Raw genomic sequence first — 57,671 nt, 5'->3', positions numbered from 1 at the left:
TGTAGTAAACAACCGCTACCTGATTGACGCTCAAGGTATTAACTCTCTCGATGAATACTTCGAGCTGGTTAACTTCTTGTTAAAGAAGTAAGGTAATGATTAAAGGAAGCTTCGGCTTCCTTTTTTTTCCTAGTTCAAAAATCATCATTGATAAATAATCAGCCATAAAACTCAGAGCTTTACTGATATTAATAACCCGTCCTAAGAACCGGTGGGCAAGGAGCCCTTAAATGAAAATAAAAATCACACTTCTCGCATTAAGCGTTGTTGCTTCGCCAGCCTTTGCCAAACTTGCAGACGAACAAGGTTTCAGTGGTGAAATCTCTATCAATACCGGGGTAACCTCTTCCACCTCAAATTTTAATACCGATGCTGATAGCACCCTCTCGTCAAATAAACAGAAAGCCTCATCTGAAAGCTCATTTCTTGTCGCACCTTTAGGCAGTGTCGCTTACACCTTTGGTGAAAAGCTAAATCACCAGGTGTACACAGGTACCGCTCGTGATGATGTGGCAACCGGTACTGTAGTGCTAGAGGTTGGTTATAAATACCAACTAGAGTCAGGCATGACTATCGACGCGTCACTTCTGCCAACCATTATGTCAGGTGAAACTTGGGCGAATCCATACGCAGAAGGCGTTGATCGAAGCAAAACCGATGAAACCGGCAATGCCTTTCGTTTGAAATTAAGTAGCATCGCAGGTTCTGCATTCTCGCTAGACATGGCCTACGCAACTAAAGATGTCGACAATGATGAGATTCAAGAACAAGAACTCAAACGAGATGCGAATACTCTCTACCTGAAAGGCCAATACCGCGTTCCATTGAGCCGCACCATGATGCTTATCCCATCGATCATTTATCAAACAAGAGATGCCGACGGTAACGCTGAGTCTTATGACCAATTTGGTGGTGAAGTGAGTTTATTTGGTGGCATGGGTCGCCATCAATACGCATTAACCGCAGGCTACAACCAGCGCTCTTACGATGCTAACAATTCGATTTACGACAAAACTCGCAGCGATGACAACATTAACCTTTTCGCCGCGTATGAATATGACCGATTTATGGATTGGGAAAACTGGTCGTTTGTCTCTCTTGCGGGCTACGGCACCAGTGATTCAAACATTACCTTCTACGATGAATCGCAATACATCGTTTCAGTCGGTTTGAACTACAAGTTCTAGTTAGGCTTCACTGCTTGCTCATAGCCATTAGTTCATAACAACGAAAGCCTGCGTAAAAAGCAGGCTTTCTTGTTTGTATACCAATCACAGTAAATAAATGACCCGTTATTTACTACGATTGGCATGACTACACAGCTTGAGCCGAGAGTTGTTTCAAGAGTCGATCCATCGCTCTATAACCAAGTGCCTCTGATAAATGCTTCTTTTCAATCTGCTCATTACCCTCTAGGTCCGCAATAGTTCGCGCAACCTTAATAATTCGATGATAAGCACGAATCGATAAACCCAATCGATGCAGCGCCGTCTCTAGAAACTCCGCATCCTCTCGTCTTAATGGACAATACTTTTCGATTTCTCGGCTTCCTAGCAGTGCATTCGACTTATGGTTCCTAGATAACATCAACTGGCGCGCTTGTTTGACCCTCTCTTTGACCACTTCAGTCGTCTCTCCACGATCACCGCCTTCGGCTAACATCCCTTTAGGCAATAAAGGGATCTCCAGAGACATATCAAAGCGATCAAGCAATGGCCCCGATAAGCGATTGAGATAACGCAAGATGATCTGCGGGTTGGCTCGGGCTTGATTGCCTTCGTAATATCCTGTTGGGCTTGGGTTAAGCGCACCCACCAATTGAAAGCGCGCCGGAAAACGCGTCTTACCTGCCACGCGTGAAATAATGATCTCGCCCGACTCTAGCGGCTCTCGCAATGAATCGAGCACCTTACGTTCAAATTCTGGCATCTCATCAAGAAACAATAATCCGTTATGCGCCAAAGAGATCTCACCAGGGCGAGGTATCGAGCCACCACCGACCAATGCTGCCATCGAACTCGAATGGTGTGGGGAACGGAAAGGTCGTTGCTTCCAGTTGTATTGATTGATCTCTTGTTGCGTTAAAGAAGCTACCGAAGCCGTTTCCATCGCTTCTTCATTGCTCATCTCAGGTAATAGATCGCGCAATCTCGAGGCCAGCATCGTCTTGCCAGTCCCAGGGGGGCCAAGGAAAAGCAAGTTATGGTTACCGGCCGCTGCTATCTCTAATGCTCGCTTGCCTTGCTGTTGGCCAATAATATCTTGTAAGTCACGATTATCAGACACATCGACATGATGATGCTCTGTTCGATACAACCCTAGTTGAGCCTGACCACACAGGTCCGCGCAAACCTCCAATAACGTTTGTGCTGATTTATGCGCGCCCTTACCCACTAGCGCAGCTTGATCACCGTTGTGATGAGGAACCACTAAACACCGTTCGACACTGTCGGCGGCTAACGTCGCAGGCAGAACGCCCTTTACTGAGCGCAACTCTCCAGACAATGCCAACTCACCGATAAATTCATGCTGAGCTATTTTTGATGTTGGTAACTGATCCGACGCCACCAAAATCCCAAGCGCGATTGGTAAATCAAACCGCCCACCTTCTTTTGGCAAATCAGCCGGGGCTAAGTTGACCGTAATTCTTTTCGATGGAAACTCAAAGCGAGAATTGATAATGGCACTTCTCACTCGATCTTTAGACTCCTTGACCGTCGTTTCAGGTAAACCCACCAGCGTAAAACCGGGCATTCCATTGCTGATATGCACCTCTACAGTCACTTCAGGTGCTTCTACACCCACACTAGCTCGGCTATGAATTATCGCGAGTCCCATAACATTCCTTTGTCTTTGATTTAAAAGTATTCACTCTGGATATTCGTTGCTCACCAAAGCAATAAGGTTGTTATATAGCGTGGTGGAATGGTGTTTTAATGTGAAAAAAGAATGACATTTCCCTTGTCATGCAGCAGATTTGTGTGATAACACTAGAGATGTAGACATTTACTTAAGACAATAAACGAGAAAACTCGAATTTTATGATATTTAACGCTCGCATTTACGCACTGATTAACCTGATTATCGTAGTCATTATTGAGACTACGCGGGGGCGAGTGGGAAAAAAGTAACCACGAATTAGAAAAAACCCCCGCACTGAAAAGTCCGGGGGTTTTTTCTAATTTAGCGATTCGATTTTTATATTTTTATTATTTTCGGCCTTGCCGATTTACAGGAAGAATGGGAGCACAAGATGTGCAAAGACAACGGAAACAATGACCAAAATAAAGGTAATACGGAGGGATTACGATGAAAGGCGCAGAACTAGTCGTATCCGCACTCAAGCAACAAGGTATTGAGACCGTATTTGGTTACCCAGGTGGTGCCATCATGCCAATCTACGATGCTCTTTATGACGGCGGTGTTGAACACATCCTTTGTCGCCATGAACAAGGTGCTGCAATGGCTGCCATTGGTATGGCGCGTGCAACACAAGACGTGGCTGTTTGTATGGCAACCTCAGGCCCAGGCGCAACGAACCTAGTAACAGGTCTTGCTGATGCCTTTATGGACTCCATCCCACTCGTCGCTATCACTGGTCAAGTTGCTAGCTCCCACATCGGTACTGATGCATTCCAAGAAATGGATGTGATTGGTATGTCTCTGTCATGTACTAAACACAGCTACCTCGTTACCGACATTGAAGATCTTGCGCCAACATTGGCGGAAGCATTTATCGTTGCGAAAGCAGGACGTCCCGGTCCGGTTATTGTCGATATCGCTAAAGATGTTCAACTAGCAGAATCCCCTGTAAAAATTCTTCCTGAATTTACACCACCAGCACTTCCTGTTGTTACAACGGATGCCATTGAACAAGCTCAGTACTTCTTATCTCAAGCGACTCGCCCTGTTTTATACGTAGGTGGTGGCGTTCAACTGGCGAAAGCAACCGATGCAGTTCGTGAGTTTTTACGCCTTAACCCAATGCCTGCCGTAAGCACACTCAAAGGCTTAGGCACTATTGAACGTGACGACCCACACTACCTTGGCATGCTTGGTATGCACGGCACTAAAGCCGCTAACCTAGTGGTTCAAGAAAGTGACTTATTGATTGTTGTTGGTGCTCGTTTTGATGACCGAGTAACCGGCAAACTCGATACCTTTGCACCGCACGCTAAAGTTATCCATATCGATATCGATGCGGCAGAGTTCAGCAAATTGCGTCTTGCTGATGCGCCAATTCGCGGTGACATCAACAAGATCATGCCTCAGCTAGAATTGAGCCAAGACATCTCTTCTTGGGTTCACCACTCTGAAGGGCTACGCACCTCATTTAAATGGCGCTATGACCACCCAGGCGACCTTATCTTTGCTCCATTATTGTTGAAGCAACTATCAGATATGATGCCTGCAAGCTCTATGGTTTCAACTGACGTTGGCCAGCACCAGATGTGGGCCGCTCAACATATTCAGCCTCGTGATCCGCAAAACTTCATCACCTCTGCCGGCTTAGGCACCATGGGGTTTGGTTTACCTGCTGCGATGGGAGCATCGGTTGGTCGTCCTGATGACCAATCTATTCTTATCTCTGGTGATGGTTCTTTCATGATGAACGTGCAAGAACTTGGCACATTAAAACGTCGCCAAATCCCAGTGAAGATGGTTCTTCTTAATAACTCTCGCTTAGGTATGGTTCGCCAATGGCAATCACTGTTCTTTAATGGTCGCCACAGTGAGACGATTTTGGATGACAACCCTGACTTTGTGATGCTAGCAAAAGCGTTTGATATCCCGGGAAAAACCATCACTCGCAAAGAAGAAGTAGAACCCGCTCTTAAAGAGATGCTTGAGAGTAAAACTGCTTATCTACTTCATGTGCTTATCGATGAAGAAGAAAACGTATGGCCACTAGTACCACCAGGTGCTTCAAACAGTGAAATGTTGGAGAACACATAATATGAAAAGATACCTATTAGACATCAAAGCTGATGATAAGCCTGTACTACTAGAGCGTGTTCTTCGTGTCATCCGTCACCGTGGTTTCATCGTTAAACAAGTAGCCGGAACTCAAAACCAAGAAAGCAAAGTCGCGAGCGTTGAGATCATTGTAGACAGTGATCGTCCGATTTCATTCTTAGTGAATCAAATCGAAAAGCTATGGGATGTGCGTACCGTTGACGTTATCTCTATCAGCCGCAATGAGCTGCCAAACAATAACTTACAACAAAAGATAAATGCATAAGGAACCGTAAGCATGACAGCTAAAACAGCAGACTATATTTGGTTTAACGGTGAGATGGTTCCTTGGGCAGAGGCGAACGTTCACGTTCTCACTCACGCTATGCACTACGGCACTTCCGTGTTTGAAGGCGTTCGTTGTTATAATACGCCAAAAGGGCCGGTTATCTTCCGCCACCCTGAACACGCAAAACGACTTAAAAATTCAGCGAAAATATACCGCTTCCCTATTCCTTACACTGAGGAAGAAATTATGGAAGCGACTCGCGAAACGCTACGTCAAAATAAGCTAGAGTCAGCCTACATTCGCCCGTTGGGCTTTGTTGGTAACGTTGGCCTTGGTGTTTGCCCTCCAGAAGACACCGAGATGGAACTAATCATCGCCGCGTTCCCTTGGGGATCTTACCTTGGTGAAGAAGCACTAGAAAATGGTGTGGACGCGATGATTTCAAGCTGGAACCGTGCCGCTCCAAACACGATTCCTACCGCCGCAAAAGCTGGTGGTAACTACCTATCTTCATTACTAGTTGGTGGTGAAGCACGCCGTAATGGTTACGATGAAGGTATCGCACTGAGCGTCGATGGCTACCTTTCCGAAGGTGCAGGCGAAAACATCTTTGTAGTGCGCGATGGTATTTTATCAACGCCACCAGCGACCAGTGCAATTCTGCCGGGTATCACTCGTGATTCGATCATGACGCTAGCAAAAGACATGGGTTATGAAATCCGTGAAGAAAACATTGCTCGTGAAGCGCTATATCTTGCAGACGAAGTATTCATGACGGGCACAGCGGCAGAAATCGTTCCGGTTCGCAGTGTAGACAAAATTACAGTAGGTGAAGGCAAACGCGGCCCTATCACTGAAAAAGTTCAAGCGGCTTACTTTGGTTTATTCAATGGAACCACTGAAGATAAGTGGGGCTGGTTAGACTACGTTTACCCAGAAAACCACACATCAACAAACCAAACACCGACAAACAAGTAAGCAACAGCCAAATATTTTATAAGGATTTAAGCAATGCCAATCTATCGTTCAGCAACTACTACTCACGGACGCAACATGGCTGGTGCGCGCGCTTTATGGCGTGCAACTGGCGTTAAAGATGATGACTTCGGTAAGCCAATCATCGCAGTTGTAAACTCTTTCACTCAATTCGTACCAGGCCACGTTCACCTTAAAGATATGGGTCAACTGGTCGCGGGTGAAATCGAGAAAGCAGGCGGTATCGCTAAAGAATTCAACACCATCGCTGTAGATGATGGTATCGCAATGGGTCACGGCGGCATGCTGTACTCACTGCCATCACGTGAGCTTATCGCAGACTCAGTGGAATACATGGTTAATGCACACTGTGCTGATGCAATGGTTTGTATCTCTAACTGTGACAAAATCACTCCAGGGATGATGATGGCAGCAATGCGCCTGAATATCCCAGTGATCTTCGTATCTGGCGGCCCAATGGAAGCAGGTAAAACCAAGCTTTCTGACCAAATAATCAAGCTCGACCTTGTTGATGCAATGATTCAGGGTGCCGATCCAACGATTTCAGACGAGCAAAGTGAGCAAGTTGAACGTTCTGCATGTCCAACATGTGGTTCATGCTCTGGTATGTTCACTGCCAACTCAATGAACTGCCTAACAGAAGCACTTGGTCTATCTCAGCCAGGTAACGGTTCTATGCTGGCAACCCACGCAGACCGTGAAGAGCTATTCATCAATGCAGGTAAACGTATCGTCGATCTGACTAAACGTTATTACGAGCAAGATGATGACTCAGCACTGCCTCGCAACATCGCAAATCGTGCAGCCTTTGATAATGCGATGGCGCTTGATATCGCAATGGGTGGCTCAAGCAACACCGTTCTTCACCTTCTAGCTGCCGCTCAAGAAGGCGACATTGCTTTCGATATGGATGACATCGATGCCATGTCTCGCCGCGTTCCACACCTGTGTAAAGTTGCACCTTCAACACCTAAATACCACATGGAAGATGTTCACCGCGCTGGTGGCGTAATGGCTATCCTAGGTGAGCTTGACCGTGCTGGCCTTTTGAACAACCAAACTCGCACCGTGCTTGGTCTGAGCATGAAAGAGCAGCTCGCACAGTACGACATCATGCAGACAGAAGACGAAGCTGTGCTTAAGTTCTTCCGCGCTGGTCCTGCTGGTATCCGTACCACCAAAGCTTTCTCACAAGACTGTCGTTGGGACCGCCTTGATGATGACCGCAAAGAAGGTTGTATTCGTACTAAAGAGAACGCATTCAGCCAAGAAGGTGGCCTAGCGGTACTTTCAGGTAACATCGCGGTTGATGGTTGCATCGTTAAGACTGCTGGTGTTGATGAAGATAACCTTAAATTCCAAGGCCCTGCGATCGTATTTGAAAGCCAAGATACGGCAGTAGAAGGCATCTTAACGGGCAAAGTAAAAGCCGGCGAAGTGGTCGTTATTCGTTACGAAGGTCCTAAAGGTGGTCCGGGTATGCAAGAAATGCTTTACCCAACCACTTACCTAAAATCAATGGGCTTAGGTAAATCTTGTGCGCTGCTAACTGACGGACGTTTCTCTGGTGGTACATCTGGTCTATCCATCGGCCATGCTTCTCCTGAAGCAGCAAGTGGCGGCGTCATTGGTCTAGTGAACACAGGTGATATCATCACTATCGATATCCCTAACCGTTCAATCACGCTTGATGTACCTGAAGCCGAGCTAGAAGAGCGCCGCGCTAAACAAGATACATTGGGTTGGAAGCCAGAAAACCGTCAGCGTGAAGTGTCATTCGCACTTAAAGCTTACGCAAGCATGGCAACAAGTGCCGACAAAGGCGCGGTACGTGATAAGTCTAAACTTGAGGGCTAATCTATGAGTGATGACACGTCCAGTCCCCAGAAACAAACTGGCGCAGATTACCTGCGTCAGATATTGAGAGCACCGGTTTACGAAGCGGCGATTGTGACTCCCCTGCAAGATATGCCACGTCTAAGTGCTCGTATCGGAAATCAGGTGCAGCTAAAGCGAGAAGACCGTCAGCCAGTACACTCATTCAAGTTGCGTGGTGCCTACAACATGGTATCAAGCCTCTCTGAACAACAGAAAGCTGCTGGTGTGATTGCAGCATCGGCAGGTAACCACGCCCAAGGCATGGCGCTGTCGGGTTCTAAATTGGGTATTCAGACCACGATTGTGATGCCAAAAACCACGCCTGATATCAAGGTTGATGCGGTACGTGGGTTTGGCGGCAATGTAGTGCTGCATGGCAACAATTTTGATGAAGCTAAAACAGAGGCAGAACGCCTTGCTGATGAACATGGTTTCACCTTTGTTCCTCCTTTCGATCACCCACTGGTGATTGCAGGGCAAGGTACAATGGGCATGGAGATGCTGCAGCAAAACGGCCACATGGATTATATCTTTGTACCAGTAGGTGGCGGAGGTTTAGCAGCTGGCGTTGCTGTGTTGGTCAAACAACTAATGCCTGAAATTAAAGTCATTGCGGTTGAACCTGAAGATTCGTCTTGCTTGAAAGCGGCACTGGATGCCGGTGAGCCAGTCGTGCTTGATCAGGTCAGTATGTTTGCAGATGGTGTAGCGGTTAAACGTATTGGTGAAGAGACTTTCCGTCTTTGCCAACAGTACATTGATGGCCACATAGCTGTTTCTAGCGATGAGATTTGCTCTGCGGTTAAAGACATCTTTGAAGATACTCGTGCCATTGCTGAACCTTCAGGCGCATTAGCTCTGGCTGGACTTAAGAAGTTTGCCGAGCAAAACCAACTGCAAGGTAAGCAACTGGCGACGGTACTTTCTGGTGCGAACACCAACTTCCACGGTCTACGTTATGTGTCTGAGCGTTGTGAATTAGGTGAAAAGCGAGAAGGTCTACTTGCGGTTACGATTCCAGAGCGACAAGGTGCGTTCCTAGAGTTCTGTAACATTATTGGTGGTCGCGCAGTGACTGAGTTTAACTACCGCCACAACGACGAAAGCCTGGCGAATATCTTCGTTGGTGTACGTCTACAAGGCGGACAAGAAGAGCTCGAACACATCATCAATGACCTACGTGAAGGCGGCTACCCTGTTGTCGATCTCTCTGATGATGAGATGGCAAAGCTGCACATTCGTTACATGATTGGCGGAAAACCATCGAAGCCATTGAAAGAGCGCCTATACAGCTTTGAGTTCCCTGAATATCCAGGAGCATTGATTAAATTCCTTGATACCTTAGGGACTCACTGGAATATCAGCTTGTTCAACTATCGTAATCATGGTGCTGATTACGGTCGTGTGCTGTGTGGTTTTGAGCTTGGTGATGACGATTTAGCTCAGTTCTCTACTCACTTAGAAGAACTCGGCTACCAATGCAAAGATGAAACCGATAACCCTTCCTACAAGTTCTTCTTGTCTTAAGAGTTAAGCTATCGAACCAAAAAGAGCGAGTATTTACTCGCTCTTTTTATTAGTGAAGAAATAAATTCAACCCCAAAGGATCCTCACACAAAGATCACTAAAGTGCTTTGCGATGATCCAACCAATCTTGGTGCAGCTGTTCACTTGATCCTAGATATTTGACCATCCATTCGATCAATTTATGGTTATCGTCTTTTCGCCACACCAAACAGCAATGACTCTGCGGGCTAGGCTCAGGTAATATTTTCTCCACCAGCAAACCTTGCTCAATAATAGGCGCGGCAATGTGTCTTGGCATGTAACCAACCCCTACACCATTTTTAAGGCATTCAATCGCACTATACCAGTTAGGTAACAACAGGCGTCTTTGATTCGCAAAGTGCCCTGTGTGTCGCTTAGGTAGCACGCTCGAGGTATCATCCAAACATATTGCAGGGTACTGGCTAACAAAAGCTTCATCGAGGTTTTGCTCTCGTACACACGCGTGGCTTGGTGACATCACAAATGCCCAGTCTAGTTGCCCCATGTCTCTAACCTCAAAGTCTCCGCCTACCGGAATTGCTGAAGTTGCGCCAATCACGATATCCGCTCTGCCTTGCGCTATTGCTTCCCAAGAGCCATTAAACACCTCCATGTTGATCTGAAGTTCTGCAAAATCAAACGTTTGATAGAACTCTTCAATCATCGGCTTCATCTTATCGAGCTTAACCACATTATCGAGCGTTAGGCGCAGAGTTTTTTTCCAGCCACGCGCTGCTCGTCGAGTCTGGGCACTGAGCTCTTCCATTTGTCGGAGCAGTAAACGAGCCTCTTCGATAAATAACTCACCCGCAGGCGTCAGCTCAACTTTTCTCGGTAAGCGTCTGAAAAGTAATACATCAAGCTCTTGCTCTACTTGCCTAACACCATAACTGATCGCAGATGGCACTTTATGCAATTGTTCTGCAGCTGCAGTGAAGCTGCCCAAGCGAGCAACAGTATCGAGCATTTCTAAAGAGGATTTAGAGAACATAAGCCTTCAAATTTTTTGATTGATAACCACATATTTTAGCGTTTTATTTTATCAGCTCTAAAAAATAGAATGTCAGCATAAATAAACAGGGACTTTCACCTCTGATTATCAAACAATTTTTTTGATGATAAAAACATCACTACCTTTAGTTTAATGGCATCTTATGAATATTTCTAAATTTCAATTGGTTTACCTTGCAGTACTCTCAATGCTTGGTTTTATTGCGACTGATATGTACCTCCCTGCATTTAAGGCAATGGAAATCGATTTCGCAACCGGTCCAGAGCAGATTGCACTGTCTCTAACCGTATTCCTTGGCGGCATGGCGATGGGTCAGCTTCTTTGGGGGCTAGCGAGTGACAAATATGGTCACCGCAATACGCTAGCACTTGGCCTAGTTATATTTACTGCAGCTTCATTCGGTTTGGCATTCAGCACCGAAGTATGGCACCTACTGACATTGCGCTTTATTCAAGCGATCGGCGTATGTGCTCCTGCGGTAATTTGGCAAGCAATGGTTATTAAGCGTTACTCTCAAAGCAGCAGCCAGCAAATTTTTGCAACCATTATGCCTTTGGTCGCGTTATCACCAGCACTAGCACCTCAACTGGGTGTGTTACTGGCAGATAGCTTTGGTTGGCACAGTATCTTCATCACGTTGACGTTGATGGGGGCACTGTTGATCGCAACAACAATGGCTCAACCAAAAGAAGCACCAGAAGTAAAACAGACGTCGATCAAAACAGACATCAAAGCGCTTCTTAAATCAAAACCTTACATGGGTAATGTTTTGATGTTTGCATCGGCATCAGCTGCGTTCTTCGCTTACTTAACAGGTATGCCAGAGATCATGGCTCAGCTAGGTTATGAAGCAAAAGACATCGGCCTTAGCTTTATCCCACAAACAATCGCATTCATGGCGGGTGGTTACTTCGGTAAGCAAGCGGTGAAGAAATACGGTGATGGCCCAGTATTACGTAACCTTATTGGCTTGTTCAGCGTTGCCGCGATGCTTATTTTCATTGCATCACAATGGGAATTGACGTCTATCTGGCCTTTACTAGCGCCTTTCTGTTTGATTGCTGTAGCGAATGGTGCACTTTACCCAATCGTCGTTAACCGTGCCTTATCAAGCGCAAGACAAAGCCCAGCAACAGCTGCTGGCTTGCAAAACAGCCTGCAAATCAGTATCAGTGGCCTAGCAAGTGCATTGGTGGCAGCAATGGCGAGCCAAGCGCTAAGCGCTACTGGTATTGCGGTGGTTATTTGTTTGGGCGCATTGTGGGTTGGCTACATCATTTCAAACAAAGAACTGTCAGAACAGTTCGCTACACCGGATAACTCTCGTGTAGTGGCAGATGAGAAACAAGACTAACTTTTAGTTTCTAGTTTCACTAAAACAAAAAAAGAGCGAGATTACTCGCTCTTTTTTGCATCTAGGATAACTTAGAAAAAGTCAGTAGCAGTGCTATTGGCTCTATCGCAATCATCTGATTTATAGTGAAGCTATTTTTTCTTAACCGGACGCTGCCAATTCGCAATCTTGCGTTCTTTAGCGCGGCTAATAACAAGTTCGTTTTCAGAAACATCACGAGTTACTGTAGAACCTGCACCAACAGTGGCACCGTTTCCAATCGTTACTGGAGCGATTAACTGGCTATCTGAACCGACAAATACGTCATCGCCAATAATGGTCTTAAACTTGTTAGCACCATCATAGTTACAAGTGATAGCACCAGCGCCAACGTTTACACGCTGACCAATTTCTGCATCGCCAAGGTAAGTCAGGTGGTTGGCTTTTGAACCTTCACCTAGACGCGTATTCTTCACTTCTACGAAGTTACCCACGTGCGAATTATTACGCATGTCGGCACCTGGACGTAAGCGAGTGAATGGACCAACCGTACAGTCTTCACCAATTGTCGCACCTTCGATTACGCTGTATGGGCGCACGATAGTGTTGTCATCAATCTCACAGTCTTTCAATACACAACCAGTGCCGATAACCACGTTATCACCAATACTTACGCTACCTTCGATGATAACGTTAGTATCAATCTCAACATCCATACCACATTGAAGCTCACCACGTAGGTCAAAGCGACTAGGATCGCGAAGCATTACGCCTTGCTTCAATAGTTTGTCTGCTTGCTCCGCTTGGTAAGCGCGCTCTAAACGAGCCAGTTGAGAACGATCGTTAACGCCTTCAACTTCAATTGGGTTTACAGGGTGAACCGCTTCAACCGCACGGCCTTCATCGTGAGCCGCTGCAATAACGTCTGTCAGGTAGTACTCACCTTGCGCGTTATCATTGCTTAAGCCTGATAACCAACGCTTAAGGTCACCACCCGTTGCAACCATAACGCCAGTATTAATCTCTTTGATAAGCTTCTGCTCATCGGATGCATCTTTCTGCTCAACAATAGCCACCACAGGACCGTTGCGACGAATGATACGACCGTAACCCATAGGGTTATCTAGAACGACAGTAAGTAATGCGATACCACCGTTTGGTTGAGCGTCTAATAGGTTTTCAATGGTTTCAGGTGAGATTAGAGGAACGTCACCATATAGCACGAGTACTTTTTCATCATCAGCGAAATGTGCTGATGCCTGATCGACCGCGTGGCCAGTACCTAACTGTTCAGCTTGCAGTGCCCAGTTAACCGTCTCGCTCGCTAGCGTAGACTTCATCTGCTCACCACCATGACCGTAGACCAAGTGGATGTTTTGAGCACCAAGACCATTACATGTATCGATAACATGTTTAACCATCGGCTTACCCGCAAGAGTATGCAGAACCTTTGGTGTGTTTGAATACATGCGAGTGCCTTTGCCCGCTGCGAGAATTACCGCACTAAACTTCATTGTAAACCTATCCAACATTATTTTTATTAAGCCGATATTGTAACCGTTTTTAGCCAAAAAATTAAATATCAATGGCAACTAAACCATTACTGATACGTAAAACTGAACATTTCCGAGATTCCAGAAAAGCAAAAAGGCGACCCTAAGGTCGCCTTTATTACAGAACCAATAATCTTATAAAAGATTAACGGCGCTGTTTTGTCAGTTCGATAACTCGTAACTGAGCAATGGCTTTAGCCAGTTCACCGGCCGCTTGTGCGAAGTCTATATCGCCATGCTGATTTTGGATATTCTCCACAGCCTTGCGTTTAGCTTCTTCCGCCTTTGCTGCGTCTAGTTCTTCACCACGGATAGCCGTATCAGCCAGTACAGTCGCTGTACCAGGTTGAACTTCTACCATACCACCAGAAACATAAATAATTTCTTCGTGGCCGTGCTGCTTAACAATACGCACCATACCAGGCTTGATAGCGGTCAGCAGTGGAGTGTGACCATGGAAAATACCAAGCTCACCCTCACTACCGGTCACCTGAAACGTCTCAACAAGGCCTGAGAAAATTTGTTTCTCTGCACTTACAACGTCTAGGTGAAAGGTTATTGCTGCCATATCGCCTCCTAGTTAGCCTTATAGCTTCTTAGCATTCTCAATAGCTTCGTCAATTGCACCACAGTACATGAACGCTTGCTCTGGAATGTCATCGTATTCACCAGATAGAAGACCTTGGAAGCCACGTAGAGTCTCTTTAAGAGGTACGTAAACGCCTGGGTCACCTGTAAATACTTCCGCTACGTGGTAAGGCTGAGTTAGGAACTTCTCAATCTTACGAGCACGAGATACAACTTGCTTATCTGTTTCAGATAGCTCATCCATACCTAGGATAGCAATGATATCTTTCAGCTCTTTATAGCGCTGAAGAGTAGACTGAACGCCACGAGCGATGTCGTAGTGCTCTTGTCCAACTACCAATGGATCCAGTTGACGTGAAGTAGAATCTAGCGGGTCGATCGCTGGGTATAGACCCATAGATGCGATATTACGGTTAAGTACTACCGTTGCATCTAAGTGAGCGAACGTTGTTGCTGGAGACGGGTCAGTCAAGTCATCCGCAGGTACATATACCGCCTGTACAGACGTGATAGAACCAGCTTTAGTTGACGTGATACGCTCTTGTAGAACACCCATTTCTTCAGCTAGTGTAGGTTGGTAACCTACCGCAGAAGGCATACGACCTAGAAGTGCTGATACTTCAGTACCTGCTAGTGTGTAACGGTAGATGTTATCAACAAACAGTAGAACGTCACGACCTTCGTCACGGAAGCGCTCAGCCATTGTTAGACCAGTCAGTGCAACACGTAGACGGTTACCTGGTGGCTCGTTCATCTGACCGTAAACCATCGCTACTTTTGATTCTTCAGGGTTTTCGATGTTTACAACACCAGCTTCCTGCATCTCAAAGTAGAAATCGTTACCTTCACGAGTACGCTCACCTACACCTGCAAATACAGATAGGCCTGAGTGTTGAAGTGCGATGTTGTTGATAAGTTCCATCATGTTAACGGTCTTACCTACACCAGCACCACCGAATAGACCGATTTTACCACCCTTAGCGAATGGACAAATCAAGTCGATTACTTTAACACCAGTTTCTAGAAGAGAAGTCTCGTTAGACTGCTCTTCGTAGCTTGGAGCTTCGCGGTGAATTGCGTAATGCTCTTCAGCACCGATTTCACCACACTCATCAATTGCGTCACCTAGGACGTTCATGATACGACCAAGTGTCTTAGTACCTACTGGTACCGAGATTGGAGCGCCAGTATTTTCAACTGTCAAACCACGACGTAAACCATCAGAGCTACCCATTACGATTGCGCGTACTACGCCACCGCCAAGTTGTTGCTGAACTTCAAGAACTAGACGTTCTGTCACTTCATTAACATTCAGAGCATCGTATACACGAGGTACTTCGCCCTGTGGGAACTCTACGTCGACTACCGCACCAATGATCTGTACGATCTTACCTGTAGCCATCGTTAATCCTCTAACTATTTAGTTTTACCTAAGCTTAAACCGCAGCTGCGCCTGAAACGATCTCAGAAAGTTCTTGTGTAATCGCCGATTGACGGGCTTTGTTATACACAAGTTCTAAGTCATCAATAATGTCACCAGCGTTATCTGTTGCTGATTTCATTGCAATCATTCGAGCTGCTTGCTCACAAGCAAGATTCTCGACCACACCTTGATACACTTGAGATTCGACGTATCGAACTAATAGTGCATCTAGTAGTGGTTTTGGCTCGGGCTCATAAATGTAGTCCCAAGAATGACTGCGTTTCATTTCTTCGCTGTCTGATTTAGGCAAAGGAAGTAATTGATCGATCGTTGGTTCTTGAACCATAGTGTTTTCAAATCTGTTAAACACTACGAACAGGCGATCCAATTCACCTTCATCATATTTCTTCAGCATAACGCTTACAGAGCCAATCAAGTCTTCAAGGCTTGGACGATCGCCCAGACCAGAAACTTGAGCTGCTACTTTCGCGCCGCTGTTATTGAAAAATGCTGTTGCTTTAGTACCTACAATTGCAAGTTCTACATCAGCACCTTTCTCAGACCAATCTTTCATGTCATTCATAGCTTTCTTGAACAAGTTAATGTTCAAACCACCACAAAGACCACGGTCTGTAGAAACGATGATGTAACCAACACGTTTGGCTTCACGTTCCTCAAGATAAGGATGCTTATACTCGAGGCTACCATTCGCCAAATGACCGATCACTTTACGCATTGTTTCTGCATATGGACGAGTAGCTTCCATTGCGTCTTGAGATCGACGCATTTTCGAAGCTGCTACCATTTCCATTGCTTTCGTAATCTTCTGTGTGCTTTTAACACTACCGATTTTATTACGTATCTCTTTTGCGCCGGCCATCGTTACTCTCCGTTAATGGTATGAGGTGGCCCTAAGACCACCTACCAATTACCAGGTCTGGGTTGCCTTGAAATCGTCAACAAGCTTCTTCAGCTCAGCTTCGATTTCTTTGTTGAAAGCACCCGTTGCGTCGATCTGTGTTGCTAGATCAGCGTATTGACCACGAGCAAACGACAGTAAAGCAGCTTCAAAATCTAGAACTTTAGAAAGTTCTACGTCTTGAAGGTATCCACGCTCTGCAGCGAAGATTACTAGAGCTTGGTCAAATACAGACATAGGAGCATATTGTTTCTGCTTCATCAGTTCTGTAACTTTTTGACCGTGGTCTAGTTGCTTTTTGGTCGCTTCATCAAGATCCGATGAGAACTGTGCAAATGCTGCAAGTTCACGGTATTGAGCTAGAGCGGTACGGATACCACCTGATAGCTTCTTGATGATTTTAGTCTGCGCCGAACCACCTACACGAGAAACTGAGATACCTGGGTCAACAGCTGGACGTACGCCCGCGTTGAATAGCTCAGTTTGTAGGAAGATCTGACCATCAGTAATCGAGATTACGTTCGTTGGTACGAATGCAGATACGTCACCAGCTTGCGTTTCGATGATAGGAAGAGCGGTTAAAGAACCAGTCTTGCCTGTCACTTCACCGTTAGTGAACTTTTCTACGTATGCTTCGCTTACACGAGCAGCACGCTCTAGTAGACGAGAGTGAAGGTAGAAAACATCACCAGGGAACGCTTCACGGCCAGGTGGACGCTTAAGTAGTAGTGAAATTTGACGGTAAGCTACCGCTTGCTTAGATAGATCATCATAAACAATCAGTGCATCTTCGCCGCGGTCACGGAAGTATTCACCCATCGCACAACCAGCATACGGTGCAAGATATTGCAGCGCTGCAGATTCAGAAGCAGATGCAACAACAACAACAGTGTTAGCCAGTGCGCCGTGCTCTTCTAATTTGCGAACTACGTTAGCAATAGTCGACGCTTTTTGGCCGATAGCTACGTAGATAGAGAAAATACCAGAGTCTTTCTGGTTAATAATCGCATCGATCGCCATTGCTGTTTTACCAGTCTGACGGTCACCGATTACTAGTTCACGTTGACCACGACCGATAGGGATCATTGAGTCAACTGACTTGTAACCAGTTTGAACAGGTTGATCTACCGATTTACGCTCGATTACACCTGGTGCGATAATTTCTACAGGCGAAGTTAATTTCGCTTCGATAGGACCTTTGCCATCAATTGGCTCACCTAGCGTGTTTACAACACGGCCAAGCATTTCAGGACCTACTGGTACTTCAAGAATACGACCAGTACCTGTAACTTTCATGCCTTCCTGTAGGTCAGCATACGGGCCCATTACAACAGCACCAACCGAATCACGGTTCAAGTTTAGTGCTAGCGCGTAACGGCCACCCGGTAGTTCGATCATTTCACCTTGCATCACGTCCGCTAGGCCGTGAATGCTAAGGATGCCATCGCTTACAGAAACGATAGTACCTTCATTGCGAGCTTCACTAACAACGTCGAAAGATTCAATACGTTGTTTAATTAGATCGCTAATTTCAGTGGAATTAAGTTGCATGCTCCAATCCCCATTAAGACTGCAATGCATCGCTCAGGCGGTCTAAACGACTGCGCGCTGAGTTATCGATGACTAGGTCTCCGGCTCGAATAATAACTCCACTAAGTAGAGTCTCATCTATACTGCAATTCAGCTGAACTTTGCGCGCTAGGCGCAGTTCCAATTTGCTGATGATGCTTGTACGTTGTTCTTCAGAAAGCTCAACGGCTGAAGTTACTTCAACGTCGATTTCTTTCTCATGCTCTTGTTTAAGCAATAAGAACTGTTTACAAACATCAGGAAAGGCCATTAAACGACCATTCTCTGCCATCACTTTAATTAAGTTCTGGCCGAATTCATCAAATTGTTCGCCACAAATTACAATGAATACTTCAGCTAACTTTTCAGCAGTCATAGAACTGCTTAATAAATTATGAACATCATCATTTTGTGCCACTTCGGCAGCAAAAGTAAGCATTTGACCCCATTGGTCTAGCTCACCTTTATCTACCGCAAAGTCAAACGCTGCTTTAGCATAGGGGCGTGCGATTGTAGTCAAATCAGACATATACAGCCCCTTGCTTTAAAGTTTTGCAGTAATGTTGTTAAGAAGATCATTGTGTACATCTTTATCGATAGTACGCTCAAGGATTTTCTCAGCACCAGCGATAGCCAGAGTTGCGACTTGTTTGCGCAGGTCATCACGGGCACGTGTGCGTTCAGCTTCAATTTCTGCTTCAGCTTGCGTTAAGATCTTCTGGCGTTCTGCCTGAGCCTCTTCGCGAGCTTCATCAATAATTTGAGCTTTACGTTTATTTGCCTGATCAATAACCTCAGTTGCAGTGCGCTTCGCTTCCTTCATTTGCTCGGAAGCGTTGGCTTGTGCTAGGTTCAAGTCTTTCGCAGCGCGTTCAGCGGCTACAAGACCGTCAGCAATTTTCTTCTGACGTTCTTCAATTGCTTGTATGATTGGTGGCCATACATATTTCATGCAGAACCAAACAAACAGTGAAAAAGCAATTGCTTGACCCAACAGAGTTGCGTTCATATTCACAACAGCTACTCCTCGTTAAGAATCAACTACAAAAATTTAATTAACTATTAAAAGCTAATTAGCCTGCTAGCTGACTTACAAATGGGTTAGCAAACGTGAATAGTAGTGCGATTACGATACCGATCATTGGAACAGCATCCAGTAGACCAGCGATAATGAACATCTTAACTTGTAGCATTGGAGCCATTTCAGGTTGACGCGCAGCGCCTTCTAGGAATTTACCACCAAGAATAGCAAAACCAATTGCAGTACCTACGGCACAAAGACCAACAATGATAGCAACAGCGATTGCTGAAAAACTTAGTACAGTTTCCATTTACGTTCTCCGATTAACATTAATAGTTAGAATAAAGCTTAAAAATTTTTTTAGTGATCACTATCTTCATGAGCCATTGATAAGTAAACGATTGTCAACATCATGAAAACAAACGCTTGAATCAAAATAACCAAGATATGGAAGATAGCCCAAGGTAGTGCACCTACCCATTGTAAGTACCACGGTAGCATTGCCGCGATAAGAATAAACACCACCTCACCCGCAAACATATTACCAAATAAACGCATACCTAGAGATAGTGGCTTCGCTAATAACGAAATTACCTCAAGTACCAAGTTAAATGGAATCATGATTGGGTGATTAAATGGATGCAGTGCCAATTCTTTAGCAAATCCGCCCAAGCCTTTCACTTTGATGCTGTAGAAGATCATCAGAGCAAAAACACCTAAAGCCATTGCCATTGTTATATTTACATCAGCTGTAGGAACCACTTTCAAATAAGGGATACCTAGCCAATGCTCTGCAGGATATGGTAAGAAATCGATAGGCACTAGGTCCATCAAGTTCATTATGATAATCCAGCAGAATATAGTCAGTGCTAATGGAGCTACCAGAGGATTGCGGCCATGGAAAGTTTCTTTAACGTTGTCGCCAACGAATTCCACTACCATTTCAACAAAACACTGAAGCTTACCAGGTACACCTACTGTTGCTTTCTTAGCGACTGAGCGAAAAACCCAAAGGAATAACACCCCTGTCAACACAGAAAAAAACAGACTGTCTATATGTACGTTCCAGAAACTTGTTTCCTCTACAAGACCAAACTTAGCTAAAGAAAGGTTTTGTAAATGGTGTTCAATGTATCCGGATGCTGTTGGCGCAGCCATAACTCATCCTATTTTTTATTGTTAATGAAAAGCACTGGCGCAAAGATATTAATACCTAGAACCAGTAAATAGGTCAGTTTGAGGGGAACTAATTCCACCTGCATATACATGTAGACAATAGAGAATAGTAAAACTGTGATTAAGATTTTTAGCACTTCGCCTGCATAGAACGACGCTGCAACTAACTTAGTTGCGCGAGCTCCACAAAATAGGAAAGCACACACACAAAAAACCACATTAGCAATGACAAAAATACCGCCACCGATTAATGCAGCAAAACCCCAATCAGGATTAACAGCTAAACCTAACCCTACCGCCACTAATATAACCGCGCTAAGCTCGATCAATAACATTTGCTTTGCAAGCACTCGTCCTGGTCTTGCTAACGCCGCTACCATGTATTCGTTCCTCTTTAAGCCCACTTTACCACTCGCTTAAAAGCGTGCTGAGAAATTGGCGAAAATTATACGTTCAGCCAAATTGATTGCAATAAAAATGCAGCAATCATTTACATTTCTGTATACAAACCTACAACTTTTGTACGAAATTACTTGTTTATTACATAATTGACCTAAATCAATTATCTCATTTAGTACTCTAGTTTAGCAATAAGTTGCTCTAATTTGTGAGGCTCATCAAGAGTAATCGTCACTTTTGACTTACCGCTAACAGAACGAGTGACTGAAACGTTTGCTTGCAATTTTTCCGAGAGTCTTCTTGAAAGTTCAATAGATTCTGTGTCTTCAGCCTTAGGTTCTGACTCAACCTCAGGTTTTAGACACTTTTTAACAAGCTGCTCTGTTTGACGCACGGTCATTTTTTTAGCTGCCGCAGTATTCGCTGCTTCAACCTGGGTGTCACCTTCAAGCGCAAGCAATGCTCGAGCGTGCCCCATCTCTAGTTGCTTTGACACAACCAAAACCTTCACTGGTTCAGCCAACTGGTTCAGGCGCAGTAAATTACTGACCGTCGCACGTGACTTACCAATCACTTCAGCAACCTTTTGGTGCGTCAGTTCAAATTCATTCTGTAAGCGCTCTAAAGCCTGCGCTTCTTCAATAACATTCAGATCTTCTCGCTGAATGTTCTCGATCAATGCCATCGCAATCGCGGCTTTGTCTTCAACTTTCTTGATCAAGCACGGCACCTGCTTCAGGCCAGCTTGACGAGCCGCTCTCCAACGACGTTCACCAGCAATAATCTCGAACTGCCCTTGTGTTAACGGACGTACAACGATTGGCTGAATAATGCCCTGAGACTGGATAGATGCGGCCAACTCTTCTAGAGCTTCCGGCGCAATATCCTTACGCGGTTGATATACACCTGGCTTTAAGCAACCGACAGCAAGCTCGATGAACTCCCCATCAGCCGACAACGCCTGACTATGAGAAGCGGCTTGTTGTTTTTCACGAGCCAACGAGCTAGTTGCAAGCAATGCATCTAACCCCTTTCCTAAACCACGCTTAGACATTGAGCGAATTCCTTTGGTTAGACCTATACTGGGACTTCTTCACGACGCAACATTTCTCCTGCAAGAGCAAGATATGCCTTAGCACCTGCGGAATATTTGTCGTAGTACATTGCTGGCTTGCCATGACTCGGCGCTTCTGCCAGACGCACATTTCTAGGGATTACAGTTCGATATACTTTACTACCGAAATGTTTTTTGAGTTGATCAGATACTTCGTTCGATAAGCGGTTACGAGGATCGTACATTGTACGCAGAAGACCTTCGATCTTCAGATCTTCGTTTACTACAGCTGCGAGCTTACTGATGGTATCCATCAACGCAGTTAAACCTTCCAAAGCAAAATATTCACATTGCATAGGAACCAATACGGAATCGGCCGCAGCCATCGCGTTGATTGTAAGAAGGTTTAATGACGGTGGGCAATCAATAAAGATGAAATCATAGTTACTGCGAATGGATGCCAGCGCGTTTTTGAGACGAACTTCACGGGCAAACACTTCCATTAATTTGATTTCCGCCGCAGTCACATCACCGTTTGCGGCGATAAGGTCGTAATTGCCAGATGTACTTCGACAAACTACCTCATCAAATGGAGTCTCTTCAACTAACAAATCGTAAGCAGTTGCTTCAACCTGATATTTGTCGACACCGCTTGCCATAGTGGCATTACCTTGAGGATCGAGGTCAACAACCAATATCTTGCGTTTTGTTGCCGCCATTGATGCTGCCAAATTAATGCAAGTTGTTGTTTTTCCTACGCCACCCTTCTGGTTGGCAATTGCTACGATTTTACCCACTATGGCCTCGCTGATTATCCCTGACGCGATAAAGTTACTAGATGACGCTCTCCATCAAGCTCTGGCACTTGCAAAGCTTTAATGTCTGTCACTGAACACCATTCAGGTAACAGGTCAATTTCGTCTCTAGGATGTTGTCCCTTAAGAGCCAAAAATACACCGGATTGCTCTTTAGGTAAATGGTGACACCACTCTACCATGTCTGTCATTGACGCAAATGCACGACTGAGTACTGCATCAAACTTTTCTTCAGGTTGAAATTCTTCAACGCGACTTTGAACCGGTACGACGTTATCGATACCCAATTCATGAACCACCTGCTTAATAAAACGAATACGCTTACCTAAGCTATCTAGCAAGTAAAACTCACAGTCAGGATTCATGATTGAGAGAGGGATCCCAGGTAAACCAGGGCCCGTACCAACGTCAATAAAGCGCTTACCTTGTAAGTGAGTGCTAACAATGATGCTATCTAAGATATGTTTCACCATCATTTCGAGCGGGTCACGAACTGACGTTAGGTTGTAAGCTTTGTTCCACTTGTTGAGTAACTCAACGTAACCAACTAATTGGCCACGTTGCTTTTCAGATACTTCAAGCTCAGTCTGGTCAATTAGGTGATCCAGTTTTTCGCGTAATACGCTCATTATGCTTCCTCACCCTTTTTCAACAGGCCGTGTTTTTTAAGATAAACCAATAAAATAGAGATTGCCGCAGGCGTAATGCCTGAAATACGAGAAGCAATGCCAATTGAATCAGGCTTAGCTGTTGTTAGCTTTAGAACCACTTCGTTGGAAAGCCCTTTCACCTGACTGTAATCGATATCAGCAGGCAGCTTGGTATTTTCATGGCGTAGTGATTTTTCAATTTCATCTTGTTGGCGCTGAATATAACCATCGTACTTAACTTGGATCTCAACTTGCTCAGAAGCTTGTTGATCTTCCAGTGCCGGACCAAAACGATCTAACGAAGTTAGCTGTGAATAAGTCATTTCAGGGCGACGAAGAAGATCCTCACCACTCGCTTCACGAGACATTGGTGTTTTGAGGATCTGGTTCAGTTGATCAACATCTTCAGATTTTGGATTGATCCACGTTTCTTTCAGACGTTGACGTTCTTTCTCCATGTTTTCTACTTTCTCGTTGAATCGAGCCCAACGAGCATCATCCACCAAGCCAAGCTCACGAGATTTTTCAGTCAAACGAATATCCGCGTTGTCTTCACGCAACAACAAACGGTATTCCGCGCGAGAAGTAAACATGCGGTAAGGTTCTTTGGTACCCATGGTCGATAGGTCATCAATAAGAACGCCCATGTAAGCTTGGTCGCGACGCGGGCTCCAGCCTTCTTTGCCTTGCGTAAACAAGCTTGCATTAAGACCCGCCATCAAACCTTGTGCTGCCGCTTCTTCGTAGCCAGTCGTGCCGTTGATTTGACCAGCAAAGAACAGACCCTTGATAAACTTAGTTTCGTAAGTCAGCTTCAGGTCGCGAGGATCAAAGAAATCGTACTCAATTGCATAACCAGGACGAACGATGTGAGCATTTTCAAAGCCCTTCATTGAACGAACGATTTGAACCTGAACATCAAACGGCAGACTTGTCGAGATACCATTCGGGTATAGCTCATGGGTCGTTAGGCCTTCAGGTTCAATAAAAATTTGGTGACTGTTCTTGTCAGCAAAACGCATCACTTTGTCTTCAATCGATGGACAGTAGCGCGGGCCAATACCTTCAATCACGCCCGCGTACATTGGGCTACGATCGAGATTGGCGCGAATAACGTCATGCGTATTTTCGTTAGTGTGCGTTATGTAGCATGGAATTTGGCGAGGCTGTTGAGCTCGGTTACCCATGAACGAAAATACAGGTGTTGGGTTATCACCGTGCTGAACCTCTAACTCTGAAAAATCAACGCTACGTGCATCGATACGAGGAGGTGTACCCGTTTTCAGGCGATCAACTCGGAATGGAAGATCACGAAGACGGTCAGCCAGTGCGATCGATGGTGGATCACCAGCACGACCGCCTGAAGAGCTTTCCATACCAATATGGATTTTTCCACCTAGAAATGTGCCGACCGTCAGTACCACTGCGTTAGCGCGGAACTTAAGGCCCATCTGTGTAACAACACCCACCACTTGATCCTGCTCAACGATCAAGTCATCAACCGATTGTTGAAACAGAGTTAGGTTTGGTGTGTTTTCAAGAACATTTCGAACAAAGGCTTTGTAAAGCGCGCGGTCAGCTTGTGCACGAGTTGCACGTACCGCAGGACCTTTTGATGCGTTTAACGTTCTGAACTGAATACCTGCATGATCAATAGCTTGTGCCATTAATCCACCCATTGCATCGACCTCTTTTACCAAGTGGCCCTTACCGATCCCACCAATAGCAGGGTTGCAAGACATTTGTCCCAACGTATCGATATTATGAGTGAGTAGTAACGTACTTTGACCAGTACGTGCAGATGCGAGTGCGGCTTCCGTTCCTGCATGGCCACCACCAACAACGATGACGTCAAATTTTTCGTGATAAAGCATGAACCGACCTCGGGTATTCAAACGTTTTCTAGATTGATAAAAAGGAGCGATATTCTACCTGTTTTCATAGCTTGAGAAAACGTTTTTGGGATTTTTCGATAAAGCGGTTTTTAATTAATATAGATAAGATCTTTATAGAGATCTTTTATTATATCTATTATTAGGATCGAGGGTATCTGTGGATAAGTCAAAAATGATCAACAAGATCATGGATCTTTTTTGGATCAAAGTATGTGATCTAACTTTGATCATGATGAGGATTAGCTGGGATCAAAATGGCTACTTATTCACAGGGGAGAATTAGCCTGAAAGTTATTATTTGGATAACTATAGGTTAATCACCGTATATGTATGATCTTATCCACAGGAGAAATTGAAAAAAATGACATATTTTTCGATTAATTTTTTAAAAAGTTATTCACAATCACGATATTTAGAGATAAAAAAAGCGGCATAAGCCGCTTTTTTAGAGAAAGGAGGGGTTAAAACTGGTCACTATGATCGTTAAACCATTCTTCAGCGGCGTCTTCTGGCACCGGAGTTTCAAGTATATCGATGGTAAAACAGGCTGAAATAGGGTGAGCTCCGAGTTCTTCCAGTTGGCTGTGGACTGATTTTCCCGCCAAACAGAAGGTATCATAACTAGAATCACCAAGCGCCACGACAGCAAAGCGAACCTGATTTAAGTCTGGAGACTGTTGAGTTAATGCGTTGATAAACGGCTTAATATTATCTGGAAATTCGCCTGCACCATGAGTTGAGGTAACCAGTAACCAAACGTCTTGTTGTGGAATCTCATTGTATTCAGGTTGATTGTGAAGGGTTATCTTATGCCCTTGCTCCTCAAGAAGATCATTAAGGTGATCGCCAACGTATTCGGCGCCGCCCAAAGTACTGCCTGTTATAATGTGGATCATTAAGCTGTCCTTACAAAAGAAAAAGGCCAGCGCGAGCCGGCCTTTAAAGGTTATTTACCGATACAGAATGAAGAGAAGATGCGACCTAAAAGATCATCAGAACTGAATTCACCCGTTATCTCATTAAGGTACTGTTGGGTGATACGAAGTTCTTCCGCTAAGATCTCGCCAGCCATGTAGCCTTCAAGCTGTTGTTGACCGATATCTAGGTGCTCAGACGCTCGTTCAAGTGCATCTAAGTGACGACGTCGTGCCATAAAGCCGCCTTCATGACCACCAGCAAAGCCCATGCATTCTTTAAGATGGCTACGTAATGCGTCGACTCCTTCGCCTGTTTTAGCTGATAATCGAATCAACGTAGGATCGTTAACGTGACAAATACCGAGATCTTCACTGGTTTGATCTGCTTTATTACGGATCACTGTCATACCGATGTTATTTGGTAGTCGATCAACGAAATCTGGCCATATATCTTGTGGGTCAGTCGCGTCTGTTGTGGTGCCATCGACCATAAATAAAACGCGGTCTGCCTGAGCTATTTCTTCCCAAGCACGTTCAATACCGATTTTTTCTACTTCATCAGAAGCATCACGCAGGCCTGCTGTATCGATAATATGCAGTGGCATACCATCAATATGGATATGTTCACGCAGTACATCACGCGTGGTACCGGCAATATCGGTCACAATCGCAGACTCTTTACCTGACAGCGCATTCAATAAGCTTGATTTACCGGCATTTGGGCGACCTGCAATCACGACTTTCATGCCTTCACGCATAATAGCGCCTTGATTGGCTTCTTGTCGTACGGCTTCGAGGTTGTCGATGATAGCTTGTAAGTCAGTACTTACTTTACCGTCAGCAAGAAAATCAATTTCTTCTTCAGGGAAGTCGATAGCCGCTTCAACATAGATTCGTAGGTAAATCAGTGAATCAACTAGCGTGTTAATACGTTTAGAAAACTCACCTTGTAGCGATTGTAGAGCCGATTTTGCTGCTTCCTCTGAGCTTGCATCAATTAAGTCAGCAATCGCCTCTGCTTGCGTTAAGTCCATCTTGTCGTTCAAAAAGGCACGCTCTGAGAACTCACCAGGACGCGCAGCTCGCACGCCTGAGATAGTAAGGATACGTTTGATTAGCATATCCATAACCACTGGGCCGCCGTGGCCTTGCAACTCTAATACGTCTTCGCCGGTAAACGAGTGCGGGTTAGGGAAGTAAAGCGCGATACCTTGGTCGAGTTCGATGCCATCGTCAGATTTAAACGGTAGGTACTCAGCGTAGCGAGGCTTGAGTGTTTTTCCTGTTACTTCTAGAGCAACCTGAGTCGCCAATGGGCCGGAAACGCGGATAATACCGACGCCACCACGGCCGGGCGCGGTCGCTTGAGCAACAATCGTATCTGTAGTCATAGTTGTGCCTGTTAGCATGTGAGAGCCAAAAAGGGGTGTTCACGATTAATCAATTAGCTGAATTGTAATCAGCTAAAAACAAAAAGGCGACCTTTTGGTCGCCTTTCTTTATCTCTTTCTATTATCGAACTTACTTAGAGTGTAAGCCTTTCTTTTCCAGCGCTCGGTAGATAAGCGTTTGCTGAATCAGAGTTACGATGTTCGATACTAGCCAGTAAAGAACCAGACCTGAAGGGAAGAACAGGAAGAAGAATGTGAACATAACCGGCATAAAGGTCATGATCTTCTGCTGCATTGGATCCGTTACAGTTGTCGGGCTCATCTTCTGGATTAGGAACATTGAAGCACCCATCAGAAGTGGCAAGATGTAGTATGGGTCTTGTGCTGAAAGGTCAGTAATCCAACCGAAGAACGGTGAGTGACGCAGTTCAACAGACTCCATTAGTGCCCAGTATAGCGAAATGAAGATAGGCATCTGCAAGACGATAGGTAAACAGCCACCAAGTGGGTTTACTTTCTCTTTCTTGTACAGCTCCATCATTTCTTGGCTCATGCGTTGGCGGTCATCGCCAATACGCTCACGCATTGCAGTCAGCTTAGGCTGAAGCATACGCATTTTCGCCATAGACGTGTACTGAGCTTTCGTTAGTGGGTACATAGCACCACGAACGATGAAGGTTAGACAGATAATGGCTAGACCCCAGTTCACAACGATGCCTTGAATGAACGAAAGCAGAGTATGAAGTGGTTTGGCAATGAACCATAACCAACCGTAGTCAACTACTAGGTCTAGGTTTGGTGCAACTGCAGCCATTTGGTCTTGAAGTTTTGGACCAACCCAAAGCGTTGCTTTAAAGCTTGCTTCGTCGCCAGTAGCGATGGTTTTGTTCGGCATACGAACACCGATGTCGCCAAGGTTACCGATTACACGAGTGTAAAGGTTGCTGCCGGCTTCGTCGCGAGGAATCCATGCACTTGCAAAGTAGTGCTGAATCATCGCTGCCCAACCTTGACCATTTGCTAGGTTAAGAGACAGGTTGCGATCTTGCATATCGTCGAAGCTGTATTTTTTGTAACGCGTATCTTCCGTAGAGTAAGCACCACCACGGTAAGTTGGCATTGTTAGGCTACCACCGTCGTCCATAACGTTCTGACGTAGGTGAGCGTACATGCCGAATGTCGCGTTGTTACCAGAGTTGTTGACTACATCGTATTCAACATCCATTGCGTAGCTGCCACGCTTAAGGACGAATGTTTTCGTGTACTCAAGGCCGTTCGCTTGGTAAGTCATCGGGATGCGTAGTTCATCCTGACCATCAGCAAGTGTGAAGCTGTCTGCTGATACTGTGTAGCTAGGGCGGTTTGTGCTGCTTAGGTCGATACCTTGAGGACCCACTAGACCGCTTTGAGCGATAAATTGGTGACCTGGTTCGTTCTTAAGAAGAACAAACGTATCTTCAGAATCGAATTCTGCAGAGTATTCATTTAGGTTTGCTTGAACGACATCACCACCAACCGTATCAATTGACAGAGTCAGTACATCAGTTGTTACTGTGATAGTTTTTGCAGAAGCGACTTGTTGGCCCGGAGCTGGGTCTAAGTCATCTGCATAAGATGGCGCTGGTAGGGTGCTGCCAGATTGTGCCTGCTCAATCGCTTGTGGAGCTGGGTTCTTAGCTACGTTCCATTGTTGGAAAAGTAGGAAAGAAACCAAAGCCAATGCGATTAACAGGATATTACGTTGAGAATCCATCGTTATTTATCTCTGTCTTGTTTTTGGACTGGTGGAACGGGGTCAAAGCCCCCTTCGTTCAAAGGATGGCATTTTAATAGACGTTTGCCTGATAACCAACACCCTTTTACAAAACCGTGAGCTTTCAACGCTTCTATCGCATATAAAGAGCAGGTTGGAGTAAATCGGCAGCGTGGGCCGATGAGTGGACTAATAAACCATCTATAAAAATAGATGGGTATTAGCGCTATCCACGCGAAGGGCGAGACAGGCGAAGCCATAATTTGTCGAGTAGCTTGAACATTTCTTCATTGCTTAAATCTTGCGCGCTCTTCTTAGCGATTACAACAAAATCTTTGTTAGGAAGTTTGTGTTGAGTGTTACGAAAGCTTTCACGAGTAAGACGCTTGAATCGGTTACGACCCACGGCGGTTTTAATCTGCTTTTTCGGAACAGCTAATCCAAGGCGAGGATTTGAAAGAGAGTTATTTCGGGCAATGATGGTGAAATGAGGGGAGCCTGCTCGATGAGCTTGCTTGAAGACATTTTGATAATGTTCGGGAGTTAACAAGCGTAACTCCCGACCGAAGGCTAGCTTATTCAAAATAATCAAAGATTACTTAGAAAGACGCTTACGGCCTTTTGCACGACGTGCATTGATTGTTGCGCGACCGTTCTTAGTAGCCATGCGAGCACGGAAACCGTGAGTACGCTTACGCTTTAGAACTGTAGGTTGAAAAGTGCGTTTCATTGTAATTACCTTACTGATCAGTAGTTTTAGGTTTTTGTTAAACCCGGCGTGGGCATATTTTCTCTTCTTTATATAAGAAAGGAAAACCGACGCCTCTCAACAAAGAGGCGGAATTGTAATCACTGTCACAAAAAGTGTCAATGATTGGGTTAACTAAAATTCCGGTCGGGGGATTATACGTAGAATAACTAAAATCACAAGGATCCTTCGTCGATCCCAACCTTATTTAAGAATTTTTTTAATTTTGGATCCTGTGGACTACCAAAAATATCCTGTGGAGATCCCTGTTCGACAATGTGGCCATCAGCCATGAAGATCACTCGGTCTGCGACCTCTCTAGCGAACTGCATTTCATGCGTAACCACCAGCATGGTTTGATGCTGATTTGCCAATTTTTTCATGAGGTTAAGTACTTCGCCAACCCACTCAGGATCGAGTGCTGAAGTCGGCTCATCGAACAATAAAAGCTCTGGCTGAAGGGCCATTGCGCGGCCAATACCAACACGTTGTTGCTGACCACCAGAAAGCGCTGCTGGATAACTATCAGCTTTCTCTCCTAGGCCTATATCGTCGAGTATTTGTTGAGCTTTTTCATGAGCTTGCTGCTTTTTCCAACCACGAACGGTAATCAAACCTTCTGCAATATTCTGCTTCGCGGTTTGATGGGCAAATAGTGCATAGTTTTGGAATACGAAACCGGTCTTACGACGCAGTGCAAGCACCTCTGCCTTAGTATATTTCTGAGTATCAACCTTGATATCATCAATCGAAATAACACCTTGATCGGCTTGCTCTAGAAAATTTACACAGCGTAATAATGTAGATTTACCCGTTCCACTTGAACCTATGATGACAATTATCTCACCTTGCTTGATTTCTAGGTCGATTCCTTTCAATACTTCGGTGTCACCAAATTGCTTGTGGATATTTTGTAATTTGATCATCGTACGTACGCCTTATTCAGTTTCACTTCAGCCCAAATTTGAATACGAGTGAGGATAATAACCACGCCCCAATAAATCAGCGCTACCGCAAGGAACGCCTCAAAGAAGCGGAAACTTGAAGACGCTTCCATTTGAGCTTTAGCCATGATTTCTGCCACACCTAAGGTGAAAGCAAGGGAAGTCGACTTAATCATGTCTATGAAATAGTTCATCAAAGAAGGCAGCGCTACACGGGTTGCTTGTGGCAAGATCACTCGACGCATGGCTTGGCTGGTTGTCATTCCAACAGACAGACTGGCTTCCATTTGGCTACGATCGATACCGATAATAGCTGCGCGAATACTTTCAGCCATGTAGGCCGCAAAGTGCAGGGTTAAACCGATAACGGCGGCGCCAAAAGCATCGAGTCCAACCATCCACGGAAACACTTGTGGTAGGCCGTAATAAAGAAGGAACAGCTGTACCAGCAGTGGTGTGCCTCGGAAGAAGCTAATATACAGCTGGCTCAGTTGATCGAGTACTGGGATTTTGAATACACGGATGTTCGCCAGTATCAAAGATAGAATTAGGGCGAAAAATAAGCCCCAAATTGCCATCTCCATAGTGGTGCCTAAATACTTCAGAAGTATTGGCAACAGGCCCAGCATGTAATTAAAGTCAAATCCCATAATCTATCTCATATTTTTATTGGAAGTATTGTTTAGAAATACTGTTAGTTCAGGCTTTTTAATCAGTACACAAAAGCAAAAAGCCCACCGCTGTATAAGCAGTGGGCTCTGAATACGTTGAGTGAGTAATTACTTTTTAGTAATGTCCGCACCGAACCATTTTTGAGAGATGCTTTCTAGCGTACCATCTTCGCGCATTGCTGCTAATGCTTGGTTTACTTCAGCTTGCAGTTTTTTGCCGTTATCGTTATTAACGAAAGGCCATGCATTTTCAATCGTTTCGAATGGCTGTCCTGCTAGCTGTAATGGTAGACCAGTCTTTTTGATTAGCTCTAGTGCTGATAGGCGATCCATGACGAATGCATCTGCACGACCCAATGCCACATCATGTTCAATACCTGTGTCATAGGTCTTTACATTGATTTTGCCATCTTTATCGTAGCTGCGTAACAGTTGTTCAAAGTTTGAACCCAGGTTTACGGCAACCGTCTTGCCATCAAGGTCTTCGATGCCTTGAATGCTGTCATTGCCTTTGCGAACCGTAATCTGTGCGCCGTCTACTACGTATGGGTCTGCGAATAGGTATTTCGCTTTACGTGCATCCGTTATTGTAATTTGGTTTGAAATTGTATCAATTCGACCCGTTTCAAGAAGACCAAATAGACCAGAGAAGTTTGCTGTCACGTATTCAACGTTATAGTCATTACGTTTACCGATCTCATCCCATAAATCCACTTCAAAACCTTGTAGCTGGTCCTGTTTCACGAAGGTGAATGGGAAGTAGCGACCAGACATGCCGACTTTAACTTCAGTAGCAGCTTGAACAGTAGCGGCAGAGAGTGCGATAGCCGCAATTGCAGCCTTAATCCAGTTATTCATTTGGTAACTCCTTATATTTATGGGATTGGATGTTACTGGGAAAATGCTCACTAGAATAAATAACCAGATGTTATTAACCATAACCAGATTGAATTCTCAATTTGGGGATAACTAGCAAGGATCCGGGCATAAGTGGATCATTGTGTGAGTAAATTAGGGGCAAGATGTGTGGATCTATCCATTTTGGCTCTATTAATTGTGAATAACTTGGATCTTATTCACTGGATCTGTGATCAATTGCTGGTGATCTGACTTATCAACAGGTAAAATTAGCGGTCATTTCATATAACTTAAATAGAGTGGGGCACCGTGTCATCTTCGCTTTGGTTGCAATGCTTGCAACAGCTTCAAGAAGAGTTACCAGCTACAGAATTCAGTATGTGGGTACGTCCGTTACAAGCGGAACTCAATGGTAATACTCTAACTCTATTTGCACCAAACCGATTTGTACTCGATTGGGTGCGCGATAAGTACCTAAATAGCATCAACCGTTTGCTGCAAGAATATTGTGGTAATGATATTCCACATCTGCATTTTGAGATCGGAAGTAAACGCGTTATTGCTCCAAAGTCTGCGACTGTTGCCCCGGCTCGTACACGTACAGCAGCTGATGTAGCCGCTGAATCATCAGCACCTGCTCAATTACAAGCTCGCAAGCCTGTTCACAATATATGGCGCGATGATGAACCGGTGGCCGTTGACCTGAATCACCGTTCTAACGTCAATCCAAAACATAAGTTCAATAACTTTGTTGAGGGTAAATCAAACCAATTAGGTTTGGCGGCGGCACGTCAGGTTTCAGATAATCCAGGAACGGCTTATAACCCGTTGTTTCTATACGGCGGTACTGGTTTAGGTAAAACACACTTGTTGCATGCGGTGGGTAACGCCATTGTTGATAATAAGCCGAATGCTAAAGTGGTTTACATGCATTCAGAGCGCTTTGTTCAAGACATGGTGAAAGCGCTCCAAAACAATGCGATTGAAGAATTTAAGCGCTACTACCGTAGTGTTGATGCATTGCTTATCGATGATATCCAATTCTTTGCTAATAAAGAGCGTTCTCAAGAAGAGTTCTTTCATACCTTTAATGCGCTGCTTGAAGGCAATCAACAGATCATCCTAACGTCTGACCGTTATCCAAAAGAGATCAACGGGGTAGAGGATCGTCTTAAATCCCGCTTCGGTTGGGGTTTGACGGTTGCGATTGAGCCACCTGAGCTTGAGACTCGTGTGGCGATCTTGATGAAGAAAGCAGAAGACCACCAAATTCATCTTGCGGATGAAGTGGCGTTCTTTATTGCGAAGCGTTTACGCTCTAACGTTCGTGAGCTAGAAGGCGCATTGAACCGTGTTATTGCGAATGCAAACTTCACTGGTCGTCCGATCACGATCGATTTCGTGCGTGAAGCACTGCGTGACTTACTTGCCCTGCAAGAAAAACTGGTCACCATTGATAACATTCAAAAGACAGTCGCTGAATACTACAAAATCAAAGTCGCTGATCTATTGTCGAAGCGTCGTTCTCGTTCTGTTGCTCGTCCGCGTCAATTGGCGATGGCACTGGCCAAAGAGCTAACAAACCACAGCTTGCCTGAGATTGGCGATGCATTCGGTGGTCGTGACCACACGACAGTGCTACACGCCTGTCGTAAGATCGCTCAGCTACGTGAAGAGAGCCACGATATTAAAGAAGATTATTCGAACTTGATTCGTACCCTTTCTTCTTAATACACAGTATTCTTAACCTTAATAAGCCGAATCTTGGCCGCGTAATATGACGCAGTGCCATTTAGACCGTAAGAGCAAGATATGAAATTTACCATTGAACGTAGTCACCTGATTAAGCCATTACAACAAGTATCTGGCGCACTCGGTGGCAGGCCAACGCTTCCAATTCTAGGAAACCTACTGATTAAAGTAGAAGATAACGTGTTGTCGATGACAGCGACGGATCTAGAAGTTGAATTGATCAGCCGTGTAACGCTTGAAGGTGATTTCGAAGCGGGCAGCATTACCGTACCTTCACGTAAGTTCCTAGATATCTGTCGCGGCTTGCCAGATAGCTCAGTGATCACCGTGGTATTGGATGGTGACCGTGTTCAGGTTCGTTCTGGTCGTAGCCGTTTCTCATTGGCAACATTACCTGCGGCAGATTTTCCAAATATTGAAGATTGGAGCAGTGAAGTTGAAGTGTCAGTGACACAAGCTGAATTGCGCGGTCTTATCGAGAAAACACAATTCTCAATGGCGAACCAAGACGTTCGTTACTACCTCAACGGTATGTTGTTTGAGATTGAAGGTTCTATCTTACGTAGTGTCGCAACTGATGGTCACCGTATGGCGGTATCTCAAGCGCAACTGGGTGCCGATTTTGCTCAGAAGCAGATCATTGTTCCTCGTAAAGGTGTGCAAGAGTTGGTGAAGCTCCTAGATGCTCCTGAACAGCCAGTAACGCTGCAGATTGGTAACTCTAACGTGCGTGCTGAAGTGAACAACTATGTCTTCACTTCTAAGCTTGTTGATGGTCGTTTCCCGGATTATCGCCGCGTAATGCCACAAAATACCACTAAGACATTAGAAGCCGGCTGCGATGAGTTACGTTCAGCGTTTTCTCGTGCTGCGATTTTGTCGAATGAAAAATTCCGTGGTGTTCGCGTTAATCTTGTAGATACCGAGATGCGTATTACAGCGAACAACCCAGAACAAGAAGAAGCGGAAGAAGTGCTAGACGTCACCTTCGACGGTGACGCGCTAGAGATTGGCTTCAACGTAAGTTATGTATTGGATGTATTGAACACACTGCGTTGTGAACAGGTTCGAATCTCAATGTCAGACGCGAATGCGAGTGCGTTGATTGAAAACGCACAAGATGACAGCGCGATGTACGTTGTTATGCCGATTCGTTTGTAAGCCATGTTTATTTATAAATTATGTTTGCTTATCAACAATGTTTGTCTATCGAGCCGTGATTGAAGATTAATATGAAGACGTTATGCCTTTATCGCGCTTAATCGTAAAGCAGTTTAGAAATATTGAAGCCTGTGACATTCAACCGTCATCAGGCTTTAACTTTCTTATAGGGGCTAACGGAAGCGGCAAAACCAGTGTCCTTGAAGCGGTGTATCTGCTCGGACATGGTCGCTCGTTCAAAAGCTCACTAACCGGTCGTATCATTCAAAATGAGTGTAGCGAACTGTTTGTACATGGCCGTTTTATGACCTCGGATCAATTTGAGCTGCCAATTGGCATTAATAAGCAGCGCGATGGCACCACAGAGGTTAAAATAAGCGGTCAAACTGGTCAGAAATTGGCTCAGTTAGCTCAAGTCTTACCTTTGCAGTTGATTCACCCTGAAGGGTTTGATTTACTGACAGATGGACCTAAGCATCGCCGCGCATTCATTGATTGGGGAGTCTTCCACAGTGAGTCGGGTTTTTATGATGCTTGGGGCAGGGTAAAGCGCCTCAACAAACAGCGTAATGCATTATTGAAAACGGCGACGAATTATCGAGAACTGAGCTATTGGGATCAAGAATTGGCCCGTTTAGCGGAAAGCATCAGCCAGTGGCGTGCTACTTACGTTGAACAGCTTAAAGAAGTCGCCGAAGAAATCTGCGCGACCTTCTTACCTGAGTTTGAGATAAAGATGAACTACTATCGAGGCTGGGATAAAGACACCCCATACGCCGAGATATTAGAAAAGAATTTTGAAAGGGATCAGCAGCTTGGTTACACCTTTAGTGGACCAAACAAAGCGGATCTAAAGATAAAAGTGAATGGCACTCCAGTGGAAGATGTCTTGTCACGAGGTCAATTGAAGTTGATGGTATGCGCGCTACGAGTAGCACAAGGGCAACACCTCACTCAAATGACAGGTAAGCAGTGCATCTATTTGATAGATGACTTCGCTTCCGAATTAGATAGCCAACGCCGAGCACGTCTTGCTGAGTGTTTAAAGGCGACTAAGGCTCAAGTTTTTGTAAGCTCTATTACCGCTGACCAGATTGCAGATATGCATGACGAAAATAGCAGGATGTTTCATGTGGAACATGGCAAAATAGAGCAAGGATAATTAGTCAGAGAGTAACTATGTCAGATAATTACGATTCATCGAGTATTAAAGTACTGAAGGGTCTGGATGCGGTACGTAAGCGTCCTGGAATGTACATTGGCGACACGGATGATGGTACCGGTCTGCACCACATGGTTTTTGAGGTGGTAGATAACTCTATTGATGAAGCACTAGCTGGTCACTGTAGTGACATCATCGTAACTATCCATGAAGATAGTTCAGTGTCAGTAAGCGATGACGGCCGTGGTATTCCAACTGAATTGCACCCAGAAGAAAAAGTATCAGCAGCAGAAGTGATCATGACGGTTCTTCACGCTGGTGGTAAGTTCGATGATAACTCGTACAAAGTATCTGGTGGTCTGCACGGTGTTGGTGTTTCAGTAGTTAACGCACTGTCTAAGCAGGTTACTCTTACTATCTACCGTGGTGGAAAAATCCATTCTCAAACATATAAGCATGGTGAGCCTCAGGCACCACTAGCGGTTGTGGGTGATACAGATAAAACAGGTACAGAGATTCGTTTCTGGCCGAGTGAAGAAACCTTCACTAACATCGAGTTCCATTACGATATTTTAGCTAAGCGTTTACGCGAGCTATCATTCTTGAACTCAGGTGTATCAATTAAGCTAATTGATAAGCGCGAAGAAGACAAAATGGATCACTTCGAATATGAAGGCGGTATCCAAGCATTTGTTGAGCACTTAAACACCAACAAAACACCAATTATCCAGAAAATATTCCATTTCGATCATGAGCGTGAAGACGGTATTACCGTTGAAGTTGCGATGCAGTGGAATGACGGTTACCAAGAAAATATTTATTGTTTCACCAACAACATCCCTCAACGTGATGGTGGTGCTCACTTAGCGGGTTTCCGTGGTGCACTAACACGTACATTGAATAGCTTCATGGACAAAGAAGGCTTCTCGAAGAAAGCGAAGACTTCAACATCAGGTGATGATGCTCGTGAAGGTTTGACGGCGATTGTTTCGGTGAAAGTGCCAGATCCTAAGTTCTCAAGCCAAACTAAAGACAAGCTGGTTTCTTCAGAAGTGAAGTCTGCCGTTGAGTCTACAATGGGTGAGAAACTGTCTGAGTTCCTAATTGAGAACCCAGGTGAAGCGAAAATCGTTTGTTCTAAAATTATCGATGCAGCACGTGCTCGTGATGCAGCGCGTAAAGCTCGTGAGATGACACGTCGTAAAGGCGCATTAGATTTAGCGGGTCTTCCAGGGAAACTAGCTGACTGTCAGGAAAAAGATCCTGCACTGTCTGAACTGTATATTGTGGAAGGAGACTCTGCTGGCGGATCAGCTAAGCAGGGGCGTAACCGTAAGAACCAAGCAATCCTACCGCTTAAAGGTAAAATTCTTAACGTAGAGAAAGCGCGTTTCGATAAAATGCTGTCTTCTCAGGAAGTTGCAACGCTAATCACAGCTCTTGGTTGTGGTATTGGCCGTGACGAATACAACCCAGATAAACTGCGTTACCACAACATCATCATCATGACCGATGCCGATGTCGATGGTTCTCACATCCGTACCCTGCTACTGACGTTCTTCTACCGTCAAATGCCTGAACTGATTGAACGTGGTTACATCTACATTGCTCAGCCACCGCTTTACAAAGTGAAGAAGGGTAAGCAAGAGCAGTACATCAAAGATGAAGATGCGATGAACCAGTATCAAGTATCTTTGGCTTTGGACAATGCAGAATTGCACGTAAACCCTGAAGCGCCAGCGTTTGCTGGTGAAGGTTTAGAGAAGCTTGTTCATCAATACAATGCGGGTATCAAGCTAGTTGATCGTATGAGCCGTCGTTACCCACGAGCATTGCTTCACGAGCTGATTTACGTTCCTCGTCTAACCGCTGAGCAGTGTCATGATGACGCGGCAGTGGAAGCTTGGGGCAAACAGCTTGTAGAGCAGCTAAACGGCAAAGAAACGGGTGCGAGCCAATACTCTCTTGAAGTTGAAAAACACGAAGAGCTAGGTCTGAGCGTTCCTAAGATTGTAGTGCGTACACACGGTGTTACTCACGAACACGTACTGAGCATTGACCTTATCAACTCGAAAGAGTTTGGTAAGTTAGCGGACCTTTCTGAAGCACTTAATGGCTTGATCGAAGAAGGCGCTTACATCAAGCGTGGTGAGCGTACTCAAGCGGTTTCTAGCTTTGTTGAAGCTCTGAACTGGTTAGTGAAAGAGTCTCGTCGTGGCCTAAGCCTACAACGATACAAAGGTCTAGGTGAGATGAACCCTGATCAGCTTTGGGAAACGACAATGGATCCTGAAACTCGTCGTATGATGCAAGTAACGATTGAAGATGCTGTTGGTGCTGATCTGTTGTTCACAACGTTGATGGGCGACCAAGTAGAACCGCGTCGTAACTTCATCGAAGAGAATGCATTGAAAGTAGCAAACCTAGACGTTTAGTATCTTTTATACTTTGCTCTTTCGCTTAATTTCTGTGTCAGAGGTGCTCACATACATTCGTATGCTCCGCGCCTCTTCCTTGAACTAAAACGAAATAGCTTCGTCTCAAAAAACTAAATTTATTATTAAAAAGACTGCCAGAAATGGCGGTCTTTTTGTTTTTAAGTTACTGAAAAATATTGGATTGGAAAAATAATTGAAAATAAACGCTTGAAACTGATTTGCTCAATCCACATATCTAGTTGTGAAGAGGATGACTGTCTTGCTCTACAAGAGAAGAAACAGAACCTTCATAACCGTTGCTAGAGTTTCGCTCAATAGAGGATAACTTTGGCAGCACACAATTTAAAAATTGATTCATTGTCATGTCCCAGAGTTGTCGCCAAAAGAGGTGAAACCCGTGGAATGCGAACTGAATCCCTTAGCTGTTTACTGAATCATACACAGGTTCGATCTCAGTAAAAATCACAGCTAAGACTATTGCTTACTAAAAGGATAGCATTATGAGAACTGTAGATTTCACACCACTTTACCGCAACGCAATTGGCTTCGATCGTCTTTTCAACATGATGGAAGCAAACACATCGAAAAATACTTCTGGCGGCTACCCTCCGTATAATATCGAGCAAAAAGACGAGAACAATTACCGTATTACTATGGCAGTTGCAGGCTTTGCTGATGACCAATTAGATCTGACTCAGAAAGAGAACACGCTAATTGTTAAAGGTGAGCGTAAAGCAGAAGCTGAGAAAACTTTCGTATATCAAGGTATTGCAGAGCGCGATTTTGAACGTAAATTCCAACTGGCTGACTATGTAAAAGTCGTAGGCGCAAGCATGGAAAATGGTCTTCTTCATATCGACCTAGAACGCGAAATCCCAGAAGCGATGCAACCGCGTAAGATTGCTATCAACGGTAATAGCCTACTAGAAGGGTAATTGCTGTTAGCTCCTTAGAGCTAAAAAATATCGGGAAGTAGAAGTGAAAGAGCACCAATACCTTGAAGAAGGATGGTGCTCTTTTTGTATTTGGCCTACAGTAACCTAAAAGGTCTTATTGCTGTTCTGAGTAAGCCTTTTTCACTTCTTCAGCAATGATAGCAATGCCTTTTTGCATTGCTTCATCATCTTGTACGTAGTTCATACGTAAGCACTGGTGAGCATGATCCCACTCATCTTCTTGACCGATAAAGAAGTACTCTCCCGGAACAATTAATACACCACGAGCTTTGAGGCGATCGTACAGCTCCATAGTGGTAATCGGCAGTTCATCAAACCATAGCCATAAGAAAATCGCGCCTTCAGGCTTGTGGATACGGAAACGAGGGTCATCGATCGCTTCTTGTAAGAGCTCAACTGCACGTAGAGATTTATCTTTATAGAAAGGTTTGATTACCTCGCTGCTTAAGCGCAGTAAATCGCCTTTTTCAATCATGTGGTTAGCAATCGCAGGACCAACACTATTGGGTGCTAGGCTAATAATGCCATTCATGTTGGTCAGTGCTTGTGTTACTTCTTCGCTTGCAATCACGATACCGCAACGCACGCCTGGCAAGCCAAGCTTGGATAGGCTCATGCATAGAATCGTATTTTCATTCCAGAACGGTTCAACATCTTCAAAAATGATGTTTGGAAACGGTAAGCCGTAAGCATTATCGATCAGCAGCGGAATGTTGTTTTCACGCGCTAGCTTATCCAGTTTACGGACTTCTTCGTCAGTCAGCACGTTACCGGTTGGGTTGGTTGGGCGAGAAGCACAGATAGCGGCAACCGAGTCATCAACCTTGAGCTTTTCAAAATCGACGTGGTATTTGAACTGTCTGTTTTCAAGCAACTCTATTTCTGGGTGATATGAGATAAATATATCGTCATCAATGCCAGCATCGCCGTAACCGATGTACTCAGGCGCGATTGGCAGCAAGATTCTCTTGTGTGAGCCATCTGGCTGCTGACCGGCTAACAAGTTGAATAAGTAGAAGAAGCCACTTTGGCTGCCATTAGTTAGGCTAATGTTCTTCTCACTGATGTCCCAGCCGTAAGTATCTTTTAACATTGTAGCTAACGACTTGATGAAGCTGTCTTTGCCTTGCGGACCATCGTAGTTGGCGAGGGCGGCGATGAGTTCTCCACTGGCGAGCATGTCGGCACTGGCTTGGTTAAAGTAATCGAGCATGGCTGGGATAGCGGCTGGGTTGCCACCACCGAGCATGATTGCGCCAGGAGTGCGCAGGCCATCATTCAAATCATCCATTAAACGAGTGATTCCAGAGTATCGATTAAATTTTTCACCAAACTTAGAGAACTGCATTACTTATTTTACCTAATTCATTGTGATTGCTTGTTATGTGTCATTAAGGCAGACCTTATGTCTACCATCAGTGTATTCCTTGAACATACCGCAATGTTTTTGCGACGCATAGCGCCAAATGCGCTAACACGAAAAAAACTTCTATAAAGTTTAACTAATGAGAGTCTGCTTTCTTATTGAACGAGTGTTTCGTGATAAAAAAAAGGAGAAGCCTAAGCTTCTCCTTTTAGTTTCTACTGATTATTTCAATGAACGTTTACTTCGTTCCTGTATAAACAACCAATACTTTGTCATCTTGGTATTGGCGTTCGAACGCGTAGTAGCCCTTGCTGTTACGGATGATGTGCTTACCTTGAGCAATCGATGGGTGGCGCTGACGGAATTGACCAAGCGTCTGCCAATGTTCTAACAGTTGTGCTCGTTCACCGGTTATTTGATCCCAAGGCATGTCAGAGCGAGTCCCTTGCATTGGGTCTGATCCTGTCGGGCCGAAATCACGAGCGATTTCATCACCGTAATAGATCTGCACCGCACCGGGAGCCAACATCAATGCGTTTGCTGCTTTGGTCTGTTTCGCAAAGTCACTGCCGTGTTGTGTCCAGAATAAAGAAGTGTCGTGAGACGATAGGTAACTCAACACGTTGAATTCACTGTCGTTGTTGATCTTGTCTGCATAGCGAAGGTAGTCAGCATCGAGATCGGATAAGCATTTAAGCGCCTTAGGTGCGATATCACTCTGGAATTCAAAGTTGATTATCGAATCAAAGCCATTAGCGAAGTAATCTGATTTCACTACGCTGTGCGCCCACACTTCACCCGTCATCCAAAAGGGCAGGTCATCTAAGGCTTTATCTGGGTTGTTCTGCTTCCATTCTGCAAGCGCTTGATTCGTGCTCTCTTTAAGCTCTGCCCATGCCTCTAGCTCAACGTGCTTAGCGGTATCGACTCTGAAACCATCGACACCGTAGTCGCGCACCCAGTCAGACAACCAAGTGATGAGATGCTCTCGAGGTGTTTTGAGTTCATCCGTGGCGCTGGTGGACTTGTTGAGATAGAAGTTAGGTAGCCCAGTAGTTTCTGTCGATTCTGTTTTGAAATCGGGCAGGTGCGCCAAAGACATGGTGAGGTTGTTGTACCCCGGTGAGTCATAAGCGCCGATATCACTGCGTAACCACGCTTTACCCCACCACTTTTCCCAAGCGTCTTGGTCGCTGTAGGATATGAAGTTATTGAAGTAGTGCCAGTTTTGACCTGCCTTTGGTTGCCAGTCGGTCCAGTTCTCACCAAGCGTTTGTTTGGCTTGTTCATCGGTAAGGTTGAGTTTACCAAAGTCGAATTCTTGCATGTCGGCAAGCGTTGCGTAACCCGTGTGGTTCATTACCACATCCCAAACGACACGAATGCCTTTGCTGTGTGCTGTATCGATGAAGGTTTTCAGCTCGTCTTCGGTACCCATGTTGTCATCGAGCTTAGTCCAATCTTGATGGTAGTAGCCATGATAGCCGTAATGTTTGAAGTCACCGCGATCACCACCGCCAACCCAGCCGTGGATTTGCTCTAGTGGAGAGGTAATCCAGATAGCATTGGCCCCGAGCGATTCAATGTAGTCGAGCTTTTCGGTTAAGCCTGCTAGGTCACCACCGTGGAAGGTGCCGATTTCATATTGTCCATCTTGACTGCGACCATAGCTATTGTCGTTGTCAGGGTTACCGTTGTGGAAGCGATCGGTCATCACGAAGTAAACCGTGGCGTTGTCCCAGCTAAAATCAGCTTTGGTTTCTGGTTCTACTTTCTCTAGCAGTAGAACACCTTGGCTGCTTTCTGCAGGCTGCATGATGACATTGCCGTTACTGACGGTAGCTTCGATGCCAGAAAGGGCATCTCTAACTAAAGTGCCATCATCAAAGGTTTGAGCAACGTTGATGGTGATTGGTTGGTCACTAGGTACTGGGCAGGCAAAACTTTGAGCTTGTTGCTGTTTTGGCTTTACTTGAACCGTGAGTTCATTGGTCTGTGGGTTGAGCGTAAATTGGTAGGTGTTAGCGCGAAAGACCTTGATGGCGATTTCAGAATTCTCGGCACAGTCGTCTAGACGAAGGGGTTTATTGAATTTGATGCGACTCTCTTCAGCCAAAGCATAGTTAGTACCACAGGTTTGTTGGGCATCGCTGATAGAGAAGGTATAGCTACCTTTGGCTAGTTCCTGTTCTGCAATTACGGTGCCTTTACCTGATGATTCAAATACGACAGTGTCGTTATCAATTGTCAGTAATAGGTTATTGTCACTGGTTTGGCTGCATGCGCTGAGTGCGAGTATTGAAAGCGCGAGTACTGTTTTTTTCATTGTTCCCTTCCCCTGAATAAACAGGTTATTTATAGCAAACAATGCCCTCTACAGTCTGAGTGCTGTTTCATTCAGTTAATCAATAATACCTCTACAAACAAATGCTTGGTTCACAAAAACAAAAAGGGAAGCTTTTGCTTCCCTTTGGGTGTTTACCGTTAGTTACTCAGAGTATGACTTAGAGCAACTACTCACTCGTGCTTATTTCTGTAACAGAGAAATATCAGCAATTTGTAGGAACAGGTTACGTAGGTTGTTCAGTAGCGTTAGACGGTTCTTCTTAAGCGCTTCGTCATCAGCCATAACCATTACGTTGTCGAAGAATGCATCAACAGGTTCACGTAGGTCAGCAAGCTTGCTTAGGGCTTCTTGGTAGTTGCCTGTTGCGAATGCTGGTTCTAGTGCTTCCGTCATTACTTCAACGTTTTCAGCCAGTGCTTTCTCTGCGTCTTCTTGAAGAAGCGCTAGATCGATTTCAGCGGGTAGCTCGCCATCGAATTTCGCAAGGATGTTACCTACACGCTTGTTCGCTGCTGCTAGTGCTTCTGCTGCTTCCAATTCACGGAAGTGAGAAACCGCTTTAACACGTTGGTCAAAGTCAGCTGGCTTGGTTGGGCGACGTGCTAATACTGCTTGGATGATATCAACGCTGAAACCAGCATCTTGGTACCATGCGCGGAAACGACCTAGCATAAAGTCGATAACGTCAGTTTCTACGTTGTCGTTGGTCAGCTTGTCACCTAGTAGCTCTTTCGCCTTACCGATTAGATCAGTTAGGTCTAGGTTGTAGCCGTTTTCAACGATGATACGTAGCACACCTAGTGATGCACGACGTAGCGCGAATGGGTCAGAACCTTTTGGTGCTTGGCCAATACCGAAGATACCTACGATAGTGTCTAGCTTGTCTGCCATTGCAACCGCAGAAGAGATGCCAGTGCTTGGTAGTGTGTCACCCGCGAAACGAGGCATGTACTGCTCGTAAAGTGCTAGTGCTACTTGCTCGTCTTCACCATCGTGCGTTGCGTAGTGCATGCCCATCACACCTTGAGTATCCGTAAATTCGAATACCATAGATGTCATTAGGTCACACTTAGCCAGTAGGCCAGCACGCTTAGACTTTTCAACGTCAGCATCGATTTGCTCAGCAATGTAGCCTGCAAGTTCAGTGATGCGGTCTGTTTTGTCTTTGATAGTGCCCAGTTGCTTCTGGAAGATAGCTTGATCTAGTTCAGCAAGACGGTCGATAAGCGGACGCTTACGGTCGGTGTTGAAGAAGAACTCAGCATCAGCAAGACGTGGACGTACAACTTTCTCGTTACCTTCGATAACGTGACGAGGCTCTTTAGACTCGATGTTCGATACGAAGATGAAGTTTGGTAGAAGACTTCTTTCAGCGTCACCAATCTCATGCGAATAAACAGGGAAGTACTTCTGGTCGCCTTTCATGGTGTAAACCAAAGCTTCAGAAGGCACTTTTAGGAACTCTTGCTCAAACTTAGCAGTAAGCACCACTGGCCATTCAACCAAAGAGGTAACTTCTTCAACAAGGTCATCTTCTAGGTCAGCAATACCGCCAACTGCATCTGCTGCTTTTTTAGCATCAGCAAGAATGATCGCTTTACGCGCATCGTAATCTGCCATTACTTTACCGCGCTCTTCTAAGATCGCAGGGTATTGGTCAGCAGAGTCGATTGTGAACTCTTGTTCGCCCATGAAACGGTGGCCACGGATAGTACGAGCAGAAGCTACACCTAGGATTTTGCCTTCAACAAGCTCATCACCTAGTAGTACTGTCAGTGTTTTCACTGGACGGATAAATTGAATGTCTGAGTTACCCCAGCGCATTGCTTTAGGAATTGGTAGGCCAGCGAGAGCTTTCGCAGCAATGTCGATCACCAATTCTTGAACAGGTTTACCAGCCACTTCTTGTTTGAAAAGAAGCCACTCGCCTTTGTCTGTTTTCAGGCGGTCAGCTTGCTCAACGGTAATACCGTTACCACGAGCCCAACCTTGTGCAGCTTTAGTCGCGTTGCCTTCAGCATCGAATGCCACTGAAATTGCAGGACCGCGCTTCTCAACCACTTTGTCTGCTTGGCCTTCAGCCAGTGCAGTCACTTTAAGTGCTAGGCGACGAGGTGCTGCGTACCACTTGATGCCTTCGTGAGAAAGCTCAGCCGTTTTAAGACCCGCTTCAAAGTTAGAAGCAAAGGCTTCAGCTAGGGAACGAAGTGCCGTTGGTGGAAGCTCTTCCGTACCCAGTTCAATTAGAAAATTCTTCGCCATGATTATTTACCTTCCTTTTTTTCTACAGAACGGCACATTGGGAAGCCAAGCGCTTCACGTGACGCGTAGTACGCTTCTGCAACAGCTTTAGTCAGGTTGCGGATGCGAAGGATGTAACGTTGGCGCTCTGTTACAGAGATAGCTTTGCGCGCATCAAGGATGTTGAATGCGTGACCTGCTTTTAGAATGCGCTCGTAAGCTGGAAGCGGCAGTGGCTTTTCAAGCTCAAGTAGCTCTTTACACTCTTTTTCGCACTGGTCAAAGAAAGTGAATAGGAAATCTACGTCTGCGTGCTCGAAGTTGTACGTTGATTGCTCAACTTCGTTTTGGTGGAAGATGTCACCGTAAGTCACGTTAGAACCGTCTGGTGCTACGTTCCATACAAGGTCGTAAACTGAGTCTACTTCTTGGATGTACATTGCTAGACGCTCGATACCGTAAGTGATCTCGCCAGTTACAGGCTTACACTCAAGGCCGCCAACTTGTTGGAAGTAAGTGAATTGAGTCACTTCCATACCGTTTAGCCATACTTCCCAACCAAGACCCCATGCGCCTAGCGTTGGGTTTTCCCAGTTGTCTTCTACGAAGCGAATATCGTGAACAAGCGGGTCGACACCAAGAACTTCAAGAGAGCCTAAGTACAACTCCTGGATGTTATCTGGAGAAGGTTTTAGAGCTACTTGGAATTGATAGTAGTGCTGCAGGCGGTTCGGGTTTTCACCGTAACGACCATCGGTCGGACGACGAGAAGGTTGAACGTATGCCGTAGACATTGGCTCTGGGCCAAGTGCACGTAGACATGTCATTGGGTGAGAGGTGCCAGCACCTACTTCCATATCTAGTGGTTGAACAATGGTACAACCGTTTTGTGCCCAGTAATCCTGCAGCGCGAGGATCATTCCCTGGAAGGTTTTGATATCGTATTTTTGCATAGTCAGGTTCGCGCGATTCTTTTAAATGAATGAGAAAAATAACCTCTGAGTATACCGAGATATTGGTAAAGCGAGTAGGGGTAATCTTGTTTAATTAGTGGTCTAAAATGTCGTTTAGTGGATTTTTTTGCCTTTAATGTTTGTTTTTCGGCACAAGTGGATATTTTGATAGCTTTGACACTTGTGTTTGAAAGCGTGGGTGATTAAAATCTCGCGGTCTTTGGGGAGTAGCTTACTTATTCATGTCCTATTGAATGAGTTCGTCCGTCAACATAATTGATGCAAAATCATCATGGCGTTCGAGGCAACCACCACCTTTGGTGGCGCTTAGCAAGACCTTAGACAAGCATCGTGAACCGGGATGGGGCGCGAGGTTTGTCTTTGGTTAAATATAATAATCTCCGTCCCAAATGAGCATGTCGTGAGCGTTTTAGCAATTTCAATTACAACTGTCGCCTTAGCCGAGATCGGTGATAAGACTCAGTTGTTATCCCTTTTATTAGCCAGTCGATATCGAAAACCGATACCGATTATTGCCGCTATCTTCTTTGCCACTATTGCCAATCATGCCCTTGCTGCATGGCTCGGTGTTGTGGTCGCGGATTACTTATCTCCTGAAGTGTTGAAATGGGTGCTGGTGGTCAGTTTTATCGCTATGGCGGGCTGGATTCTTATTCCGGATAAACTGGACGACGATGAAGCCATCTCTAACCGTGGTCCGTTTGTCGCCAGTTTTATTGCTTTCTTTATTGCTGAGATTGGCGATAAGACTCAGATTGCGACCTCCATTCTAGGGGCCCAATATTCTGATGCATTAACGTGGGTGATTCTGGGTACTACCATTGGTATGTTGCTGGCGAATGTGCCTGTGGTGATCATTGGTAAGTTATCGGCAGATAAGATGCCTCTTGATCTGATTCGCAAGATCACTGCTTTGTTATTCGTGGTTTTGGCTATCGCAGCGGCTTTCTATTAAGCGGTGGTATTGAGTCTTATTATACTCAACCAGTAGAGTAATGTGTTGTAGGTCATACTCTTACATTATTGTCAGGTTTATCGATCGAATGGACATATAACTGTCATACTTGTCATGATATTTTAATCTTGTGAGTTAAGAACACGAGGGCATGATTATGTTGACGCGTTATATGGGTATCACTCCACAAAGCCAAAGCTATTTATTTACCTTTGGTCTTGCACTTACACTATTAGGCATGGTGTTGACGGACATGTGGCTACCAATGGTGGCTGGTTCGATGATCATGACCGGGCTTGCAGTAGAAGCCTGGATTCGGGTCGCGCATATTATTCCTATGCGAAAAGATATCCGAGAAATTCAGCATCAGCTTGAACATCTGCAAAACAAGTCTAGAAACGAATAAACAAAAAGCCGCTCGTACTCTGAGTTCTGTTTAAGAACATAAGGTACGAGCGGCTTTTTTGATGCTTGATATTTAGGTGAGGCGTTATGCCTCCAACCCTTTTCTTATCAAATATTGGTAAGGCAAAGCTTCAGTCGCTTGGCCGACTAACTGATGATCCATAAAACGACAAAAGCTCGGAATATCACGAGTTGTCGAAGGGTCGTCAGCTTTTACCAGTAACACATCGCCATCCTGCATGTTTCTAATTGTCTTCCTGACCATCATTACTGGTTCTGGGCAACGCAGGCCTTCAGCTTCTAAAGTATGGGTTGCCAGTTCAGGTTTGAATGTCATGGTTTGTATCTCTATATCTATCTAACGAGTGAATAATACGTCTGCAGAAAAAATATGCAATAAGTGCTTGGCAAGTGGAGTCATTTCCTATAACTTAATTAACAAGTTGATAACAACTTGAAACAAAGGCAACTAGCTAAGGAGTGGCGATGTTGACAGGATTAGATAGATTAACAATTTATTCAGTTCTCTGTTTTATTTCTTTTTGTGCGTTAGTACTACGCTCATCGACAGAGACCTCACTGATGCCAATATTTGGCATAATAGCAACGATTATTGGTATTTGGGTAGAGATGCGCCGTTGGCAAGGCATAGCCGAAGAGCAAGAACACTAACCCGAATACAACAGCGAATTCCGATACGACAACATTCCGACACTATCCCCAAATTTTCTTGGGCTTCCCCGCGTAATTGCGGGATTTTTTTTATCTAAAGCATGCTATAAACAACGTAGTGATCAATGACAATTGTATACAGCTAGGTAAGTGGCGTGGAATTAGAAGACATCTATCGTAGAGACCTTAATTTATTGGTCGCCTTAAAGGTATTGATTGAAGAAGGCAGTGTTAGTCAGGCTGCGATTCGGCTTAACTTAAGCCAATCAGCAACCAGCCGTGTATTGGGACGACTTCGAGAGTTACTCAATGATCCTCTGTTTACACGCCAAGGTCAGCATCTTATTCCCACCAAGAAAGCACTCGAAATCAGTCAACGTATTGATCAACCTTTAGAGTCATTCCGCCAACTGCTTAGCCCGAGTGATTTTGACCCTTACTATTGCAGTGAGCGTTTTCTGATCGCAACCACCGACTACGCGATGCAAACCATCTTGCCGTATGCGTTACCTAAGATTTACGAGCAAGCGCCTAATATTTCTTTGGAATTTGCGCCGCTGCAGCATGAGCATTTGTTTAAGCAACTCAGCACCGAACGTGTCGATATGGCTATTTGTCGCCCGAGTGGCAGCATCGCACCACTTCATCAAGAAGTATTGGGGCCGGTCGGTGTGTCGTGTTTGTTATCTAAAAATCACCCTTTAGCCGATCGATCGTTAAGTCTTGAAGATTATGTTTCTTTACCTCACGCGATGATTGCGATCAGTGATGGTGTTAAGGCTTTACTCGATAACGCTTTAGCTAATCAACAGCCTCGCAAAATGGTGCTGCGTGCTTATCACCTTGAAGCCGCATTGGCGATTGTCGATAGGATGCCGTTGGTGATTACTGTTCCTGCCGATTTGGCTTATTTGGTTGCTGAGCGTTATGACTTGGTCGTCAAGCCGTTGCCATTCGAGTTTATGCCGTTTGATTACTCATTGATTTGGCACTCACGTTGCGATTCTTCAGCTTCGCAACAATGGTTAAGAAGAGTGGTTAAAGAGGAGTGTGGCGAATTGATTCAAAAGCGTATTGCGGATGTTGGCTTAGGTTAACTGGGACTTAGCTTTGGTTTACTCGATCCTAATGACAAAAACACAAAAGGGCTGATTACTATCAGCCCTTTGTTATTTTGGGTTATCCAAATCTAAAGCTGTTGCTTAAGGTTTGATAACTTTATGTTTGAGAATCTATAGTTTAATGACTACGCGACCAGTGATTTGACCGTTAGTGATGTCTTCTGCTGCTTGAATTGCACCGTCTAAAGACACTTCTTTGGTTGCTTGCGCGTAGAAAGATTCAGGTAGCAATTCCGCTAGTTGTTCCCACGCTTTAATACGTTTTTCACGAGGGCACATTACCGAGTCCACACCTTGTAGGCGAACGTTACGTAGAATGAATGGCATTACCGTGGTTGGTAAGTCAAAACCGCCTGCTAGACCACACATTGCAACCGCACCGTTGTAATCAATTTGCGCCAATACTTTTGCAAGTACTTTGCTACCTACAGTATCGATAGCACCAGCCCACAGTTGTTTCTCAAGTGGCTTCGCCGGTTCTTCTAGTTCAGCACGCTCTACAATACGTGTTGCGCCTAGTGATTTTAATAGCTCGCCATTTGCAGAAGCACGACCAGTCACAGCTGCGACTTTGTAGCCCAGTTGGTTTAGTAGAGTGATAGACACGCTGCCTACGCCGCCACTTGCACCTGTTACTAGGATTTCACCGTCTTCTGGTTTGATGCCAGCATCTACAATAGCTTGAACACAAAGCATTGCTGTAAAGCCTGCTGTACCAATAGCCATTACTTTTTTAGCGTCTAGACCTGATGGCATTGGCACTAACCAATCACCGTTTAGGCTTGCTTTCTCCGCCATGCCGCCCCAGTGGCCTTCACCAACACCCCAGCCAGTTAGAACAACTTCGTCGCCCGCTTTGTAGCGTGGGTCTTCAGATTGTGAAACCACACCAGAAAGGTCGATACCAGGAACCATAGGAAAGTTACGAACAATGCGTCCTTTACCTGTAATCGCCAAACCATCTTTGTAGTTCAAAGAAGAGTAACTTACATCAACCTTCACGTTACCTTCTGGTAATTGAGACTCATCAATTTGAGAAACTGACGCGATAGTTTTTTTGTCTTCTTGGTTTAGTACAAGTGCTTTAAACATGATCTGCTCCGTGGGAGGAATATTAGGAAACTGAAGTAACTTTAGTTGAATCACCGAAGAAAAAATAATGAAACATCAACATTGAGTCTATGCATTTTGTGCATAGATGTGGGTGGCGCTTTTTCTCTTGCTAAGTTCGCTGAACGAATCGATACATTATTGGACGCCGAGCAATAAAAAGTGCAGCTATATAAATATAGCTGCACAAAATATTACCCTACAAGTATTACAATCAACGAGCGCTATGGGCGTTCAAATACCGTTGCAATACCTTGGCCTAAACCAATACACATGGTTGCTAAGCCGTATTTCACGTCTTGTGCTTCCATTAGGTTAATCAGGGTTGTTGAGATACGAGAGCCAGAACAGCCTAGTGGGTGACCCAGTGCAATGGCACCACCATTAAGGTTTACTTTCTCGTCAACCACATCCAGTAGACCTAGATCTTTCGCACATGGAAGAGATTGAGCAGCGAATGCTTCATTCAACTCAATAACACCCATATCTTCAATCGTTAAGCCTGCACGTTTCAGTGCTTTCTTGGTTGCTGGTACTGGGCCGTAACCCATGATAGAAGGATCGCAACCTGCAATAGCCATAGACTTCACGCGAGCACGAATCTTAAGGCCAAGCGCGTTGGCTTTCTCTTCACTCATGATAAGCATTGCAGAAGCGCCATCAGACAGTGCTGATGAAGTACCTGCTGTTACCGTACCATTTGCTGGATCGAATACTGGGCGAAGCTGAGACAGGCCTTCAACAGTAGTTTCAGGGCGAATTACTTCATCATAATCCAGAGTGAACAGTGAACCGTCTGCCGCGTGAGCTTCTGTTGGTAGGATTTCATTCTTGAAACGACCTTCAACCGTTGCTGCTTGAGCTCTAGCGTGTGAGCGTGCTGCGAATGCGTCTTGATCTTCACGGCTAATACCGTGCATTTTACCAAGCATCTCAGCCGTTAGGCCCATCATCCCTGCTGCTTTTGCTACGTGCTTAGACATGCCTGGGTGGAAATCAACACCGTGGTTCATTGGCACATGGCCCATGTGTTCTACACCACCGATCAGGCAGATTTCAGCATCGCCAACCATGATAGAGCGGGTTGCATCATGCAGAGCTTGCATAGATGAGCCACATAAACGGTTGACCGTTACCGCACCAATCTCAATCGGGAGACCAGCAAGCAAAGCAGCGTTACGTGCGACGTTGAAGCCTTGCTCTAGCGTTTGTTGTACACAACCCCAGTAAATGTCTTCAATTTCGACAGGGTTTACTTCTGGGTTGCGCTCTAAAATGCCTTTCATCAAATGTGCTGACAAATCTTCAGCACGAGTGTGACGGAAAGCTCCACCTTTGGAACGTCCCATTGGGGTGCGAAGGCAATCAACAACAACTACATTATTCATTTTGCTATTCCTTTTCCAAATGTGGGTTACAGAGAACTGGCTTGTTGGCCGTCGTAAAAGCTTTCGCCTTTCGCTGCCATATCAAGCAATAGTTGAGGAACTTGGTACATTGCACCTAAGTCTTGGTAGCTCTTCGCCATTTCAACGAAGTTACCAATACCCACACTGTCTAAGTAGCGGAATACGCCGCCTCTGAATGGAGGGAAGCCTAAACCGTAAACCAGTGCCATATCCGCTTCTTGCGGTGTAGCAATGATGCCTTCTTCTAAACAAAGCACCACTTCGTTGATCATTGGAATCATCACACGCTGGATAATGGTCTGGTCATCAAAGTCTTGTGGCTGTTGGCATACATCAGCCAGGATAGGAAGAATGTCTTCTGAGAAGGTCTTTTTAGGACGACCGCGTTTGTCTACGCTGTATGTGTAGAAACCACTACCGTTCTTCTGACCGTATTTTTCAGCGATGTAAAGCGCGTCAATCGCATCACGGCCTTCTTTACCCATACGCTCAGGGAAACCTTGCGCCATTACTGCTTGTGCATGGTGTGCTGTGTCTAAACCAACAACGTCGAGCAGGTACGCAGGGCCCATTGGCCAACCGAACTTACGTTCCATGACTTTATCTATTTTAGTGAAGTCAGCACCGTCGCGTAGCAACATGCTGAAACCGCCAAAGTAAGGGAAAAGTACACGGTTTACGAAGAAGCCAGGGCAGTCATTAACAACGATTGGGGATTTACCCATTTTGGCTGCGTAGGCAACTACGCGATTAATGGTTTCTTCTGAAGTATGCTCGCCACGGATGATCTCAACCAAAGGCATGCGGTGTACTGGGTTAAAGAAGTGCATGCCACAGAAGTTTTCTGGGCGCTTTAAAGATTTCGCCAGCAGGTTGATCGGAATCGTTGAGGTATTTGATGTTAGAACCGTGTCTTCACCAACTAGGCCTTCAACTTCACTCAGTACTGCTGCTTTTACTTTCGGGTTTTCTACAACCGCTTCCACAATCACATCAGATTGTTCAACACCAGCATAATGCAAGCTTGGAGTAATAGAAGACAGAATACCTGCCATCTTGAATCCATCTAGGCGACCGCGTGATAAACGTTTATTCAATAGCTTAGATGCTTCGTTCATACCAAGATCAAGAGACGCCTGTGCGATGTCTTTCATCATTACTGGCACGCCTTTCAGCGCAGATTGGTAAGCAATACCGCCACCCATGATGCCAGCACCGAGTACGGCAGCACGCTCAGTTGCTTTATTTGCAGATTTACCAGCCTGTTTTGCTAAGCCTTTAATGTATTGGTCATTAAGGAATAAGCCAACAAGAGCTTTTGCTTCTTCTGATTTCGCTAGTTTAACGAAATGTTTACGTTCGATGTCTAATGCCGCATCGCGATCGCTACGTGCTGCTTCTTCAATAGCAATAACTGAAGTAATTGGCGCTGGGTAATGAGGGCCTGCTTTTTGAGCTACAAGGCCTTTAGCCATGGTAAAGCTCATCATTGCTTCTAACTTACTCAGTGATAGCGCTGATGTTTTTTGTTTACGACGTAGCTGCCAATCGATTTTTTCATTTGCAGCCAGTGAAACAGTATTAATCGCTGACTCTAATAGTTTGTCTGTATCAACAATCGCATCTAACAAGCCAATCTTAAGCGCCTCATCTGCGCGGCATGCTTTGCCTTGCGTGATAATTTCCATTGCGCTGTCTGCACCGATAACACGAGGTAGGCGCACACAACCGCCAAAGCCAGGCATGATACCCAGTTTTGTTTCTGGTAGACCTATGCTGGTGGTTTTGTCACCAATACGGAAGTCCGTTGCGAGTACGCATTCACAGCCACCGCCAAGAGCATGGCCACGCATCATTGAAAGAGTTGGTACAGGAAGATCTTCGAGCTTACTAAAGATTGAATTAGCGAATCTTAACCATTCATCAAGTTCTGCTTCTGGCTTAGCAAATAGGCCAAGAAATTCAGTGATGTCTGCGCCTACAATGAACGCGTCTTTGTTTGAAGTTAAGATTAAACCACGTAATCCTGCGTGAGCATTAAGAGCATCTAACGCTTTGTCTAGTGATTCTAAAGTAGCGAGGTCGAGTTTGTTTACAGAGGCCGGCGCGCAGAAGCTTAGTTCAGCGATACCATCTTGTAATTCCTTTACCTGTAGGGTGTTAGCTTGGTAAATCATTGTCTATCTCCATGACATACAATCCACGATTGTTTGAGAGAATCTTGTTATCTTTCTATTATTGTAGAATACCTGGTAAGACCAGTTACCTTAGTCTGTACCTCTGCCTGATTAATTTCAATACATTTTTTAAACAATTGTTTAACATTGTGCGATGGCACAGATCCTCTAACCGTTATTATTCACGCGTGATACACTTCGCCGCTCTTAATAATTAAGTCAACGATATGAATGAACAGCCCTATTTAATACCGTCAGCATCGGCTCTGTTTGAAGAAGAGATTAAAAAGAGCGTATTCATTACTCAGCTTGCTCATACACCAAGTGTAGAAGTGGCTAAACAGTTCGTAGAGCAGGTAAAAAAAGAGCATTCTTCAGCGCGACATAATTGTTGGGGGTTTGTGGCAGGGCGACCTGAAGACTCGATGAAGTGGGGCTTTAGTGATGATGGCGAACCCTCGGGTACTGCTGGAAAGCCTATCTTGGCGCAACTGTCTGGTTCGGGTGTTGGCGAGTTAACGGCCGTAGTCACTCGTTACTCTGGCGGAATCAAGCTCGGAACGGGTGGTTTGGTTAAGGCTTACGGTGGAGGAGTACAACAAGCTCTCAAGCTGCTTCAAACTATCGAGAAAAAAATAACCACAAAATTACGGCTAGAGTTAGACTATAGCTTCGTGCCAATTGCACAATCTATTATGGCTCAGCATCAAGCTGTTGAGGTCCAAGCGGATTATGGTGTTCAAGTTGAGCTTATCATTGAGATAGAGCTCCTGCAGGTAGATTCGTTTACCCAGACCATGATCAATAAAAGCGGTGCCAAGGCACTGGTAACGAAAGTTAAAGACAACTAGGAAGTTTGAAGCATTTCGCTTCGTTCAATAGCTCATGCAATTTCGCTCAATTATTCGAATCGTCGGATTATTATTAGCACTTTTTAGTGTATCAATGCTCGCACCTGCGCTCGTCGCACTTATCTATAGAGATGGTGCGGGTGTGCCATTTGTGACGACTTTTTTCGTTCTATTATTCTGTGGGGCAACTTGTTGGTTTCCCAACCGACGATATAAACATGAGTTGAAAGCGCGTGATGGCTTTCTTATTGTTGTGTTGTTTTGGACGGTAATCGGCAGTGCGGGCGCATTGCCGTTTTTGATCGCCGATAACCCGAACGTTTCGGTTACCGATGCTTTCTTCGAATCGTTTTCTGCATTAACAACTACAGGTGCAACAGTTATTGTTGGCCTCGATGACCTACCTAAGGCAATTCTATTTTACCGCCAGTTCCTGCAATGGTTCGGTGGTATGGGTATCATCGTATTGGCGGTCGCCATCCTTCCTGTTCTCGGTATCGGTGGTATGCAGTTATATCGAGCTGAAATCCCAGGCCCAGTCAAAGACAGTAAGATGACTCCGCGTATTGCTGAAACTGCGAAAGCACTTTGGTACATCTATCTGAGTTTAACTATTGCCTGTGCAGTGGCGTTTTGGCTTGCAGGCATGAGCTTCTTTGATGCTATCAGTCATAGCTTCTCTACGATTGCGATTGGTGGCTTCTCGACTCACGATGCGAGCATGGGCTATTTCAACAGTCCTGCTATCAACATGATTACGGTCGTGTTCCTCCTTATATCAGCATGTAACTATTCACTTCACTTTGCGGCATTTGCTTCAGGTGGTGTGCATCCTAAGTATTATTGGAAAGATCCTGAGTTTCGTGCCTTTATCTTTATTCAAGTTGTACTGTTCTTAGTTTGTTTCTTTTTACTGCTTAATCATCACTCTTACGATTCGTATTACGATGCTTTCGATCAAGCGCTGTTCCAGACAGTATCTATTTCAACAACCGCAGGCTTCACCACCACCGGTTTTTCTGAGTGGCCACTATTCTTGCCCGTTTTGCTTCTGTTCTCTTCCTTTATTGGTGGGTGTGCAGGTTCAACAGGCGGTGGTATGAAAGTCATTCGAATCTTATTGCTTACTCTGCAAGGTGCTCGTGAAATGAAGCGCCTTGTTCATCCCCGTGCTGTCTATACCATCAAGGTTGGCGGGTCAGCATTGCCACAAAGAGTCGTGGATGCGGTTTGGGGCTTTTTCTCTGCGTACGCATTGGTTTTTGTGGTTTGTATGTTGGCTCTTATTGCTACAGGGATGGATGAGCTAAGTGCTTTTTCTGCTGTGGCGGCGACATTGAATAACCTTGGCCCTGGTCTTGGTGAAGTTGCAATGCATTTTGGCGATGTAAATGACAAAGCAAAGTGGGTGTTGATCGTATCTATGCTGTTTGGGCGTTTAGAAATATTCACCTTATTAATTTTATTGACCCCTACGTTTTGGCGTAGCTAAGGACATATTGTGGCAAAAGCTCTATTTTTGTATTCAAGCCGTGAAGGTCAGACCAAGAAAATCTTGGACTATATAAAAGAAGAAATGAATGAGTTCGAATGTGAGCTTCAAGATCTGCACACTATTGGTAATGTCGACTTTGCTCAATACGATAGAGTGTTGATTGGCGCTTCTATTCGTTATGGCCACCTTAATAAGAAGCTATATCAGTTTATTGATACCAACCTTGATCAGCTGCAATCAAATAAGGTTGCCTTCTTTTGCGTTAACTTAACGGCTCGTAAAGAAGATCAAGGTAAAGATACCCCCGAAGGTAGTGCTTATATAAAGACGTTTCTTAAAAAATCACCATGGCAGCCAACTTTAATCGGTGTATTTGCTGGTGCACTCTATTACCCACGCTATAACTGGTTCGATAAAACGATGATTCGCTTCATTATGAACATGACAGGTGGAGAAACGGATACAACCAAGGAAGTTGAGTACACGAATTGGGAAAAAGTCTCTTTGTTTTCTGAAAAACTACAGAGTATGTAAGAGAAAAGCCTACTTTTGAGGCGTTTTGCGTTCTTTTTAATCGAACGAATAGAAAAACGCAAAAAACTCAAAAAAGGGCTTGCCAGTGTGATCGAAATCTCTATAATGCGACCTCGTTGAAACGGAAAGGCTTCTTAGGAAACCAGAATGAATCAGCAAGCCAAATTAGCCAAGCTAAACGCTTGAAAG

53 protein-coding genes (1 of these 53 running past the window's edge) are annotated in these 57,671 nt (G+C 45.0%); 20 read left to right on the top strand and 33 right to left on the bottom strand.

Annotated elements, in window-relative coordinates; all coding sequences use genetic code 11:
• Positions 1 to 91, top strand: the final stretch of a protein-coding gene (locus AACW75_RS13240; RefSeq protein WP_004735755.1) for a thiol:disulfide interchange protein DsbA/DsbL. It extends 509 nt beyond the left edge of the window; 91 of the gene's 600 nt are visible here — the last part of the coding sequence; its start codon lies beyond the left edge, outside the window; it ends in the stop codon at positions 89 to 91.
• 139 nt (positions 92 to 230) lie between these two features.
• Entirely contained in the window at positions 231 to 1,187 is a 957-nt protein-coding gene (locus AACW75_RS13235; protein ID WP_145571817.1) for a DUF2860 domain-containing protein, read from the top strand.
• A 127-nt stretch (positions 1,188 to 1,314) separates the two neighbouring features.
• On the opposite strand, the gene AACW75_RS13230 is transcribed toward AACW75_RS13235, so the two are convergent.
• Entirely contained in the window at positions 1,315 to 2,838 is a 1,524-nt protein-coding gene (locus tag AACW75_RS13230; protein WP_145571818.1) for a YifB family Mg chelatase-like AAA ATPase, read from the bottom strand.
• Between the two features lie 471 nt (positions 2,839 to 3,309).
• Here AACW75_RS13230 and ilvG point away from each other — a divergent pair, with 471 nt between their 5' ends.
• Genes ilvG through ilvA form a run of 5 tightly spaced genes read left to right on the top strand, consistent with a single transcriptional unit; the run spans position 3,310 to position 9,646 of the window.
• Positions 3,310 to 4,956, top strand: a complete 1,647-nt coding sequence (gene ilvG / locus AACW75_RS13225) for an acetolactate synthase 2 catalytic subunit (protein ID WP_145565995.1) — start codon at positions 3,310 to 3,312, stop codon at positions 4,954 to 4,956.
• A gap of 1 nt (position 4,957) precedes the next feature.
• Positions 4,958 to 5,242: an acetolactate synthase 2 small subunit gene (gene ilvM / locus AACW75_RS13220; RefSeq protein WP_017073841.1), complete on the top strand. Its 285-nt coding sequence runs from the start codon at positions 4,958 to 4,960 to the stop codon at positions 5,240 to 5,242.
• Between the two features lie 12 nt (positions 5,243 to 5,254).
• A complete protein-coding gene (locus AACW75_RS13215) occupies positions 5,255 to 6,223 on the top strand; it encodes a branched-chain amino acid transaminase (RefSeq protein WP_102554511.1) in 969 nt (322 codons plus the stop codon).
• A 33-nt stretch (positions 6,224 to 6,256) separates the two neighbouring features.
• The gene (gene ilvD, locus AACW75_RS13210; RefSeq protein WP_145571822.1) at positions 6,257 to 8,098 is read left to right on the top strand and encodes a dihydroxy-acid dehydratase; all 1,842 of its coding nucleotides are present in this window, start codon (positions 6,257 to 6,259) and stop codon (positions 8,096 to 8,098) included.
• 3 nt (positions 8,099 to 8,101) lie between these two features.
• Positions 8,102 to 9,646: a threonine ammonia-lyase, biosynthetic gene (gene ilvA, locus AACW75_RS13205; RefSeq protein WP_145571824.1), complete on the top strand. Its 1,545-nt coding sequence runs from the start codon at positions 8,102 to 8,104 to the stop codon at positions 9,644 to 9,646.
• 97 nt (positions 9,647 to 9,743) lie between these two features.
• Here ilvA and punR read toward each other — a convergent pair whose 3' ends face one another.
• The gene (punR, locus tag AACW75_RS13200; protein WP_017073837.1) at positions 9,744 to 10,658 is read right to left on the bottom strand and encodes a DNA-binding transcriptional activator PunR; all 915 of its coding nucleotides are present in this window, start codon (positions 10,656 to 10,658) and stop codon (positions 9,744 to 9,746) included.
• A gap of 163 nt (positions 10,659 to 10,821) precedes the next feature.
• On the opposite strand from punR, the gene punC reads away from it, so the two are divergent.
• Positions 10,822 to 12,033 carry a purine nucleoside transporter PunC gene (gene punC / locus AACW75_RS13195; RefSeq protein ID WP_017073836.1) on the top strand — a complete coding sequence of 404 codons (1,212 nt, stop codon included), beginning with the start codon at positions 10,822 to 10,824 and terminating at the stop codon, positions 12,031 to 12,033.
• 131 nt (positions 12,034 to 12,164) lie between these two features.
• Here the strand turns inward: punC and glmU are convergent, their stop codons facing one another.
• The 23 genes from glmU to AACW75_RS13080 all read right to left on the bottom strand — a co-directional run bounded on the left by glmU (position 12,165) and on the right by AACW75_RS13080 (position 32,356).
• Positions 12,165 to 13,526, bottom strand: coding sequence for a bifunctional UDP-N-acetylglucosamine diphosphorylase/glucosamine-1-phosphate N-acetyltransferase GlmU (gene glmU / locus AACW75_RS13190; protein WP_102554514.1), 1,362 nt, complete (start codon positions 13,524 to 13,526; stop codon positions 12,165 to 12,167).
• Between the two features lie 184 nt (positions 13,527 to 13,710).
• Positions 13,711 to 14,133: a F0F1 ATP synthase subunit epsilon gene (locus AACW75_RS13185; protein WP_004735742.1), complete on the bottom strand. Its 423-nt coding sequence runs from the start codon at positions 14,131 to 14,133 to the stop codon at positions 13,711 to 13,713.
• A gap of 18 nt (positions 14,134 to 14,151) precedes the next feature.
• On the bottom strand, positions 14,152 to 15,555 hold the full coding sequence (atpD, locus tag AACW75_RS13180; protein ID WP_017073834.1) for a F0F1 ATP synthase subunit beta: 1,404 nt from the start codon (positions 15,553 to 15,555) through the stop codon (positions 14,152 to 14,154).
• A 34-nt stretch (positions 15,556 to 15,589) separates the two neighbouring features.
• On the bottom strand, positions 15,590 to 16,456 hold the full coding sequence (gene atpG, locus AACW75_RS13175) for a F0F1 ATP synthase subunit gamma (RefSeq protein WP_017073833.1): 867 nt from the start codon (positions 16,454 to 16,456) through the stop codon (positions 15,590 to 15,592).
• Between the two features lie 48 nt (positions 16,457 to 16,504).
• Entirely contained in the window at positions 16,505 to 18,046 is a 1,542-nt protein-coding gene (gene atpA, locus AACW75_RS13170; RefSeq protein WP_029224897.1) for a F0F1 ATP synthase subunit alpha, read from the bottom strand.
• Positions 18,047 to 18,059: 13 nt separating this feature from the next.
• Entirely contained in the window at positions 18,060 to 18,593 is a 534-nt protein-coding gene (atpH, locus tag AACW75_RS13165; protein WP_017073831.1) for a F0F1 ATP synthase subunit delta, read from the bottom strand.
• A gap of 15 nt (positions 18,594 to 18,608) precedes the next feature.
• Positions 18,609 to 19,079 (bottom strand): F0F1 ATP synthase subunit B, encoded by a 471-nt coding sequence (gene atpF, locus AACW75_RS13160; RefSeq protein ID WP_017073830.1) that lies wholly within the window; start codon positions 19,077 to 19,079, stop codon positions 18,609 to 18,611.
• 58 nt (positions 19,080 to 19,137) lie between these two features.
• A complete protein-coding gene (atpE, locus tag AACW75_RS13155) occupies positions 19,138 to 19,395 on the bottom strand; it encodes a F0F1 ATP synthase subunit C (RefSeq protein WP_004735734.1) in 258 nt (85 codons plus the stop codon).
• Between the two features lie 50 nt (positions 19,396 to 19,445).
• The gene (atpB, locus tag AACW75_RS13150; protein WP_017073829.1) at positions 19,446 to 20,243 is read right to left on the bottom strand and encodes a F0F1 ATP synthase subunit A; all 798 of its coding nucleotides are present in this window, start codon (positions 20,241 to 20,243) and stop codon (positions 19,446 to 19,448) included.
• An 8-nt stretch (positions 20,244 to 20,251) separates the two neighbouring features.
• Positions 20,252 to 20,641: a F0F1 ATP synthase subunit I gene (locus AACW75_RS13145; protein ID WP_017073828.1), complete on the bottom strand. Its 390-nt coding sequence runs from the start codon at positions 20,639 to 20,641 to the stop codon at positions 20,252 to 20,254.
• Between the two features lie 191 nt (positions 20,642 to 20,832).
• Entirely contained in the window at positions 20,833 to 21,714 is an 882-nt protein-coding gene (locus AACW75_RS13140) for a ParB/RepB/Spo0J family partition protein (protein ID WP_017073827.1), read from the bottom strand.
• A 23-nt stretch (positions 21,715 to 21,737) separates the two neighbouring features.
• Positions 21,738 to 22,511: a ParA family protein gene (locus AACW75_RS13135; protein ID WP_017073826.1), complete on the bottom strand. Its 774-nt coding sequence runs from the start codon at positions 22,509 to 22,511 to the stop codon at positions 21,738 to 21,740.
• Positions 22,512 to 22,525: 14 nt separating this feature from the next.
• Entirely contained in the window at positions 22,526 to 23,158 is a 633-nt protein-coding gene (gene rsmG / locus AACW75_RS13130; RefSeq protein WP_017073825.1) for a 16S rRNA (guanine(527)-N(7))-methyltransferase RsmG, read from the bottom strand.
• On the bottom strand, positions 23,158 to 25,053 hold the full coding sequence (gene mnmG, locus AACW75_RS13125; protein WP_102554516.1) for a tRNA uridine-5-carboxymethylaminomethyl(34) synthesis enzyme MnmG: 1,896 nt from the start codon (positions 25,051 to 25,053) through the stop codon (positions 23,158 to 23,160). The genes rsmG and mnmG overlap by 1 nt, the downstream gene beginning before the upstream one ends.
• A 482-nt stretch (positions 25,054 to 25,535) precedes the next feature.
• On the bottom strand, positions 25,536 to 25,970 hold the full coding sequence (gene mioC, locus AACW75_RS13120; RefSeq protein WP_029224895.1) for an FMN-binding protein MioC: 435 nt from the start codon (positions 25,968 to 25,970) through the stop codon (positions 25,536 to 25,538).
• Positions 25,971 to 26,020: 50 nt separating this feature from the next.
• Positions 26,021 to 27,382, bottom strand: coding sequence for a tRNA uridine-5-carboxymethylaminomethyl(34) synthesis GTPase MnmE (mnmE, locus tag AACW75_RS13115; protein WP_029224894.1), 1,362 nt, complete (start codon positions 27,380 to 27,382; stop codon positions 26,021 to 26,023).
• Between the two features lie 130 nt (positions 27,383 to 27,512).
• Positions 27,513 to 29,135 carry a membrane protein insertase YidC gene (gene yidC / locus AACW75_RS13110; protein WP_017073821.1) on the bottom strand — a complete coding sequence of 541 codons (1,623 nt, stop codon included), beginning with the start codon at positions 29,133 to 29,135 and terminating at the stop codon, positions 27,513 to 27,515.
• Positions 29,136 to 29,137: 2 nt separating this feature from the next.
• Complete coding sequence (gene yidD, locus AACW75_RS13105) at positions 29,138 to 29,395, bottom strand: membrane protein insertion efficiency factor YidD (protein ID WP_004735802.1); 258 nt, start codon at positions 29,393 to 29,395, stop codon at positions 29,138 to 29,140.
• Positions 29,362 to 29,685, bottom strand: coding sequence for a ribonuclease P protein component (gene rnpA / locus AACW75_RS13100; protein ID WP_017055478.1), 324 nt, complete (start codon positions 29,683 to 29,685; stop codon positions 29,362 to 29,364). Before rnpA ends, yidD begins: the two co-directional genes overlap by 34 nt.
• A 45-nt stretch (positions 29,686 to 29,730) precedes the next feature.
• Entirely contained in the window at positions 29,731 to 29,865 is a 135-nt protein-coding gene (rpmH, locus tag AACW75_RS13095) for a 50S ribosomal protein L34 (protein ID WP_004735800.1), read from the bottom strand.
• 194 nt (positions 29,866 to 30,059) lie between these two features.
• Positions 30,060 to 30,809 carry an amino acid ABC transporter ATP-binding protein gene (locus AACW75_RS13090; RefSeq protein WP_145571826.1) on the bottom strand — a complete coding sequence of 250 codons (750 nt, stop codon included), beginning with the start codon at positions 30,807 to 30,809 and terminating at the stop codon, positions 30,060 to 30,062.
• Positions 30,806 to 31,477 carry an amino acid ABC transporter permease gene (locus AACW75_RS13085; protein ID WP_017073818.1) on the bottom strand — a complete coding sequence of 224 codons (672 nt, stop codon included), beginning with the start codon at positions 31,475 to 31,477 and terminating at the stop codon, positions 30,806 to 30,808. Before AACW75_RS13085 ends, AACW75_RS13090 begins: the two co-directional genes overlap by 4 nt.
• Before the next feature lie 129 nt (positions 31,478 to 31,606).
• Positions 31,607 to 32,356: an amino acid ABC transporter substrate-binding protein gene (locus AACW75_RS13080; protein ID WP_029224893.1), complete on the bottom strand. Its 750-nt coding sequence runs from the start codon at positions 32,354 to 32,356 to the stop codon at positions 31,607 to 31,609.
• 309 nt (positions 32,357 to 32,665) lie between these two features.
• Between AACW75_RS13080 and dnaA the strand changes: the two genes are divergently transcribed.
• The 5 genes from dnaA to AACW75_RS13055 all read left to right on the top strand — a co-directional run bounded on the left by dnaA (position 32,666) and on the right by AACW75_RS13055 (position 39,804).
• Positions 32,666 to 34,087 carry a chromosomal replication initiator protein DnaA gene (gene dnaA / locus AACW75_RS13075; protein WP_017073816.1) on the top strand — a complete coding sequence of 474 codons (1,422 nt, stop codon included), beginning with the start codon at positions 32,666 to 32,668 and terminating at the stop codon, positions 34,085 to 34,087.
• An 81-nt stretch (positions 34,088 to 34,168) separates the two neighbouring features.
• Positions 34,169 to 35,269: a DNA polymerase III subunit beta gene (gene dnaN / locus AACW75_RS13070; protein WP_017073815.1), complete on the top strand. Its 1,101-nt coding sequence runs from the start codon at positions 34,169 to 34,171 to the stop codon at positions 35,267 to 35,269.
• A gap of 82 nt (positions 35,270 to 35,351) precedes the next feature.
• Positions 35,352 to 36,431: a DNA replication/repair protein RecF gene (recF, locus tag AACW75_RS13065; RefSeq protein WP_017073814.1), complete on the top strand. Its 1,080-nt coding sequence runs from the start codon at positions 35,352 to 35,354 to the stop codon at positions 36,429 to 36,431.
• Between the two features lie 17 nt (positions 36,432 to 36,448).
• Positions 36,449 to 38,866, top strand: a complete 2,418-nt coding sequence (gene gyrB / locus AACW75_RS13060) for a DNA topoisomerase (ATP-hydrolyzing) subunit B (protein WP_017073813.1) — start codon at positions 36,449 to 36,451, stop codon at positions 38,864 to 38,866.
• A gap of 503 nt (positions 38,867 to 39,369) precedes the next feature.
• Complete coding sequence (locus AACW75_RS13055; RefSeq protein WP_017073812.1) at positions 39,370 to 39,804, top strand: Hsp20 family protein; 435 nt, start codon at positions 39,370 to 39,372, stop codon at positions 39,802 to 39,804.
• A gap of 115 nt (positions 39,805 to 39,919) precedes the next feature.
• On the opposite strand, the gene AACW75_RS13050 is transcribed toward AACW75_RS13055, so the two are convergent.
• The 4 genes from AACW75_RS13050 to glyQ all read right to left on the bottom strand — a co-directional run bounded on the left by AACW75_RS13050 (position 39,920) and on the right by glyQ (position 46,732).
• Complete coding sequence (locus tag AACW75_RS13050) at positions 39,920 to 41,173, bottom strand: valine--pyruvate transaminase (RefSeq protein ID WP_145571828.1); 1,254 nt, start codon at positions 41,171 to 41,173, stop codon at positions 39,920 to 39,922.
• A 256-nt stretch (positions 41,174 to 41,429) separates the two neighbouring features.
• A complete protein-coding gene (locus tag AACW75_RS13045) occupies positions 41,430 to 43,517 on the bottom strand; it encodes an alpha-amylase (RefSeq protein WP_145571830.1) in 2,088 nt (695 codons plus the stop codon).
• A gap of 201 nt (positions 43,518 to 43,718) precedes the next feature.
• Entirely contained in the window at positions 43,719 to 45,800 is a 2,082-nt protein-coding gene (glyS, locus tag AACW75_RS13040; RefSeq protein WP_102552461.1) for a glycine--tRNA ligase subunit beta, read from the bottom strand.
• 2 nt (positions 45,801 to 45,802) lie between these two features.
• Entirely contained in the window at positions 45,803 to 46,732 is a 930-nt protein-coding gene (glyQ, locus tag AACW75_RS13035; RefSeq protein WP_017073808.1) for a glycine--tRNA ligase subunit alpha, read from the bottom strand.
• A gap of 421 nt (positions 46,733 to 47,153) precedes the next feature.
• On the opposite strand from glyQ, the gene AACW75_RS13030 reads away from it, so the two are divergent.
• Both AACW75_RS13030 and AACW75_RS13025 read left to right on the top strand, forming a co-directional pair.
• Positions 47,154 to 47,708: a TMEM165/GDT1 family protein gene (locus AACW75_RS13030; RefSeq protein WP_145571832.1), complete on the top strand. Its 555-nt coding sequence runs from the start codon at positions 47,154 to 47,156 to the stop codon at positions 47,706 to 47,708.
• Positions 47,709 to 47,859: 151 nt separating this feature from the next.
• Positions 47,860 to 48,114, top strand: coding sequence for a hypothetical protein (locus AACW75_RS13025; protein ID WP_004736676.1), 255 nt, complete (start codon positions 47,860 to 47,862; stop codon positions 48,112 to 48,114).
• Between the two features lie 84 nt (positions 48,115 to 48,198).
• Here the strand turns inward: AACW75_RS13025 and tusA are convergent, their stop codons facing one another.
• Positions 48,199 to 48,450 (bottom strand): sulfurtransferase TusA, encoded by a 252-nt coding sequence (gene tusA / locus AACW75_RS13020; RefSeq protein ID WP_017055492.1) that lies wholly within the window; start codon positions 48,448 to 48,450, stop codon positions 48,199 to 48,201.
• 149 nt (positions 48,451 to 48,599) lie between these two features.
• On the opposite strand from tusA, the gene AACW75_RS13015 reads away from it, so the two are divergent.
• Together AACW75_RS13015 and AACW75_RS13010 are read left to right on the top strand one after the other, a co-directional pair.
• Positions 48,600 to 48,785, top strand: coding sequence for a hypothetical protein (locus AACW75_RS13015; protein ID WP_017073805.1), 186 nt, complete (start codon positions 48,600 to 48,602; stop codon positions 48,783 to 48,785).
• Positions 48,786 to 48,940: 155 nt separating this feature from the next.
• Entirely contained in the window at positions 48,941 to 49,882 is a 942-nt protein-coding gene (locus AACW75_RS13010) for a LysR family transcriptional regulator (protein ID WP_102552460.1), read from the top strand.
• Between the two features lie 135 nt (positions 49,883 to 50,017).
• Here the strand turns inward: AACW75_RS13010 and acuI are convergent, their stop codons facing one another.
• The 3 genes from acuI to fadB form a co-directional block, all read right to left on the bottom strand.
• Positions 50,018 to 50,998 (bottom strand): acrylyl-CoA reductase (NADPH), encoded by a 981-nt coding sequence (gene acuI / locus AACW75_RS13005; protein WP_017073803.1) that lies wholly within the window; start codon positions 50,996 to 50,998, stop codon positions 50,018 to 50,020.
• A gap of 242 nt (positions 50,999 to 51,240) precedes the next feature.
• On the bottom strand, positions 51,241 to 52,404 hold the full coding sequence (gene fadA / locus AACW75_RS13000; RefSeq protein WP_016784138.1) for an acetyl-CoA C-acyltransferase FadA: 1,164 nt from the start codon (positions 52,402 to 52,404) through the stop codon (positions 51,241 to 51,243).
• Between the two features lie 26 nt (positions 52,405 to 52,430).
• Entirely contained in the window at positions 52,431 to 54,602 is a 2,172-nt protein-coding gene (gene fadB / locus AACW75_RS12995) for a fatty acid oxidation complex subunit alpha FadB (protein WP_145565986.1), read from the bottom strand.
• A 227-nt stretch (positions 54,603 to 54,829) separates the two neighbouring features.
• Between fadB and AACW75_RS12990 the strand changes: the two genes are divergently transcribed.
• From AACW75_RS12990 to hemG, 3 genes are read left to right on the top strand one after another with little or no spacing between them, the layout of a single operon-like run.
• Entirely contained in the window at positions 54,830 to 55,453 is a 624-nt protein-coding gene (locus tag AACW75_RS12990) for a YigZ family protein (RefSeq protein WP_102552457.1), read from the top strand.
• A gap of 34 nt (positions 55,454 to 55,487) precedes the next feature.
• Entirely contained in the window at positions 55,488 to 56,945 is a 1,458-nt protein-coding gene (locus AACW75_RS12985) for a TrkH family potassium uptake protein (protein ID WP_145571834.1), read from the top strand.
• A gap of 9 nt (positions 56,946 to 56,954) precedes the next feature.
• Positions 56,955 to 57,482, top strand: a complete 528-nt coding sequence (gene hemG, locus AACW75_RS12980) for a menaquinone-dependent protoporphyrinogen IX dehydrogenase (RefSeq protein WP_145571836.1) — start codon at positions 56,955 to 56,957, stop codon at positions 57,480 to 57,482.
• Positions 57,483 to 57,671: the final 189 nt, after the last annotated feature.

Origin of the sequence: Vibrio sp. L3-7 (assembly GCF_963898195.1) — a bacterium.
In the GTDB taxonomy this organism is placed as follows: domain Bacteria; phylum Pseudomonadota; class Gammaproteobacteria; order Enterobacterales; family Vibrionaceae; genus Vibrio; species Vibrio echinoideorum.
This window is presented reverse-complemented; position numbering and strand designations above follow the sequence as displayed.

Excerpts from the sequence above, each read along its gene's own strand:
- atpH (WP_017073831.1), bottom strand. The coding sequence starts at position 18,593 with ATGTCTGATTTGACTACAATCGCACGCCCCTATGCTAAAGCAGCGTTT.
- ilvM (WP_017073841.1), top strand. The coding sequence starts at position 4,958 with ATGAAAAGATACCTATTAGACATCAAAGCTGATGATAAGCCTGTACTA.
- AACW75_RS13080 (WP_029224893.1), bottom strand. The coding sequence starts at position 32,356 with ATGAATAACTGGATTAAGGCTGCAATTGCGGCTATCGCACTCTCTGCC.
- AACW75_RS13235 (WP_145571817.1), top strand. The coding sequence starts at position 231 with ATGAAAATAAAAATCACACTTCTCGCATTAAGCGTTGTTGCTTCGCCA.
- glmU (WP_102554514.1), bottom strand. The coding sequence starts at position 13,526 with ATGAAGTTTAGTGCGGTAATTCTCGCAGCGGGCAAAGGCACTCGCATG.
- AACW75_RS13140 (WP_017073827.1), bottom strand. The coding sequence starts at position 21,714 with ATGTCTAAGCGTGGTTTAGGAAAGGGGTTAGATGCATTGCTTGCAACT.
- punC (WP_017073836.1), top strand. The coding sequence starts at position 10,822 with ATGAATATTTCTAAATTTCAATTGGTTTACCTTGCAGTACTCTCAATG.
- acuI (WP_017073803.1), bottom strand. The coding sequence starts at position 50,998 with ATGTTTAAAGCACTTGTACTAAACCAAGAAGACAAAAAAACTATCGCG.
- AACW75_RS13015 (WP_017073805.1), top strand. The coding sequence starts at position 48,600 with ATGTTGACAGGATTAGATAGATTAACAATTTATTCAGTTCTCTGTTTT.
- mioC (WP_029224895.1), bottom strand. The coding sequence starts at position 25,970 with ATGATCCACATTATAACAGGCAGTACTTTGGGCGGCGCCGAATACGTT.
- atpE (WP_004735734.1), bottom strand. The coding sequence starts at position 19,395 with ATGGAAACTGTACTAAGTTTTTCAGCAATCGCTGTTGCTATCATTGTT.
- tusA (WP_017055492.1), bottom strand. The coding sequence starts at position 48,450 with ATGACATTCAAACCTGAACTGGCAACCCATACTTTAGAAGCTGAAGGC.
- fadB (WP_145565986.1), bottom strand. The coding sequence starts at position 54,602 with ATGATTTACCAAGCTAACACCCTACAGGTAAAGGAATTACAAGATGGT.
- AACW75_RS13230 (WP_145571818.1), bottom strand. The coding sequence starts at position 2,838 with ATGGGACTCGCGATAATTCATAGCCGAGCTAGTGTGGGTGTAGAAGCA.
- rsmG (WP_017073825.1), bottom strand. The coding sequence starts at position 23,158 with ATGAGCGTATTACGCGAAAAACTGGATCACCTAATTGACCAGACTGAG.
- atpA (WP_029224897.1), bottom strand. The coding sequence starts at position 18,046 with ATGCAACTTAATTCCACTGAAATTAGCGATCTAATTAAACAACGTATT.
- ilvD (WP_145571822.1), top strand. The coding sequence starts at position 6,257 with ATGCCAATCTATCGTTCAGCAACTACTACTCACGGACGCAACATGGCT.
- yidD (WP_004735802.1), bottom strand. The coding sequence starts at position 29,395 with ATGGCTTCGCCTGTCTCGCCCTTCGCGTGGATAGCGCTAATACCCATC.
- AACW75_RS12985 (WP_145571834.1), top strand. The coding sequence starts at position 55,488 with ATGCAATTTCGCTCAATTATTCGAATCGTCGGATTATTATTAGCACTT.
- ilvG (WP_145565995.1), top strand. The coding sequence starts at position 3,310 with ATGAAAGGCGCAGAACTAGTCGTATCCGCACTCAAGCAACAAGGTATT.
- gyrB (WP_017073813.1), top strand. The coding sequence starts at position 36,449 with ATGTCAGATAATTACGATTCATCGAGTATTAAAGTACTGAAGGGTCTG.
- atpD (WP_017073834.1), bottom strand. The coding sequence starts at position 15,555 with ATGGCTACAGGTAAGATCGTACAGATCATTGGTGCGGTAGTCGACGTA.
- fadA (WP_016784138.1), bottom strand. The coding sequence starts at position 52,404 with ATGAATAATGTAGTTGTTGTTGATTGCCTTCGCACCCCAATGGGACGT.
- AACW75_RS13085 (WP_017073818.1), bottom strand. The coding sequence starts at position 31,477 with ATGGGATTTGACTTTAATTACATGCTGGGCCTGTTGCCAATACTTCTG.
- ilvA (WP_145571824.1), top strand. The coding sequence starts at position 8,102 with ATGAGTGATGACACGTCCAGTCCCCAGAAACAAACTGGCGCAGATTAC.
- AACW75_RS13145 (WP_017073828.1), bottom strand. The coding sequence starts at position 20,641 with ATGGTAGCGGCGTTAGCAAGACCAGGACGAGTGCTTGCAAAGCAAATG.
- glyS (WP_102552461.1), bottom strand. The coding sequence starts at position 45,800 with ATGGCGAAGAATTTTCTAATTGAACTGGGTACGGAAGAGCTTCCACCA.
- AACW75_RS13025 (WP_004736676.1), top strand. The coding sequence starts at position 47,860 with ATGATTATGTTGACGCGTTATATGGGTATCACTCCACAAAGCCAAAGC.
- recF (WP_017073814.1), top strand. The coding sequence starts at position 35,352 with ATGCCTTTATCGCGCTTAATCGTAAAGCAGTTTAGAAATATTGAAGCC.
- AACW75_RS12990 (WP_102552457.1), top strand. The coding sequence starts at position 54,830 with ATGAATGAACAGCCCTATTTAATACCGTCAGCATCGGCTCTGTTTGAA.
- dnaN (WP_017073815.1), top strand. The coding sequence starts at position 34,169 with ATGAAATTTACCATTGAACGTAGTCACCTGATTAAGCCATTACAACAA.
- mnmG (WP_102554516.1), bottom strand. The coding sequence starts at position 25,053 with ATGCTTTATCACGAAAAATTTGACGTCATCGTTGTTGGTGGTGGCCAT.
- glyQ (WP_017073808.1), bottom strand. The coding sequence starts at position 46,732 with ATGCAAAAATACGATATCAAAACCTTCCAGGGAATGATCCTCGCGCTG.
- mnmE (WP_029224894.1), bottom strand. The coding sequence starts at position 27,382 with ATGACTACAGATACGATTGTTGCTCAAGCGACCGCGCCCGGCCGTGGT.
- AACW75_RS13215 (WP_102554511.1), top strand. The coding sequence starts at position 5,255 with ATGACAGCTAAAACAGCAGACTATATTTGGTTTAACGGTGAGATGGTT.
- AACW75_RS13055 (WP_017073812.1), top strand. The coding sequence starts at position 39,370 with ATGAGAACTGTAGATTTCACACCACTTTACCGCAACGCAATTGGCTTC.
- AACW75_RS13045 (WP_145571830.1), bottom strand. The coding sequence starts at position 43,517 with ATGAAAAAAACAGTACTCGCGCTTTCAATACTCGCACTCAGCGCATGC.
- rpmH (WP_004735800.1), bottom strand. The coding sequence starts at position 29,865 with ATGAAACGCACTTTTCAACCTACAGTTCTAAAGCGTAAGCGTACTCAC.
- AACW75_RS13050 (WP_145571828.1), bottom strand. The coding sequence starts at position 41,173 with ATGCAGTTCTCTAAGTTTGGTGAAAAATTTAATCGATACTCTGGAATC.
- atpB (WP_017073829.1), bottom strand. The coding sequence starts at position 20,243 with ATGGCTGCGCCAACAGCATCCGGATACATTGAACACCATTTACAAAAC.
- atpG (WP_017073833.1), bottom strand. The coding sequence starts at position 16,456 with ATGGCCGGCGCAAAAGAGATACGTAATAAAATCGGTAGTGTTAAAAGC.
- yidC (WP_017073821.1), bottom strand. The coding sequence starts at position 29,135 with ATGGATTCTCAACGTAATATCCTGTTAATCGCATTGGCTTTGGTTTCT.
- AACW75_RS13090 (WP_145571826.1), bottom strand. The coding sequence starts at position 30,809 with ATGATCAAATTACAAAATATCCACAAGCAATTTGGTGACACCGAAGTA.
- punR (WP_017073837.1), bottom strand. The coding sequence starts at position 10,658 with ATGTTCTCTAAATCCTCTTTAGAAATGCTCGATACTGTTGCTCGCTTG.
- AACW75_RS13185 (WP_004735742.1), bottom strand. The coding sequence starts at position 14,133 with ATGGCAGCAATAACCTTTCACCTAGACGTTGTAAGTGCAGAGAAACAA.